This window comes from Alishewanella sp. HH-ZS, from assembly GCF_001704375.1.
Classification (GTDB): Bacteria; Pseudomonadota; Gammaproteobacteria; order Enterobacterales; family Alteromonadaceae; genus Alishewanella; species Alishewanella aestuarii.
In genome coordinates, this window is record NZ_LZEJ01000006.1 from 54862 (window position 1) to 99747 (window position 44886).

42 protein-coding genes and 1 other RNA gene (1 of these 43 only partly in view) are annotated in these 44886 nt (G+C 52.0%); 14 read left to right on the forward strand and 29 right to left on the reverse strand.

Features of this window, described 5'->3' with window-relative positions:
• The 8 genes in view from murD to mraZ are tightly spaced (at most 6 nt apart) and all read right to left on the reverse strand, a layout consistent with a single transcriptional unit that may run on beyond the window.
• Positions 1-267 carry the start of a UDP-N-acetylmuramoyl-L-alanine--D-glutamate ligase gene (gene murD / locus A9165_RS03830; RefSeq protein ID WP_065954960.1) on the reverse strand. It extends 1065 nt beyond the left edge of the window, so the window shows 267 of its 1332 coding nt (coding positions 1-267); it begins with the start codon at positions 265-267; its stop codon lies off the left edge, out of view.
• Positions 268-273: 6 nt separating this feature from the next.
• Positions 274-1356, reverse strand: coding sequence for a phospho-N-acetylmuramoyl-pentapeptide-transferase (gene mraY / locus A9165_RS03835; protein WP_008606720.1), 1083 nt, complete (start codon positions 1354-1356; stop codon positions 274-276).
• The gene (gene murF, locus A9165_RS03840; protein WP_065954961.1) at positions 1350-2729 is read right to left on the reverse strand and encodes a UDP-N-acetylmuramoyl-tripeptide--D-alanyl-D-alanine ligase; all 1380 of its coding nucleotides are present in this window, start codon (positions 2727-2729) and stop codon (positions 1350-1352) included. Before murF ends, mraY begins: the two co-directional genes overlap by 7 nt.
• Complete coding sequence (locus A9165_RS03845) at positions 2726-4180, reverse strand: UDP-N-acetylmuramoyl-L-alanyl-D-glutamate--2,6-diaminopimelate ligase (protein WP_065954962.1); 1455 nt, start codon at positions 4178-4180, stop codon at positions 2726-2728. Before A9165_RS03845 ends, murF begins: the two co-directional genes overlap by 4 nt.
• A complete protein-coding gene (locus A9165_RS03850; protein ID WP_065954963.1) occupies positions 4170-5921 on the reverse strand; it encodes a penicillin-binding transpeptidase domain-containing protein in 1752 nt (583 codons plus the stop codon). The genes A9165_RS03845 and A9165_RS03850 overlap by 11 nt, the downstream gene beginning before the upstream one ends.
• Positions 5918-6226: a cell division protein FtsL gene (ftsL, locus tag A9165_RS03855; RefSeq protein WP_065954964.1), complete on the reverse strand. Its 309-nt coding sequence runs from the start codon at positions 6224-6226 to the stop codon at positions 5918-5920. Before ftsL ends, A9165_RS03850 begins: the two co-directional genes overlap by 4 nt.
• Positions 6226-7164: a 16S rRNA (cytosine(1402)-N(4))-methyltransferase RsmH gene (gene rsmH, locus A9165_RS03860; RefSeq protein ID WP_065954965.1), complete on the reverse strand. Its 939-nt coding sequence runs from the start codon at positions 7162-7164 to the stop codon at positions 6226-6228. Before rsmH ends, ftsL begins: the two co-directional genes overlap by 1 nt.
• Positions 7165-7629 (reverse strand): division/cell wall cluster transcriptional repressor MraZ, encoded by a 465-nt coding sequence (mraZ, locus tag A9165_RS03865; RefSeq protein WP_065954966.1) that lies wholly within the window; start codon positions 7627-7629, stop codon positions 7165-7167. It lies immediately after the preceding gene.
• Positions 7630-7979: 350 nt separating this feature from the next.
• Between mraZ and A9165_RS03870 the strand changes: the two genes are divergently transcribed.
• Positions 7980-8825: a MurR/RpiR family transcriptional regulator gene (locus A9165_RS03870; RefSeq protein ID WP_065954967.1), complete on the forward strand. Its 846-nt coding sequence runs from the start codon at positions 7980-7982 to the stop codon at positions 8823-8825.
• Here the strand turns inward: A9165_RS03870 and A9165_RS03875 are convergent.
• Both A9165_RS03875 and A9165_RS03880 read right to left on the reverse strand, forming a co-directional pair.
• Positions 8822-9916, reverse strand: a complete 1095-nt coding sequence (locus tag A9165_RS03875) for a dipeptide epimerase (protein ID WP_008950282.1) — start codon at positions 9914-9916, stop codon at positions 8822-8824. The genes A9165_RS03870 and A9165_RS03875 overlap by 4 nt on opposite strands.
• A gap of 11 nt (positions 9917-9927) precedes the next feature.
• Positions 9928-11325, reverse strand: coding sequence for an SH3 domain-containing protein (locus A9165_RS03880; protein WP_065954968.1), 1398 nt, complete (start codon positions 11323-11325; stop codon positions 9928-9930).
• A gap of 186 nt (positions 11326-11511) precedes the next feature.
• On the opposite strand from A9165_RS03880, the gene A9165_RS03885 reads away from it, so the two are divergent.
• Both A9165_RS03885 and A9165_RS03890 read left to right on the forward strand, forming a co-directional pair.
• Complete coding sequence (locus A9165_RS03885) at positions 11512-14355, forward strand: TonB-dependent receptor (RefSeq protein ID WP_065954969.1); 2844 nt, start codon at positions 11512-11514, stop codon at positions 14353-14355.
• Between the two features lie 169 nt (positions 14356-14524).
• Positions 14525-15784: an HD-GYP domain-containing protein gene (locus A9165_RS03890; RefSeq protein ID WP_065954970.1), complete on the forward strand. Its 1260-nt coding sequence runs from the start codon at positions 14525-14527 to the stop codon at positions 15782-15784.
• A 39-nt stretch (positions 15785-15823) separates the two neighbouring features.
• Here the strand turns inward: A9165_RS03890 and rnpB are convergent.
• Both rnpB and rsmI read right to left on the reverse strand, forming a co-directional pair.
• Positions 15824-16198, reverse strand: an RNA gene (gene rnpB / locus A9165_RS03895) — RNase P RNA component class A.
• 39 nt (positions 16199-16237) lie between these two features.
• Entirely contained in the window at positions 16238-17086 is an 849-nt protein-coding gene (gene rsmI / locus A9165_RS03900) for a 16S rRNA (cytidine(1402)-2'-O)-methyltransferase (protein WP_008950285.1), read from the reverse strand.
• 75 nt (positions 17087-17161) lie between these two features.
• Between rsmI and A9165_RS03905 the strand changes: the two genes are divergently transcribed.
• From A9165_RS03905 to dolP, 4 genes are read left to right on the forward strand one after another with little or no spacing between them, the layout of a single operon-like run.
• Positions 17162-19045: a penicillin-binding protein activator gene (locus A9165_RS03905; RefSeq protein ID WP_255365633.1), complete on the forward strand. Its 1884-nt coding sequence runs from the start codon at positions 17162-17164 to the stop codon at positions 19043-19045.
• 5 nt (positions 19046-19050) lie between these two features.
• Entirely contained in the window at positions 19051-19398 is a 348-nt protein-coding gene (locus A9165_RS03910) for a YraN family protein (RefSeq protein WP_008950287.1), read from the forward strand.
• Positions 19399-19409: 11 nt separating this feature from the next.
• A complete protein-coding gene (locus tag A9165_RS03915) occupies positions 19410-19997 on the forward strand; it encodes an SIS domain-containing protein (RefSeq protein ID WP_008606700.1) in 588 nt (195 codons plus the stop codon).
• Positions 19997-20560, forward strand: a complete 564-nt coding sequence (gene dolP / locus A9165_RS03920; protein ID WP_065954972.1) for a division/outer membrane stress-associated lipid-binding lipoprotein — start codon at positions 19997-19999, stop codon at positions 20558-20560. Before A9165_RS03915 ends, dolP begins: the two co-directional genes overlap by 1 nt.
• A 110-nt stretch (positions 20561-20670) precedes the next feature.
• Here the strand turns inward: dolP and A9165_RS03925 are convergent, their stop codons facing one another.
• The gene (locus tag A9165_RS03925; RefSeq protein WP_008950289.1) at positions 20671-21348 is read right to left on the reverse strand and encodes a DUF599 domain-containing protein; all 678 of its coding nucleotides are present in this window, start codon (positions 21346-21348) and stop codon (positions 20671-20673) included.
• A 36-nt stretch (positions 21349-21384) separates the two neighbouring features.
• Positions 21385-21837 (reverse strand): thioesterase family protein, encoded by a 453-nt coding sequence (locus tag A9165_RS03930; RefSeq protein WP_008950290.1) that lies wholly within the window; start codon positions 21835-21837, stop codon positions 21385-21387.
• A gap of 126 nt (positions 21838-21963) precedes the next feature.
• On the opposite strand from A9165_RS03930, the gene recQ reads away from it, so the two are divergent.
• Positions 21964-23781: a DNA helicase RecQ gene (gene recQ / locus A9165_RS03935; RefSeq protein ID WP_065954973.1), complete on the forward strand. Its 1818-nt coding sequence runs from the start codon at positions 21964-21966 to the stop codon at positions 23779-23781.
• On the opposite strand, the gene A9165_RS03940 is transcribed toward recQ, so the two are convergent.
• Positions 23739-24056 (reverse strand): cytochrome c, encoded by a 318-nt coding sequence (locus tag A9165_RS03940; protein WP_008606695.1) that lies wholly within the window; start codon positions 24054-24056, stop codon positions 23739-23741. The two genes, recQ and A9165_RS03940, sit on opposite strands and share 43 nt — an antisense overlap.
• A gap of 92 nt (positions 24057-24148) precedes the next feature.
• On the opposite strand from A9165_RS03940, the gene A9165_RS03945 reads away from it, so the two are divergent.
• Positions 24149-25330 (forward strand): 7TM-DISM domain-containing protein, encoded by a 1182-nt coding sequence (locus A9165_RS03945; protein ID WP_065954974.1) that lies wholly within the window; start codon positions 24149-24151, stop codon positions 25328-25330.
• A gap of 114 nt (positions 25331-25444) precedes the next feature.
• Positions 25445-26047: a YkgJ family cysteine cluster protein gene (locus A9165_RS03950; RefSeq protein ID WP_008606693.1), complete on the forward strand. Its 603-nt coding sequence runs from the start codon at positions 25445-25447 to the stop codon at positions 26045-26047.
• A gap of 82 nt (positions 26048-26129) precedes the next feature.
• On the opposite strand, the gene A9165_RS03955 is transcribed toward A9165_RS03950, so the two are convergent.
• Together A9165_RS03955 and A9165_RS03960 are read right to left on the reverse strand one after the other, a co-directional pair.
• A complete protein-coding gene (locus A9165_RS03955) occupies positions 26130-27149 on the reverse strand; it encodes a zinc-binding alcohol dehydrogenase family protein (RefSeq protein ID WP_065954975.1) in 1020 nt (339 codons plus the stop codon).
• 1 nt (position 27150) lies between these two features.
• The gene (locus A9165_RS03960) at positions 27151-28149 is read right to left on the reverse strand and encodes a DUF4862 family protein (protein WP_065954976.1); all 999 of its coding nucleotides are present in this window, start codon (positions 28147-28149) and stop codon (positions 27151-27153) included.
• Between the two features lie 170 nt (positions 28150-28319).
• Here A9165_RS03960 and A9165_RS03965 point away from each other — a divergent pair, with 170 nt between their 5' ends.
• Positions 28320-28985: a thiol:disulfide interchange protein DsbA/DsbL gene (locus tag A9165_RS03965; RefSeq protein ID WP_008606689.1), complete on the forward strand. Its 666-nt coding sequence runs from the start codon at positions 28320-28322 to the stop codon at positions 28983-28985.
• 77 nt (positions 28986-29062) lie between these two features.
• On the opposite strand, the gene A9165_RS03970 is transcribed toward A9165_RS03965, so the two are convergent.
• The 3 genes from A9165_RS03970 to waaA are packed head-to-tail and all read right to left on the reverse strand — an operon-like array spanning position 29063 to position 32603.
• Positions 29063-29371 (reverse strand): hypothetical protein, encoded by a 309-nt coding sequence (locus A9165_RS03970; protein ID WP_065954977.1) that lies wholly within the window; start codon positions 29369-29371, stop codon positions 29063-29065.
• A gap of 12 nt (positions 29372-29383) precedes the next feature.
• Positions 29384-30565 carry an NAD(P)/FAD-dependent oxidoreductase gene (locus A9165_RS03975; protein ID WP_008950297.1) on the reverse strand — a complete coding sequence of 394 codons (1182 nt, stop codon included), beginning with the start codon at positions 30563-30565 and terminating at the stop codon, positions 29384-29386.
• Position 30566: 1 nt separating this feature from the next.
• Entirely contained in the window at positions 30567-32603 is a 2037-nt protein-coding gene (gene waaA, locus A9165_RS03980) for a lipid IV(A) 3-deoxy-D-manno-octulosonic acid transferase (protein WP_065954991.1), read from the reverse strand.
• A 111-nt stretch (positions 32604-32714) separates the two neighbouring features.
• On the opposite strand from waaA, the gene A9165_RS03985 reads away from it, so the two are divergent.
• The gene (locus A9165_RS03985; RefSeq protein ID WP_065954978.1) at positions 32715-33734 is read left to right on the forward strand and encodes a glycosyltransferase; all 1020 of its coding nucleotides are present in this window, start codon (positions 32715-32717) and stop codon (positions 33732-33734) included.
• A gap of 18 nt (positions 33735-33752) precedes the next feature.
• On the opposite strand, the gene A9165_RS03990 is transcribed toward A9165_RS03985, so the two are convergent.
• From A9165_RS03990 to prlC, 9 genes are all read right to left on the reverse strand, one after another.
• Positions 33753-34544: a glycosyltransferase family 25 protein gene (locus A9165_RS03990; RefSeq protein WP_065954979.1), complete on the reverse strand. Its 792-nt coding sequence runs from the start codon at positions 34542-34544 to the stop codon at positions 33753-33755.
• Between the two features lie 12 nt (positions 34545-34556).
• Entirely contained in the window at positions 34557-35297 is a 741-nt protein-coding gene (locus tag A9165_RS03995; protein ID WP_255365634.1) for a glycosyltransferase, read from the reverse strand.
• 13 nt (positions 35298-35310) lie between these two features.
• Complete coding sequence (locus tag A9165_RS04000) at positions 35311-36138, reverse strand: DUF707 domain-containing protein (RefSeq protein ID WP_065954992.1); 828 nt, start codon at positions 36136-36138, stop codon at positions 35311-35313.
• Positions 36139-36150: 12 nt separating this feature from the next.
• On the reverse strand, positions 36151-37299 hold the full coding sequence (gene glf / locus A9165_RS04005; protein ID WP_065954981.1) for a UDP-galactopyranose mutase: 1149 nt from the start codon (positions 37297-37299) through the stop codon (positions 36151-36153).
• Positions 37300-37376: 77 nt separating this feature from the next.
• Entirely contained in the window at positions 37377-37850 is a 474-nt protein-coding gene (locus A9165_RS04010) for a peroxiredoxin (RefSeq protein WP_065954982.1), read from the reverse strand.
• 45 nt (positions 37851-37895) lie between these two features.
• The gene (locus A9165_RS04015) at positions 37896-38639 is read right to left on the reverse strand and encodes a class I SAM-dependent methyltransferase (RefSeq protein ID WP_065954983.1); all 744 of its coding nucleotides are present in this window, start codon (positions 38637-38639) and stop codon (positions 37896-37898) included.
• Positions 38636-39337, reverse strand: coding sequence for a DNA-3-methyladenine glycosylase I (locus A9165_RS04020; RefSeq protein WP_065954984.1), 702 nt, complete (start codon positions 39335-39337; stop codon positions 38636-38638). The genes A9165_RS04015 and A9165_RS04020 overlap by 4 nt, the downstream gene beginning before the upstream one ends.
• Before the next feature lie 53 nt (positions 39338-39390).
• Complete coding sequence (locus A9165_RS04025) at positions 39391-39897, reverse strand: hypothetical protein (protein WP_065954985.1); 507 nt, start codon at positions 39895-39897, stop codon at positions 39391-39393.
• Positions 39898-39928: 31 nt separating this feature from the next.
• Positions 39929-41980, reverse strand: a complete 2052-nt coding sequence (gene prlC, locus A9165_RS04030; protein WP_065954986.1) for an oligopeptidase A — start codon at positions 41978-41980, stop codon at positions 39929-39931.
• Between the two features lie 207 nt (positions 41981-42187).
• On the opposite strand from prlC, the gene gorA reads away from it, so the two are divergent.
• Together gorA and A9165_RS04040 are read left to right on the forward strand one after the other, a co-directional pair.
• The gene (gene gorA, locus A9165_RS04035) at positions 42188-43546 is read left to right on the forward strand and encodes a glutathione-disulfide reductase (protein WP_065954987.1); all 1359 of its coding nucleotides are present in this window, start codon (positions 42188-42190) and stop codon (positions 43544-43546) included.
• An 85-nt stretch (positions 43547-43631) separates the two neighbouring features.
• Complete coding sequence (locus A9165_RS04040) at positions 43632-44843, forward strand: site-specific integrase (protein ID WP_065954988.1); 1212 nt, start codon at positions 43632-43634, stop codon at positions 44841-44843.
• The last annotated feature ends 43 nt before the right edge of the window (positions 44844-44886 follow it).

The following is a 44886-nucleotide window of genomic DNA, read 5'->3' on the forward strand; positions in this document are numbered from 1 at the left end:
GCGGGCAAAACGCAGTGCCGGATGTTTAACTGATAAGCCGGGGCTGACAATAATCAGCTCCATCTGTGCCAGACGGTTGGCATCTAGCTCACCTAAATAGATACCATCTACCTTTTCCGGCGCGATCTGTTCCAGCCCGGCTGGTTGCTTACGGGTATCCATTAACACCGGCTTCAAACCTTTTGACAGCAAAAAACGCACCGTGGCCAGACCTGATTGGCCCAGCCCGACGACAGCGATACGTTTAGCAGTCAACAAATCTGGCATAACTTCTTATCTCAGTTTCAGGGTGGCTAACCCTACCAGCACAAAGATGATCGACAGGATCCAGAAGCGCACGATCACCCGTGGCTCAGGCCAGCCCTTTAATTCGTAATGGTGATGGATTGGCGCCATCCGGAAAATCCGCTGTTTGCGCAGTTTGTAGGAGCCTACTTGCAGGATCACCGACAGGGTTTCCATCACAAAGATACCGCCCATGATAAACAGCACGATTTCCTGCCGTACCAGAATGGCAATCACACCAAGCACCGCACCCAGCGCTAAAGAACCGACATCCCCCATAAACACCAGCGCCGGGTAGGTGTTAAACCAAAGGAAACCTAAACCCGCGCCGATAAGGGCGGCGCAGAACACGACCAGTTCCCCGGCATAAGGTAGGAAAGGAATATTCAGATAGTTGGCAAAGTTTACGTTACCGCTGGCATAGGCAATAATGGCAAAGGCGCCGGCGACCATAATGGTAGGCACTATGGCCAGACCATCCAGGCCGTCGGTCAGATTGACGGCATTACTGGTGCCGACAATCACAAAATAGGCCAACGCAATAAACAGTAAGCCCAGCTGTGGCATCACCTCTTTGAAAAAAGGCAATAGCAGCGCAGTTTCTGCCGGCCGTTCGGCTGTGGCATAAAGGAAAAACGCGGTTAACAGCGCAAATACCGATTGCCAGAAGTACTTCCAGCGCGCGATCAAACCTTTGGGATCCTTACGGATCACTTTGCGGTAATCATCGATAAAGCCGATGGTGCCAAAGCTGACCAGCACAAACAGCACCACCCAAATGTATTTATTGCTCAGATTGGCCCATAACAAGGTCGAAATCAGAATCGAACCGAGGATCAACAGCCCGCCCATCGTCGGCGTGCCTTTCTTCGAGAAATGGCTCTCAGGGCCGTCATTGCGTACCACCTGCCCAATCTGCATCCGCTGTAAGGCGGCGATCAGCTTGGGCCCGAGGTACAGGCTGAGTAACAAGGCGGTTAATACGCCCAAAATCGCCCGGAATGTCAGATAGCTGATCACATTAAAGGCACTGATATACTGCGTTAAATACTCTGCTAACCACACTAACATGGCTGAGTCTCCTGCTGACAACGTTCTAGCAAGTCCTGTACAACCTTTTCCATTCTCGCGCTGCGTGAACCTTTCACCAGGAGCGTAACGTCTTGTTGACCGGCAATGATTGGTAGCAAATGCTCGACCAGCGTTTGCTGTTGACTAAAATGGGCACCAGTAACTCCAAAGCGGTCACTGGCGCTCTGTGATAACACACCAACAGTGAATAACAGATTAATACCGGCTTTTTTGGCGTAATCGCCAATCTGTTCATGGTATAAACGGGCGTCAGCACCCAGTTCACCCATATCACCGAGTAACAGGCCACGGAAGCCAGAATAGCTGGCCAGCAAGTCAATGGCCGCTTTTACTGATTCCACATTCGCATTGTAGGTATCGTCAATAATTTTCAGACCGGCTTTGGGCGTCAGCAAATTAGTACGACCTTTAACCGCTTGCATCCCGAGCAGACCGCGCTGTACTTGCCGTAAATTCAGGCCCAGTCCGAGGGCTGCAGCGGCGGCAGCCAGCGCATTAGCGACATTATGCCGGCCGGGGATTTTCAGCTGGATTTGCTCATTGCCCTGCGGGCTATGTAACAGAAAATGCGCACAACCACTGGCATCCAGACGAATGTCAGAGGCATAAAAATCAGCTGCCGGATTTTGTAAACTAAAGGTCTGGCAGGCTTGCTGTCTGACCTGCGCCAGCCAGTAATCGCTAAAGTCGCTGTCCAGTGACACTACTGCGCTGCCGGTATCAGTTAAACCACTGTAGATTTCAGCTTTAGCTCGGGCCACGCCATAAACATCGCCAAAACCTTCCAGATGCGAAGCGGCGGCATTGGTGATCAAGGCGACATCCGGCTTCACCAATGCCGTGGTATAAGCTACCTCGCCGGGATGGTTGGCTCCCAGTTCAAGTACCGCATATTGGTGCTCCGGTGTTAACCGCAGCAGGGTCAGGGGTACACCGATGTCATTATTAAAATTACCCGCAGTCGCCAATATCGGCCCCTGCTGGCTTAAGATCGCCGCCAACATCTCTTTTACCGTGGTTTTACCGGCACTACCGGTAATCGCCACCGTTTTCGGCGCCAACCGTTGCTTCAGTGCCGCGCCCAACTGACCCAAAGCTATCCGGCCATCCGGCACCAGAATATAAGGCAGGGCAACCGGCGGCTGTTGATTACAAATCAGCGCTACCGCACCCTTCGCCGCGACGTCAGCCAAAAACTGATTGCCATCGAAATTCGGGCCCTTTAACGCCAGAAACAGCGCCGCGCCTTCCAGGGTACGGCTGTCGGTACTGATGTTCTCAATCAGCCGATCTTCGCCGACTAAAGGGGCCTGCAGAATAGTTGCCAACTCAGATAAACGCAGCGGGATCATAGTGCCATCTCCCTTTGCAGCTGCTGTACATAGGCGCGCTCGTCATAGTGCAGCGCGGTCTGACCGATAATTTGCTCAGTTTCATGGCCTTTACCGGCAAGCAGTACTATGTCGCCTGCCTGAGCCTGCGCCACTGCTAACTTAATGGCAGAACGGCGATCCGGCTCCAGCACATAACAGTGATCATTACTAAAGCCAGCCACTATATCCTGCAGAATCTGCAGCGGATCTTCAGTGCGCGGGTTATCCGACGTTAGGATCACATGATCAGATAGCAGCTCAGCAAGTTGCCCCATCAAGGGCCGCTTGCCTTTATCGCGGTCGCCACCGCAGCCAAACACGGTCCATAAATGGTTACTGCAGTGGGCGCGCAGCGCCAGTAAGGTTTGCCGCAATGCATCCGGAGTATGGGCGTAATCGACCACCACAGTGGCGCCGGTTTTAAACGGAAATTGTTCCATCCGCCCGGCAACAGCTTTTAGTTTAGCGGCAGCCTGTAATAGCGCCGGTAACGGCTGTCCCAGCGCTTGCAGACAACGTATCGCTGCCAGCGCATTCTGCACATTAAATTCGCCAAGGAGCGGCAACTGCAACTGATAATGCACACCCTCAGCCTGTAGCTCGCAGTAAATACCTTGCTCATTTGGCGCCGCACACTGATAGGTCAGAGCAGCAGGATCGCTACAGTCCGCGGTTTTGCCATAGCCAAAAACCGGGATCTGACAATGAGTGGCATAACTACGACCGGTTTCATCAGACAGATTCAGCACCGCCAACCGACTTTGCGACTGTTGAAACAATAATGCCTTGGCTTCAGCATAGGCCTGCATACTACCGTGATAATCCAGATGATCCCGGCTCAGGTTGGTGAAGACAGCGGCTGCGAATTCCAGGCCGGCAACCCGCTGCTGCACTAAGGCATGGGATGACACCTCCATCGCTACCAGTCGTACACCGCTGGTTAGCATTTCGGCAAAAATACGTTGTAAATCAACAAAATGCGGCGTGGTGTTCTTTAGTGGTGTCAATTGCTGCCAAGGGCCATAGCCGAGGGTACCGATAATGGCGCTTTTCAGTCCGAGCTGCTCTGCCAACTGCGCGATAAAACTGCTGACCGAGGACTTACCATTAGTACCGGTCACGCCCACCAGCGTCAGCTGTTGTTGCGGGTGACCATAGAAACTGGCTGCCAACTCGGGTAACACTGTATTCAGCTCGGGCAATACCTGAACTCGCGGATCGCTGTAACTGCCGGTATGGGTGAGTACCAGAGCAGCGCCTTGCGCCAGCGCCTGACTAATAAAATGCTGACCATCGGTATGGGTGCCGGGCAGTGCAATAAAGACATCGTTTTTTTGCACCTGACGGCTATCAATGCGCAAATTCGCCAGTGTGCACTCCGGCACCTGGGGGCACTGCGCTGCTAACCAGACTTTACTGTTAACCGGCATTTTGTGTACTCCTTACGGCAGAGATCCTGGGCCGGCTTTGCGCATCCGGCGGTAAGTTCAGTAACTGCATGGCAGCACCCATAATCTGGGAAAATACCGGGGCCGCGATTTCGCCGCCGTGGTAGAAATCACCGGCCGGCTCGTTAATAACGACCACTGTTACCAAGCGTGGATTACTGATTGGGCCAACACCGGCAAAGGAGGCGATATAGTCATTGCCGTAACCACCAGCGACCGCTTTACGGGCAGTACCGGTTTTGCCACCGACGCGGTAACCCGGAATTTGTGCCCGGGTTGCAGTACCGCCAGGCGCGATACTGCTTTCCATCATTTCTAACATGGCCAGCGCATATTCTTGTTTTAATACCCGCTCACCTGGTTCAGGCTGCTCCACTTTCAGAATGCTCAGTGGCCGGTTGACCCCGCCATTGCCAATGGTGGCGTAAGCTCTGGCCAGCTGTACTGCAGTGACGGATAAGCCATAGCCATAAGAGAAAGTAGCGCGTTCAAAATCAGACCAACGCTGACGGAAACTGAAAATACCGCTGCTCTCGCCGGTTAAGCCGGTGCCGGTATCCTGGCCCAGGCCCAGATTACTGTATAAGCCAATGACATTTTGATGCGGGATCTGTAACACCAGACGGGCCACACCCATATTACTGGACTTTTGAATGATACCGCCCAGGCTTAAGCTGCCATAGTTGTTCGGATCCCGCACCCAGCTGCCGCCGATGCGCATCACGCCGGGACTGACATCGACCATGGTATCCAGTTTGGCGTTGCCAAATTCCAGCGCACTGAGTACCGCCAGCGGTTTCATCGTAGAACCGGGTTCAAAGGTATCGGTGATGGCGCGATTGCGGAAACGATGCACCGGCGTATTGCGGCGGTTATTCGGGTTAAATGACGGGCTGTTGACCATCGCCAGGATCTCACCGGTATGCACATCGACAACCACGGCAGAGCCGGAAGCTGCGCCATGCGCCAGCACGGCTTTCTTCAGCTCGCGATAGGCGACCGCCTGGATCCGCTGATCAATACTCAGCACAACATCTGCCGGTTCCTGTGACGCTTCACGCTCCAGCACTTCAATTTCACGGCCTTTGGCGTCTTTACGGAACACTTTGCGCCCGGCGGTACCGGTTAGTAAGTCGTTAAAACGCTTCTCGATACCCTCAACGCCGACATCATCAATATTGGTAAAACCTATCAACTGCGCCGCAACTTCACCGGCCGGGTAATAACGCCGTGATTCCTGGCGAAAATGAATCCCAGGCACCTTTAACTTACGCACATATTCGACCACCGCAGGATTAACCTGGCGTTGCAAATAAACGAAGCGCCGGCTCGGGTTATCACCAATCCGCTGTAGTAATTGTTGCGGCGTCATTTGCAGAATTTCAGCCAGTGCATGCCAACGCCGCTCATCGGCCGCAGCGTTGCGCTCAATCACTTCTTTCGGGTCAGCCCAGATCGCTTCTACCGGCACACTCACTGCTAACGCCTGGCCATGCCGATCGAGGATCATACCGCGCATCACCTTGTCGGATTCAATCCGTAAGGTACGCAGGTCGCCCTGAGTGACCAACATATCCGGCTCCAGCACTTGCAACCAGGCTGCGCGGGCAACCAGTGCCACAAAGACCGCACTTAAGCTGAGCATCACAAAAGCAAAGCGCCAGCCCAGCACTGTCGGCTGCTTTCTGGTTTTTGCCTGGGCTTTCGCTACGGGCCGCTTCATGGTTGCCTCACCGTGATATCCCGATTGCCGCTCGGTCTTTCCATATTTAGTTGCCGGCGGGCAATTTCTTCCACCCGGCTATGCTCGGCCAGCGCCCGCTGCTCCAGCAACAGGTTGCGCCATTCTGTATCCAGCTGATCACGCTGCTGGTAATTCTGATCCTGCTGGATCGTCAGTTGCCGGTTTAAATGTGCCATTTGCACTACTGCCAGAGCGGTTAACACACAAGCCAATAACAACAACAGCACCAGCTTGCGCTGCTGCCATTGTTGTCTGATTTGGGTAGATAACCGGATCTCGCTCATCAGAGCGTCCTCTCAGCAATCCGTAGCACCGCACTACGGGCGCGCGGGTTGGCCGCCAATTCAGCATCAGATGGCATGATGGCCTTGCCGATCAATTTTAACGGTACCTCTTGTTGCAGCTGGGCATTTGTCAGCGGCAAACCGCGCGGCACAGCTTCTGGCTTGGCATGACGCCGCATAAACTGTTTCACCAGCCGATCTTCCAGCGAGTGAAAGCTAATGACACAGAGGCGACCACCAGGTTTAAGTGACGCCATAGCGCCCTGCAGCGCCAGGTTCACTTGCTCCAGCTCACTGTTGATGTAGATGCGGATAGCCTGGAAGCTGCGGGTAGCCGGGTGCTTTTTCTCTTTGGCACTTTTGGGCACCGCGCGGCTTATCAGGTCAGCTAACTGGCCGGTGCGGGTTAACGGCTGCTCGGCACGGCTATTAACAATGCTGTTGGCAATGCGCCAGGCAAACTTCTCTTCGCCATATTCACGCAACACAAAACTGATATCTTCAACATCAGCACTGGCTAACCACTCTGCGGCTGACAAACCACTGGTTGGATCCATTCGCATATCCAGTGGGCCATCTCGCATAAAACTAAAACCACGCTCGGCTTCATCCAGTTGGGGGGAAGAAACGCCGAGATCCAACAAAATACCGTCAATTTTGCCAAAAATAGCCAGAGATTCGGCAATGTTCGCCAGGGCGGCAAAGGGGCTGTGAGTGATATGAAAACGCGCATCGGCTTGCAGTGGGGCTGCGGCAGCGATGGCGGCAGGATCGCGATCTATGGCATACAGCCGGCCTTGAGGGCCAAGCTGTTTCAGGATTTCCCGGCTGTGACCACCGCGGCCGAAGGTGCCATCCAGATAGATGCCATCAGCCTTGATCGCCAGGCCTGTCAGCGTTTCCGCCAACAGTACCGAAATATGCTCAGTTGTGGTCATTTACAGTACAAAATCCTGTAAGCGTTCGGATAACTCCACCGAGCCAGCTTGCGCCTGTTCCAGCTCAATATCAGCGGCCAGACGGTCTTGCCAGGTGGTTTCATCCCAGATTTCAAATTTATTAAGTTGACCCACCAAACGGATATTTTTGCCCAGGTTGGCATGCTGCCGTAAAAAGGCAGGCAGCAGGATCCGGCCGCTTTTATCCATATCGCATTCGGTGGCGTTACCCAGCAAAATGCGCTGTAAACGGCGCTCCTGCGGGTTCAAACTGGAGAGTGACTGCAATTTTTCTTCGATTTCTTCCCACTCTGCCAGCGGAAACAGCAATAAACAGGGATCATGCAGATCGATGGTACAGATCAATTGACCCTGATTTTCAGACAAAAGGCGGTCGCGGTAACGCGCTGGCAGCGCTAACCGGCCTTTGTCATCTAATGTCAGTGTGAATGATCCACGAAACATCGTTATTTGCCTGTATTAAGTGTTAACGGTCGTTAAGGTGGCACTCAATGGCGTGGCAGTGACACCTTAGTTATCCCACTAAGCGCGTTCTGCACTCCAAAATGATCCACAATTACCCACTTATCCCCACAATGAGACAGTTTAGGGTGCCACTTCGGCACCTGTCAAGGTAAAAACAGCATCACAGATCGAATAAGATCCCGCTAATTTCGCGGCTTGGAGGAAGTAAATGATTTAGTGGGAAATTAAATCGCTGCGGCAACGGAATAGTGAAACTTGCTATTGCGGAATAAATTATTCAATATAAAACCTCTGTCCAGACTGGCCAGCACATTATAAGGCGCCAATCGATGCTTAGTCTGTTGAAAATAAAAGGAATGTTAGACCAACTTTCTGCCAGTGAGCGTAAGTTGGCGGACTTTATTCTGGATAACTCTAACTTGCTACGCGACTATTCGTCACAGCAGCTGGCGGATGCGGTAGGGATCAGCCAGTCCAGCGTGGTGAAATTTTGCCAGAAACTGGGCTATAAAGGCTACCCCGATCTAAAGCTGGCGATCACTGAAGCGGTGGTCACTGCCACCACCCTGCAACGGGACGCACCGGAAAATAATGCTGAACTCAGCGGTCTGGCGCAGTTAGCTGAGCAACTGCAGCAGAGTTTATGGCAAGGCCTGCGCGGCTTGCTGACCATCAACCCGGAAAGCCGGCTGCAGCAAGCCGCCAAAATGCTGCAACAAGCCCGGCAAATTCTGTTAGCTGGCAGTGCTCATTCCGCCGTGGTAGCGGCTGATATGCAAAGCCGCTTACTGGAACTGGGAAAGCTGGCGCTGTTTCATAGTGATCCGGCGGTCAGTTTACAATTGGCCCGCACCCTGCCCGAGGGCAGTATCGTACTGCTGATTTCTGATAGTGGCGAAAATGCTGATTTACTGCGGCTGGAGAAATATGCCAAACGCCGGCAATTACAGATCATCTCCCTGACCCGTTTTCAAACCAGTGCGCAAAGCGCTGGGGCTGACGTGACCTTATTTACGCTGGATACTGAAACCGACGAGCATTTGGCTCGGCTGGTCACCCAACAGGCGCAGCAACACCTGTGTCATTTACTCTATTTGTTGCTCTGCCAAAGCCCAAGTTACCGCCAGCATATTACAGAGCACAATAAATTGCTGGCGTTGCTGGAAAAGAGTTAGTTTAACCACTCCAGGCCATCAATCGCAGTCACGCCCAGACCCGGCGCATCACCTATGGTGATATCCGGGCCGTTAAAGTTCACACTGCAATGCACCGGATTAAAGGCACAGAGCGAGGGCCCATCCAGATCGACCTTGGTAATCACATCAGCTTTCGCCACCGCAACATGTACCGCCGCTGCGACACTAATACTGCTTTCCAGCATACAGCCAATCATGCACTGCATATCGTAGAAGGAGCAAATATCGGCGATCTTAATGGCGTTGGAGATACCACCGGTTTTCATCAGCTTAATATTGATAATATCGGCGGCCCGCATCTTGATAAGCTCAATCACCTCGCGCGGGCCAAAGCTGCTTTCATCGGCCATCACCGGCGTATGAACCCGCTCGGTAATATATTTCAGTCCTTCCAGATCGTAATATTTAACCGGCTGCTCCACCAGCTCCAGCCGCACCCCGGCATCCTCCAGCTTATGCAGCGCATAAACAGCTTCCTTGGCAGTCCAGCCCTGATTGGCATCCAGCCGGATCAAGGCTTTGCCGGCCACCGCGTTATAAATGGCTTTTACCCGCTCTATATCGACGCCAATATCCTTACCCACCTTAACTTTCAGGGTTTCAAAGCCATTGGCGACCGCATCCAGTGAATCCGCGACCATCTTATCAATGTAATCGACACTGATGGTAATGTCGGTGGTCAGCCGCGGCACGCCACCGCCGAGCACCTTATACAGTGGCGCCTGATAGGATTGCGCGAACAAATCATACACCGCCATCTCAACAGCCGCCTTGGCGCTGTAATTTTTCATAATACAGCCTTGGATCAGTCGGATAATGTGATTTAAATCACTAATCTCCTGCCCCAACAGCTTGGGTTTGATTACGGTACGGATCGCTTCGATGATGGAGCCATGAATATCACCGGTGATCACCGCCGTTGCCGGTGCCTCTCCATAGCCCAGATGGCCGGTATCGGTTTCTACCACCACCACCACATCTTCAATCTGATTCACTGTCCGCAATGCCGTTTTGAATGGCGTCTTTAGCGGCACCCGTAGCATGCCCAGCCGGATATCGGTAATTTTCATGCGCACCTCGGTTAACGCAGCGATTTAATATTATACAGCCGGTGCAGATAACTCTGCTCTGCTGTCAGATAAAGTGGAGTCAGGGGTGTTACAGCCACTCCGTTCAAGGTACCGCGATAAAAACGACCATCCTGTTGGTAATAGGCCAGATCAAATACCGAATGCAGCACAAAGGGCTCACCGCCACTTTCGCCCAGATAGATCATCACATGGCCGGGGCGATACAGCAAATCACCGACCTGTGCTGACTTTAGCAACGCCAATTTGTCCGCCACCGGTAAATCTTCGGCAAAACGCCGGTTTTGCCCAAAGTCTCCATAACCTTGCTCACCGGAATTACGCGGCATCAGCAGACCAAAGGTACGGAACACATCGACCAGCAAGCCGGTACAATCAACACTGTTATAGTCATAGCCCCAGCCATATCGCTGCCCGAGGTATTTAAACGCCTGGCGCAGCAGCTGCTCTGTGGTGTATGGCAGGTAGCCCACCGACACGTCCTGGTTGCGCGCAATCAAGGCTGGCACCAGCTCTAGGTTGCCATCAGCGCCCCGTATGGGTAGCTGTACAATATAGCTGGCATGCGGATTCTGGCCATAAATACTGTGCCCCTGACTGGCGGCAGTTAGTAGCGGTAGCCGCACCCCCATATCCAGTTGCAGCTCAGAAATAGCGGCCAGCTCTGGGTTGAAATTAGTGTGCGCTCTGGCGCCGGTGATTACCAGAAAGGGTTCAGCTGCAGCATAGGCTAATACCTGTTGCCTTTCGCCGATCGCGAGCGCTGAGGTTTCTACCCAGCCGGTGTAATGATAGTTCTGAACCAGTGACCATTGCTGGTCCGCGGTTTGGTGTAACACCGCCAGCGGCTCACCGACGAAGACGGCAGTTTCCTGCAGGCGGTTTAAATCCAGCGCCATGGCGTCATTAAAGATCCGCAGTTTCGTCGGAAAGGCTAACAGCAAGCTGCGTCGGGTGACCAGGGCAAACCGCGTCGGATTAATCTCAGCAATGCCATCGCGATTCAGAGCAGCTTGCAGTGGCAACCAATCTGCTTCAACCAGCGCCCGGCCATCGGCGAAAAAGCGCGCACTGCCCGGAATACTGCTAACCTTATTCAACCGCTCTAACAACTGCTCGCGGGAATGACTAAGCGCGATTTCGGCGATGGGTTGCATTTCTGGCTGCACGGCAAAGGTGCGCTGATTAAAAGCCTGGATTTGTTGCGCGTCGAGCAGTAGTTGCTGAGCTTCTGGCAGTTTCGTCAGCCAGTAGTCTGCGCTTAGATGCTGTTGCTGTAGTAGCGGAATGTCAGACTGCCAGTCCGGGGTTTGGGCACGGCCACTACCCGGCAACAATAATGGCAGCATCATCAGCCAAAAACAGGTGCTTACAGCCAGTATTCTGTTCAACCCAGACTCCGTCGGAATGAAATATTCCTGAATTTGTTATTTTTTAGCATAAATTATTTTCAAAACCAACAAAAGATTGCTATGTTAATTTTGTGCAGAAAATCTACATCCCTGCACAGCGCCGCACGGCTAAGCAGCGTAACGATGAAATAATTATAAAGGGTGTAATATCCAGGAGAGATTGCAATGAAGTTGAACAGGCTCATTCAGTCCATTGCCCTTGCCGGCTTGGGCTCATCAGTCGTCATGGCGCAGGACACAGCAGTTCCGGACGCCGAGGATGCAAAAGTAGAACGGATCCGGGTTACCGGTTCCAGCATTAAAAGAACCAATATCGAAGGTTCGCTGCCGCTGACCGTATTTAGCAAAGCGGAAATCGATGCTCAGGGTATTACCTCCGCAGAACAGCTATTAATGCAGCTGAATATCGCCGGTAATTCGTCAGATAACCTGGCCAGTAATGGCGGTATCGTCTCAGAAGAGCAGCGCGGTAATAATGGTGTATCCGGTGCCAACCTGCGTGGTCAGGGCGCAGATGCGACACTGGTGCTGTTAAACGGCCGCCGGGTGGCAACGCACGGGTTAAAAGGTCGGGCAGTAGATTTGAATTCAATCCCTTTTGCAGCGCTGGAACGGGTTGAAGTACTGCGTGATGGTGCTTCTGCCATGTACGGTACCGATGCCATCGGTGGTGTTATCAACTTTATCACCAAGAAAGATTATACCGGTGCCGAAGTTTCTGCTTTTGCCGATACGACTGAAGCCGGTGGCGGTAATATCTACCGTACTAACCTGTTACTCGGTGCCGGTGATATTAATAAAGATGGCTGGAACGTGTTTGGTACTCTGAGCTACAAGAAAAATGAGACGCTGGAGGGTACCGATCGTGCTTTCTCCAATACTTTTCAGCCGGAGCGTGGTTTATCACCCGATACCCGCGGTACCCCTTTTGCAACAGTATTTAACCGGCCGGCGGCAGAACGCAACCTGATCGGTACCGGTTTACGCGATCCACGTGATGGCCTGAATATGATTGCCATTAACATTCTGGATTTACCAGGCGGTTTAGGTTGTGAAAATGGCGGTCCGAATATGGGCCCTTATGATGAGCGGCTCTGGAGTTCGATTTCGTCACGTTATGCCTGTGCCTGGGATTATCCTGCCGCCGCGCGGATCCAGCAGCCAATGGATAGTCTGGATTTTATCAGCCGGGCTTCTTTCAAGCTTAGTGATGAGCATATGGCGTACTTTGAGTTTGTTGGCTCAAAAGTTGATGTCAGCAAGGCGTTTGAACCCAACCAAATCTCTCCGGGTGCCGTTTTTAACCGGAGCACCTGGTATCCGGTAACAGGGGCATCGTATAACTTAATTTATACCGCACTGGCAAACTACTTTGGCACCAGCCAGCTAAACTATGGCGAACCTATTGCCTACCGTTGGCGCTGTATGGCATGCGGACCACGGCAGATTGATACCGAAACCAAATCTTACCGCATTAATGCTGCATTCGAAGGCATTATTAGTGCTTTTGACTGGGACTATGCCGTCGGCTTATCCCGCGCCTCCAGCACCTCAAACTCAATACTGGCCAGCGGCTATCATTACACCGATGCGTTACAGCAGGTTCTGGGTAGTGGTTTAATCAACCCCTTCCTATTCCCGGGACAACGCCAGTCTGATGCTGGTATGGCAGCGTTACAAGCAGCGTCTGCTGACGGCGTACGCTTGTATGACGGTGAGTCGTTGATGACACAGTTGGATGCCACCTTTACCGGAGGGTTAGGTTTCGAGCTACCGGGCGGTGAAATTCAGGCCGCTATTGGTACTGACTTACGCCGCGAGGAATTTAAGTTTAACGGTGATCAGCGCGCACAGATGCGGCCGATCTTTAATGCGCCCTTTGACAACGCTAACGTGCTGGATAAAGTCAGCCGCGATATTAAAGCGGTTTTTGTAGAGTTTTATCTGCCGGTATTAGATAGTCTCGATGTCAGCCTGGCCGGTCGTTATGACCGCTATGATGGTTTTGGCAGCACCACTAACCCTAAAGTCAGCTTTAACTATCGTCCGATAGAGGAAGTAATGATCCGCGGCGCCTTCAGTACTGGTTTTAAAGTGCCCTCTTTTAACCAGTTGTTTAACGGTAACACCGAGTCGCAGTATACCGGCTTAGATCTGGCTGACCCGGCAACTTGTCCGGGCGCAGTCGCCAGTGAGACCATTCCGGGTTGTGCCTCGATCCGGCCGGTGGAGATTTTTGGTGGTAAGCCAGACCTGAAACCGGAAGAATCAGAGCAGAAGAGTTTCGGTGTAGTGGTTGCGCCTTTTGATAACTTTAACTTTAGTGTCGACTGGTGGGAAATTGAGCGTACCGATACTATCCGCTCAGCACCTCGGGATGTTCTAATCAACAACTACGATGTGTTTCAGGCGAACTGGATCCGCGACAGCAATGGCCAGATCGTTGCTATCGATCGCCGCTTTATCAACTCGGGTGGTACCCTGACCCGCGGTATTGAAATTGACGCTAACCTGACCGGCGATTTCGCTGATGGCAAATGGCGCCTGAACCTGAACGGTAGCTATATTGATACCTTTAAAACTAAGGGACTGGAGACGCTCCCATACAGTCCTAACCTGGTTGGCGAGTATGTACGCTACTTTAACTTACCGATTAAGTGGAAACATACGCTGAATCTGAGCTATACCCGAGGTGACTGGAGCCATAGCCTGACCCAGATCTACCGTGATGGCTATAAAGACGAGTTGCCGGTGAGTGTCCGTAATGGCAGCTATACGCCAAGCGGTTGGAATCCCAACGTCAGTAGTTATACCACCTACAACTACAGCATGACCTACAGTGGCTTTGATAACCTGAACTTTACCTTCGGCATCAAAAACCTGTTTGATCAGGATCCGCCGTTCACTGCGCATCAGAATGACTTTGCTGCCGGTGCGGCCTGGGAGCCACGGATTGCCGACCCACGCGGTCGAGCTTATACCCTGTTGCTGGAATACAAGTTTATGTAAAGCAACATTTAGGAACTGGGCTGCTGCGGCAGCCCTTTTTTTAACTATTTTTTAAAACCACGCGCAAGCAACAACTTATCGCAGCAATTTACGGGATAACATTTGTTGCTTCACGCAACTTATCTTATAGTTTTCGAAGATATTCGCTCGGATAAGAAACAGGTGTTGAGTGGCGGCAGCAAAAATTAGTCCTAATCAAGTCCAGGTGGGATATTTTATCCAAATTCCGCTTAGTTGGTTTAAACATCCTTTTATCTCTAACAAATTCAAGGTTGAGACTATCGAACAAGTTGCGATCATCCGCAATCTCGACACCGAATTTGTATATTTTTTCCCTGAGAAAAGCACGATCGTACCAGCCAGCGAGAAAGTGCTCGAACCAGAAGCCTCTTTGCTACAACAACGCGCAGAGCATTACCGACTGGATCTGGAACGGGATAAAAGCGAACGGGTAGAAAAAGCAAAGGAGCAACGACGACAGATCCAACGTACCGAAAAAGCCTTTGAGCAATCGATGGTACAGGTGCGTAATATCATGTCAAAAATCAACAGCCGTCCATTACAAGCGGTTGATGAAGCTAAAGAAATGATATCGCAAATTGCTGATATTATTGTCAATGCCGATGCTCTGGTATTGCATATGATCTCGCAAGCAGGTAAAGAACAGGAAAGCCTTTACTATCACGTTCTTAATGTGGCAATGCTTTCTATGCTGCTGGCCAAAGATCTTGGGTTTACAGCTGAGCAAATCAAACTGATCGGTTTGGGAGGATTGTTTCACGATTTGGGCAAGTTGAAAGTACCAACACAAATTCTGCGCAAAGCAGAGAAACTTAACTCTGCCGAAGCAAACTTTTTAAAATTACATCCCAAATACGGTGTTGATCTTATTCAATTAACCGAATCGTTTCCCGATGCAGCGATCAGTATTATTGCCCAGCATCATGAACTGCTTGACGGTAGCGGTTATCCGGCCGGTTTGAAGGCAGAACAAATTGATAAAATGGCCAAAGTGGTGGCAGTAATCAATGAATTCGATAATCTGTGCCACCCTTTGGATATCAGCAAAGCTCGCTCACCACATCACGCCATGTCATATCTTTTTAAAAGCATGAAAGGTAAGCTTGATGCAACCTATATGGCGCAGCTAATCAAAATGATGGGAGTTTATCCACCCGGAACGATAATCGAATTAAGCGATCAGCGCATAGGTTTAGTGCTCTCAGTTAACAGCGATAAGCTGCTTTATCCTAATGTACTGATCTACGATCCGCAGATCCCAAGACTGGAAGCGCCGGTGATTACTCTGGAGGAGGGAAAACTCGGGGTGAAAAGAGTACTAAAGCCTGCATCCATACCCGCTGAAGTAATGTCGTACCTTAACCCGCGGGCACAAATTAGCTACTACGTGCAAAGTGATAAAAGCTAGCGCCCCAACATTCTTGGATGTTAAGGCGCTAACAGAAAAAATTGGAGTCAGCCGGTAAGCCGGGTTCTGTGCTCTGTTGCCAGAGTGGCAATCATTCCTCTAGGACTTAGGTCACCCTAAGCCTCCAGCAATCTACCCGCCCCCAACGCGGGCCGCGCCATAGGGGGCCTATTTGATCTTGCTCCGGGTGGAGTTTACCGTGCCACGAACTGTTACCAGTCGCGCGGTGCGCTCTTACCGCACCCTTTCACCCTTACCTGATCCCAGCTGTAAACAGCTAGGCCATCGGCGGTTTGCTCTCTGTTGCACTGGTCGTAGGCTCGCGCCTCCCAGGCGTTACCTGGCACCCTGCCCTGTGGAGCCCGGACTTTCCTCCCCTTGCTTGCGCAAGCAGCGATTGCCCTGGCCGACTCCGTGGCGGATTATACGCGAGAATCGCGTTAAGGGCTAACGCTAATCTGTTTGCCAACTCAGCGCCAACTGATAGAGCGCATTCTTCTTTTCGTTATGAATTTGTGCCGCCAGCGCTGCCGCCTGTTTCAGTGGCAACTCAGCGAGCAGGATTTTTAGCGTACGCTGCACATCTTCACGGACTGAGTCATCGGCTTTCGCCGGTGCCGGTGCAATCATCAGCACCATTTCGCCCTGACAGCGCTGTGGATCCTCAGTCAGCCAGCTGCTGATCTCTGCTGCGGTGCCACAAGCAAAATGCTCAAAGGTTTTGGTCAGCTCTTTCGCTAAAACCAGCTGCCGTTCTGGCCCGAACACCGCGACCACATCTTGCAGTGTATCCAGAATCCGTCGCGCTGTGTCATAACAAATAATGGTGCCACCGGCGGCTGGCACCTCGGCTAACTGGTTTTGCCGTTGCGTCGATTTCGCTGCTAAAAAACCGATAAACTGAAACTTATCGGTAGGCAGGCCGGCGGCACAGAGCGCAGTGATAAGTGCACAAGGCCCGGGGATCGGTACTACCGGCACACCGGCATCCCGACACTGCCGTACCAGGTTATAGCCAGGATCGCTAATCAGCGGTGTACCGGCATCGGAGATTAGTGCCACCTCTTCGCCCGCCAGGCATTTTTCAATAATGCTGGCAGCGCGCTGTTTCTCGTTATGGTCATGCAAGGCGAATAAACGGTTGCTAATTCCCAGATGCTGTAACAGCTTTCCACTGTGGCGGGTATCTTCAGCGGCGATACAGCTAACCTGCTGTAAGGTACGGATTGCACGCTGGCTTATATCGTCCAGATTGCCAATAGGCGTGGCTACAACATAAAGTGAGCCGATTTGTTTAGTCATAAGTCGCTATTTCATTGAGCTTAACGGGTAGTGTCAGTAAGATACCACTATTAACACCTTATGGTACTGTGCATTGTGAAAACCAGCAAACTGAAGCCTGTATTCCTGTTATCCTTCGCCGGCCTGCTAAGCAGCTGCGCGCAAACACCGGCCCCATCCGGGCTTGAGGTCAGTCCTATCGAGCGGCCGCAAGTTGTCGCTCCGGCTAAGCCTGACACCACAGGTCCTAAAGTAACAGCTCGTACGGATAGCGCCGAATCACTATTACAGCAAGCTGCCAGCGAGAGCGGTGAACGGCAGCAGCGCTTACTGCTGCGCGCCTCTCGTCAGGCCCTGGCGGAGCAAAACGCTGAACTGGCACTTGCTATTAGCGATAGCTTGCAACTAAGTGAAACAACCGCCATCCGCTCGGCGAATCAATTGCCATTATTACAAGCCTATCTGGCACACAACGAATTGAGCTTGGCCGAGCGCTTAGTTCAGAACACCAATCCGGCTCAGCTGCCGCTGGCAGATCGACCGGCATTTTTATGGGCCAGCGCCAGCCTGTATCAGCAAGTGGGCCGCAGCTATGCTGCTGCGCGTGCCTTACTACACTTGGACCAACTGCTAGCCGACAGCCGTCAGACGGAAACCAACTACCCTGAGTTACAAGCGCAACTCTGGCAGCAGCTGAGTAATCTGGATAATACTGAGCTAAACAACCTGAAAGTGGGCGCCAGTCAACGCAGCCTCGGCTGGCTGAATTTACTGGAGCTGGTACGTAACTATCTGGGCGCGCCGCAGCAACTGCAGTTTGCACTGGCCGATTGGCAGCAGCGTTATCCGCAGCTGCCGTCACTGCGCGAGCTGCCGGCGAATTTACAACAGCAACTGGCGTTAGAGCCCTATCAACCGCGCAAGATTGCGGTATTACTGCCTTTTAGCGGCCAGTTCAGTCAGCCGGCCCGGGCCATTCAATATGGCTTGTTAGCCGCTGCGGCTCAGAACCAGACCTCTGAGCGCCAATTACTGTTTTTTGATAGCCAGCAACCGATGGCAGCGCTGCAGCAACAACTTGCCACGGCCGGTGTCGATTTTGTCATAGGGCCACTATTGCGGGATCAGGTTGATGCTATCAGCCAACTGCAGGACTGGCGTTACCCGACGCTGTTTTTAAACAGCCGCGACAGCAGCCGGCAGCCACAGGCCGATCGTTTTTACTTTGCACTGAATATGGAAGATGAAGCCACACAGATGGCACAGCTATTCGCCCGTAAAAACTATCAGCGGCCAGTTGTGATCAGTGCCCGCAATGCCATTAGCCAGCGTATGCTGCAGCAGTTTAGCCGGCAGTGGCAACAGCTTGGCTTTGCGGCACCGGAAAATTACGAATTTACTGCCCGTGACGAGCTGGAAGCGCTGGTTACCCGGCTGTTAGAAACCGACGCCAGTCGTGAGCGTATTCGTCAGATCTCAGGCCTGATCAGCGGTAAGGTCGAGAGTGAACCGCACAGCCGGCGCGATATTGACGCCATTTATCTGATTGCCGATCCGGTACAAACCCGGATGTTTAAACCCTTTCTGGACGTCTCCGTCAGCCAGCATGGCCCACGCTTACCGATATACGCCAGCTCCCGCAGCTATACCGTTGGCGGAGATGCCAATGATCTGCGCGACTTAAACGGCCTGACCTTTACGGAAACGCCCTGGCTGTTGGGTGAGCAACATATTCTGACGGTACGCGAGCAGTACCTGCAGCTATTTCCGGAGCAGGATGAAAGCCTGCAACGCTTATTCGCGATGGGCTTTGACGCCTACCAGCTGGTGGGCAGCCTGAAACAGCAACAGCAATTGCCGTCGTTAAGCTTCCCAGGCTTTACCGGCCGCCTCAGTGTACTGAGTGACGGCAGCATCAGCCGGCAACTCAGCTGGGCCAGCTACCAAAGCAACCGCCTGGTTGCGGTGCAGGAGCCTTAAACACCTTGAATCAGCAGCAGGGAGCCTACTACGAGCAACTGGCCGCCAGTTACCTGCAACAGCAGGGGTTACAACTGGTAGCACAGAACTTTCAGTGCAAAGCCGGCGAAATTGACCTGGTAATGCGGCAAGGCTCCTGCTGGGTCTTTGTTGAAGTAAAGTACCGGGCCAGCCAAGCCTTTGGTGGCGCCCTGGCAGCCGTAACCTATAGCAAACAACAAAAGGTCCGCCGTGCGGTCCAGTGGTATTGTCAATTACACCGTTTAAATGAACAACCTTGCCGGATCGATGTCTTAGCCGTGCAAGGTCCGGCACCATACCAATACCAGTGGCTGCAAAACGCCTTTAGTTAACAGGAATCAGGATGCAGGAACATATCAGACATCTGTTTAGTGAAAATATCCAAACCATGATTGCCACCAGCGAGGCGCTGGCCGGCCCGATTGAAAGCAGTGCTTTACTGCTGGTTGATGCCCTGATCAATGGCGGCAAGGTGATTTGCTGTGGCGAAGGTGCCTCCCGCAGCCTGGCCAGCCATTTCGCGCAATTATTGTTAGATCAGTTTGAAACCGAACGCCCTTGCCTGCCGGCCTTTGCCTTGCAGGCGGATGCGTCCAGCCTGCAACCGGGCAACCAGCAGAACCATGATTATCTGGCACGGCAGGTACGCGCCCTGGGGCAAGCGGCGGATGTGTTGGTGGTGATTTCTCTCAATGGCGCAGAACAAAGCCTGATCCGGGCTACCGAAGCGGCCTTAACCAAAGATATGAAAGTGATCGCGCTGACCGTGGATAACAGCAGTGAGTTATCCGGTTTGCTCAACCAGCAGGATGTGGAATTAAAGGTGCCGGCACATCGCCCGGCGCGGGTGGTGGAGTGTTACACCTTCCTATTACATTGTGTCTGCGAATTAATTGATATGACGCTGTTCCCACAGCAAGGAGAGTTCTAATGGCTAAATTATTACCGTTACTGGCTGCATTGTTAGTACTACAAGGCTGCGCTGCCGCCGTCGTTGCCGGAGGCGCTACAGCGGTGACTTCGGCCCATGACAGACGCACCCTGGGTTCACAAATTGACGATAGTAGCATAGTGATGAAAGCGCGCCGGGCGCTGAGTGAAGATCAGCTGACTGCCAAAGGCAGCAATATCAATATCACCAGCTATAACGGCGTGGTATTGCTTACCGGGCAAACGCGCAGCGAACAAGTTAAAGAACAGGCGCAACGGCTGGTACAGGATATTCCGAGCGTTAAAATCGTACATAACCAAATCCGGCTGGGTAACAATACCTCCATGACCACCCGCACCCGTGATAGCTGGATTGCAACTAAGGTAAAAACGCAGTTGCTGGCAGATGAGCGGGTCAGCGGCCTGAATATTCGCGTGGTCGCCGAAAACCAGGAAGTGTTTCTGATGGGGTTAGTTGGTGGCGCTGAGGCTGATCGCGCTGTGGATATTGCCCGTAATGTCGAAGGTGTAGTGCGGGTAATTAAAGCCTTTGAAAACCCGTAACATTACTTAACATATCCGGCGGCTTTAGTACGCCGCCGGGTACTGTGTTAACGCACTGCACGTCTCGCGTTCAAAACACCAGCAGACGAACAAAATCCAACCTGCCAGGATTAACACTCCTGCAAGGCTTTTAGGATCTTAGAATGAAACTCCCGGTGTTTCAGGATCAATAGCACCAGCACCGTAACCACCATAAACAAAGCGGCATCAATAAACCAGGTCAGGGCCGCGAGCGAAAAATAAATCGCTCTTAAACCATAGTTAAAAGAGTGCCCGGCCTGATCAATCACCTTAGCGGTGCGATTTGCATACAACTGCTGCTCTTCCGGCGTCAGGGCTTTACCGTCCGGCGCGGCGCCAATCAGCACTCCGCCAAAGCCATACTGCCGTAACGACCAGGTAAACTGGAAAAAAGCAAACACATAAATAAAGGCTAATAACAGGATTTTTAGCTGGATTTGCATTTCCGACTGCACGCTCCACGGGATCAGACCGCTGAGCATGGTACTGAGTCGCTCACTGGAGGTCAGCACTGTCAGTAAACCCGCCAGGATCAGCAAACAGCTGGAGGCAAAAAAGGACACATTGCGTTCCAGGGTAGAGATCAAACCGACATCGGCCATCTTATTATCCCGGCGCAGCATCTGCTGCATCCAGTCATTGCGTTTGCGGCGCATTTCAAATGATAAGCAGGTCGACGTTTTCGCTCTTTTCTTGGCATACAGCGTATAACCAGACCACACTACACTGAACCAGAACACTGCTATGATATCCAACCAACTCAACATTTTTACCTCTCTATCACTAGGGCGTATTGTAGCACTTTAGCCGACCAGATAGGTGCCGGTGCCGAGCGCAATATGCAAGCCTTGCTCGTTATGCAGCTCCATCCGGCATACTGCGACCTTGTTACCAGCCCGGATCACCCGCGCCGTGGCAATAAACTCTTCACCACGACCAGGCCGCAGATAGTCGGTGCGAATATCAATGGTACTCATCTTACCAAACCGCTCTGCCAGTTCAGCCGGCGCCACGCTGCTAACCCGTCCCAGGGCACTGGCAACGGCCATTAAGCCGCCGGCCACATCCAGTACCGAGGCGATCACGCCGCCATGCAGAATTTGCTGCAACGGGTTACCGACCAGTTGCGCTGACCAACGGAAACGGACTTCAGCCCCCTCCTCATCAAAGCGGGTAACGGTTAGGCCCAGTAGTTTGTTAAACGGCATTTCGTTGAAGGCAGCGGCAATATAGTTAAGTAGTTGTTCCGGCGTCATTTTCAGCTCAGTGGTAAGACCTTTTCTGTCAGTGTAGCGGCAAAGGTGGCTGCTGCAAAGCCAATGCTGCTGTAAAACTCAGGCTTTTCTGCATACAATAGGCGTTTTTTCTGAGGTGCATTTCGGGTGTCAGAACAACTGCTGGCGGTATTAAAGCAAAGCTTCGGTTACAGCAGCTGGCGTAACGGTCAGCAGGAGATTATCTCGGCTGTGCTGCAGGGCCGGGATTGCTTTGTGTTGTTGCCCACCGGCGGCGGTAAGTCACTCTGTTATCAGTTGCCTGCACTGCAATTGCCCGGCGTAACTCTGGTCGTATCGCCGCTGATGTCGCTGATGAAAGATCAGGTTGATAGCCTGCGCGCCAACGGTATTGCCGCAGCCTATGTCAACAGCAGTCTGAGCCGGGAAGCGGTATTGGACGTGCTGAATCAGCTGCGTTATGGCGAACTGAAACTGCTGTATGTCGCACCGGAGCGTTTGCTGCAACCGAGCTTTCTGGAGCGCTTGCAGGAGGTTGGTGTCAGCCTGTTTGCCATTGACGAAGCCCACTGTATCTCACAGTGGGGCCATGATTTCCGGCCCGACTATATGGCCTTGTCGCAACTGAAACAACGCTTTCCCGGTGTGCCCTTTATTGCCCTGACCGCCACTGCCGATCCGGCGACGCAGCAGGATATTCTGCAGCAACTGGGGTTAACCAACCCTTATATTCATCGCGGTAGCTTTGACCGGCCGAATATTCGCTATACGGTGCAGGAAAAATTCCGCCCGCTGGAGCAACTGCTGGCTTACCTGAAGCAACAGGAGAATCAGAGTGGCATTATTTACTGCAGCTCCCGGCGCAAAGTCGATGAACTGACCGCGCAACTGCAGGAACGGGGTTATAAAGTCGCAGCCTACCACGCCGGCCATGACTCAACCGAACGGCAACGGGTGCAGGATGCCTTCAAGCGTGACGATATCAACCTGATTGTTGCCACCGTAGCCTTTGGCATGGGAGTCGATAAGCCGAATATCCGTTTTGTGGTGCATTTTGAATTGCCGCGCACCATTGAAGCCTATTATCAGGAAACGGGCCGCGCCGGTCGGGATGGTGTGGCAGCAGAGGCCGTGCTGCTGTTCGATCCGGCAGATATCGGCAGGATGAAACGCTGGCTGGAAGCCGAGGAAAACCCGGGCCGGGCCGAAGTGGTATGGCAGCGCTTTTTATCGATGGCGGCCTTTGCAGAAGCGCAAACCTGTCGCCGGCTGGTACTGCTGAATTACTTTGGTGAAGCGCGGCAACAGGCCTGCGGCAACTGCGATATCTGCCTGAACCCACCACAACAATTTGATGGCACCGAGCTGGCCCAACAAGCGCTGTCCTGCGTGTACCGGGTTGGTCAGAATTTCGGTTTACATCATGTGATTGAGGTACTACGCGGTGGCCAGACGCAGAAAATCCTCGATTTTGGTCATGACAAGGTCTCGACCTGGGGCCTGGGCAAAGCACTGAGTCACGATTATTGGCTGAGTATCTTCCGTCAGCTGATCCATTTTGGCTTATTACAACAGGATATCAGCCATCATTCGGTACTGCGGCTGTTACCGGCAGCGCGGCCGGTATTGCGCGGTGAGCAACAGTTATCTCTGGCAGTACCCAGGCTACAAAGCGTGGCGAAAGCCCCGGCGAAACTGGCCAATCAAAACTATGACCGTCAGCTGTTTGCCCGGCTCAGGGCACTGCGCAAAAGGATCGCTGAGCGCGATGATGTGCCGCCCTTTGTGGTATTCAGCGACGCCACCCTGATTGATATGTGCCAGAAACTGCCGACCGATAATGCTGGTATGCTGGCGGTAAGCGGCGTTGGCTATACCAAGCTCGGCCGCTATGGCGCCGACTTTCTGACCGAAATTAACGACTACTTAGCGGCCGAATTGCCTGCAGGCGGTAAGCTGGCGTAAAAGGCAGCGATATCGGCAATATCCTGCTCTGACAGTCCGCTTGCCATCGGTGACATCACCGCATGGCGGCGCTCACCATCGCGGTAGGCCTTTATGGCCAGCTGCAGGTATTTCACTTTCTGACCAGCCAGATTCGGGTACTCGGCAATCACCGCTATACCATCAGCGCCATGACAGGCCACGCAGACCGCGGCCTTTTGCCGGCCCTGTTCAATATCAGCCGCCAACGCTGGCCAGGCTAAGGCCAACAACAGTAACAGAACATGCTTGTACATTAGGATCCCTCTGTTTATTATCATTATCACCCTATTAATCCGCAAACTGGCCTGCTGCTCAAGCCATCTGCACGTCTATTCCGGAGTTTCTTTTGCTGCTGTGGTTACGCCGTTTCACCTGTCTGCTGCTGGCCATGGTCTTTAGCCAGCAAAGCTATGCTATTGAGCAGCCGCTGGCAGAGCAATTGTTGCAGCGCTCCATAGTGGTACCTAAGGTGCAGTATCAAATTACGGCGGTGGAACTCAGTGCCGAAGAGTTAGTACGGGACCGGGCGCTGTTTCACCAGTTTAATGATTTACCTGCCGGCAAGGCCACACTCAGAGTTACGGCACAACAAGCACTCTGGTTGCTGGTGCAACTAAACAATCCGTTTCCAGAAACCTGGCAAGCCTGGCTGCATTACCCATTTTTACCGGCAGATCGACTCAGCTTTTACCAGTTACAACCGGAGATCCCCAGCGCCCAGCTATTGGGCAAAACCGGTAGTTTGTTGCCATACAGCGAGCGCGCCCTGCCGGTGCGAGGCTATGTACAATCAGTTTCGCTGGAGGCCAATGGCAACGCAACCTTATTGTTGAAAATTCAGGATGCCTCCTTGTTAGGCACTGAGCTCAGGCTAGCCAGTTTACCGACCTTACTGGCCGAGGCGCAGCAACAGCTGTTAGAAGATGCCTTACTCAGTGGCGTATTGTTGTTGCTGGTTTTAACCATTCTGTATTGCAGCTGGTTACAGCGTAATACAGCGCTATGTTTTCTGGCCGGCTTCTATCTGAGCTTTGCGCTGGTATTGGGTATTTTAAACGGGCTGGCTTTTAATCAGTTATGGCCGTTTTACCCTGAGCTTAACCCGGTGATTCTCTATATTGCAGTCGGCAGTTGCCTGCTCTGTTTAACCCTGTTTAGCCGCCGTAGTCTGCTGCAATATGCTGGCTCCAGAGCCAGACAACTCAATATGCTCGCTGCTGCCGCAGCCTTGTTACTAATCTTTAGCCCCTTATTTGCCAGTGGTCCGCTGAAGCTGCAGTTGTTATTTGTCAGTGTCAGTGTAGCCCTCAGTATCATCATTATTCAGGCCATCTATATCAGCCTGACCACTGAGTTGAAGGCCGCTCCCCGCTACGCCCTACAAGCGACGCTCGGTACTTTCTGCCTGCTGTTTGTGCAAACCCGCTACCTGTCGGGGTTTGCCGAGTGGTTAAATCTGGCTATTTTTTTGCTGTTTGTCTCCAGTGCCTTGCTGTTGCAGCCGGCACGGTCACAGCACCTCAACTGACGATTTTTACACCAGCCTATTGCGTAGCAGCCATCCGGCACACTAAAATGCGCCGGCGGCAAGTCGCCGTTTCACGACTACAATTCATTAATAGTTATTTCGTTCGGAGTCTTTATGCAACGACTGCGTGAGTTATCGCGTCGTGTTGAGGCTGTGTATGGCGAAATGGCGGACACCTTTTCCGGTTATCAACGTGCCAGCGGCCTAACCTGCCGTGACAGTTGTGGTGAGTGCTGCACTCAAACCACCATTGAGGCGACGGTGCTGGAAGCGTTGCCGCTGGCATTACACCTGTTTGATCAGGGTAAAGCAGAGCAGACACTGACACAACTCGAAGAGTTACCAGAGGTATCTGGCTGCTTTTTTTATCAGCGTTTATCCTTTGATGGTAAACAAGGCCATTGTACTGTGTATCAGCAAAGACCCAGTATTTGCCGGATGTTTGGCGCGGCCGGCTATCGCGACAAACAAGGCCAGGCTGCACTGTCGGTCTGCAAGGTGATTAAAGCGGATAAACTGGAAAAATATCAGCAACATTTAATTATGCTGACCGCTAACCCACCGCCAATGATGATGAGCATTAAAGAGCAAGTCAGCCAATTGGATTATGAGCTGGGCAACAAGCACTACCCAATTAATCAGGCCTTTAAACTGGCGCTGGAAAAGGTGCTGTTAAAAGCCTATTACAGCAGTTTTGACGGTGAGCAAATCGCCTGAATTAATCTGAATTAAGCAGACAGCATGCCGGGCTAGCAAACCCGGCGTGCTCTTTTTATCCCAGAGCTAACCAGGCTCAGCGTTAAAACCCGGCTAGCACAATCTTACCTATTGCTTTACCGCTCTCTAACAGCGCATGCGCCTGCTTTAAATTTTCCGCATTAATCTTGCCGAAGCTCTGCTTGAGCGTGGTATTAATCTGGCCCTGCTCAATCAGACGGCTAAGATCGGTCAGAATTTGATGCTGGGTCAACAGATCCGGTGTGCTAAACAGCGAGCGGGTGAACATAAACTCCCAGTGCAGCGAAATGCTCTTTTGTTTGAGCGGCATAATATCAACACCGCCAACCGGGTCATCAATTAATGCCAGCTTGCCTTGTGGCGCCAGCAACTGCACCAGCTCAGCGTAGTGCTGATCAGTTTGGGTCAGGCTGGCAACGTGGCTGACGGCCTGGATCCCCAACTGCTGTAGCTGCGGTATTAATGGCTGATTGTGATTAACCACATAGTGCGCTCCGAGCTCTTGCACCCACAGCTGACTCTCCGGCCGGGACGCCGTCGCTACTATCGTCACTGTCGTCAGTTGGCGGGCCAGCTGCACCAGTATAGAGCCGACACCGCCGGCCGCACCTGTTACCAGTAATACTGGCTTTGGATGTTTCAAGCTGGGCGTCGCCAGCTCAAGGCGATCAAACAACAGCTCCCAGGCTGTCAGGGCGGTAAGCGGTAAGGCCGCCGCCTGTTCAAAGCTCAGATTCGCTGGCATCTTACCCACGATCCGCTCATCGACCAGCTGATATTCGGCATTTGAGCCCTGCCGCTGCAGTGCCCCGGCATAAAACACCCGATCACCGGGCGCAAAGCGGCTCACCTGCTCACCTACCGCCACCACTTCACCAGCGGCATCCCAGCCCAGCACCTTATATTCACCGGCGGCGGGCGTGACTCTCTTGCGGATCTTGGTATCCACCGGATTAACCGAAACCGCTGCCACCCTAACCAAAATATCGTGGCCTGCGGCGACCGGAGTGGCTAATTCTATATCCAATAACGACGCCGGCTCGCTAATGGCCAGTGATTGCTGATAACCGACTGCTTTCATCTTAGATGCTCCCGTTAACTGGTGAAATGGAACTGATTAACGCCTGTTGCTGTGTCAGGATCTGTAACTGCGCCTGCAGTAAAGTTAAGCGCTCGGCCACAGTAGCGGTAACTGGCCGCACACCGATTTTCAGGCCCAGTACGCTTAAGTGTTCAACCGGGCTGGCTGCCTTGAGCGCCGCGGCAACCTCCTGCTCGGTCAGCCAGGAACAGGCCGAGCCCAACTCAGGTGCCTGGGTATTACGGATCGGTTGATGACTGTCGCGCCAGGCACCATAGGCACTGTCTTCGCCGGAGACGCCGGAAAACATCAAACCGGCTAGCAGCCCTGCGTCTTTTGCCGCCTGAATGTGTGCAATAGCCGCAGCGGGATCACGACCTTCAAATACCGAACGCCCCCAGTTAATCACCACGCCAACCGGGGCAGCACCCTGCTGTTTTAACTGACTTAAGACGGCAAGCTCATCGCTCAGGCTCAAAAAGCCCTTAGATGGCAACTGCGGTGGCAGATAGGCATCACAATGCTCGACCAGCAGCTGGGCACCCTGCCAGTCCCAACTGAGCAGCTGCTGCATCGACGCCATAAAGCAGGCGGCACTACCTGCAACCTTGTCCCGTGCCGGCGCTGTGTGCAGCATGATAGCTTTAACCGCCTGTCGCCCCAGATGCTGATTTAACTTCAGAATCGCCTGGCGGGCGGCCTGCATAAAGTCGAGTGCCGCCTGGCGCCCCGCCGGATCGGTCGATGCCAGCCCGAAGCCGGGCTGAGTCGCCAGTGCATTCATCACCCCGGGAATAGTCGTAAATACATAATCCCAGTGCGGCGCCAGATGCTGTAAAAACCAGGCATCATCATGCTGATGCAGTTGCCCGAGAAAGGGATGCTCTAGTCCTTTGACCTCTGCTAAGCCTGCCAGCCCACGATAATAGTCGGCCTCCAGCTGCGCGTCCCAACCGCTGACATTGGCCGAAGCGGCATAAGCACCAAGAAAATATCCCATGTTGTTCCATCGCTTAACCTGTGATGTCATTATCATAACCTGATTAGGCGAAAAGTCGCAGCCTGTTAGCCGCTCATCGGTTAGCATCTGCCGCGCGGCGCCGGATAATTGTGGTAGGCCGCGAAAATCCGTACACTGCACTCTCCCGCTTTTAACGTTAAGGTTGTTGTATGAAGTTCTTATACCTGCTGTTACCGCTTGCGCTGCTGGCAGCCTGCTCACCCCAAACACCACCGGTCAGTGAGGCCCTTAGTACAGACGCTGCCACCCCGGCGCGGATCTTTACCAGTGGTAAGCATTATCAGGTATTGAGCAAGCCGCTCACCGAGCCGGCCGCGCAGCAAGGCTTAACCGAATATTTCTGGCTCGGTTGTCCGCATTGTCAGAACTTTGAACCCTTATTAAAAGCTTATCTGGCTGAGCGGCCACAAGTCTCGCTGCTGCGCCGCCATCCGGCTTTAGGCGAGCGCTGGGCTTTTGATGCCAGTGTGTTTTATGCTTTGCAATTAGGGGGCAACGCTGCCCTGACGGATGCGCTCTTTACGCTGTACCGAGACACCCGGGTAGAGAAAAACCAGCTCCCTGATCTGGCAGCTATCAATGCCTTCTTGGCGCAGCATCAGCTGGATAGCAACGCCTTTAGTGAACTGGCAAACTCAGAGCAGGCACGGGCGCTAATGGAGCAGGCTAACCGCGAGATGTTGGATAACCGTATTCAGGGCGTGCCGGCGATTGTGGTAAAGGGTAAGTATCTGGTCGGTACTGAGTTACCGGACGATATTCAGTCAAATGAAGATTATTTTCAGCTATTGGATTATCTGCTGCAAAAAGACTAACGCAGCGCACCTAAGCTGAAACCTCTGCAGCTTAGGCTGTCAGACGCAATGTTAGCGCCAGAGCAAAACAGGCCGGATTAATCGCCCGGCCCGCTTAGCGTAAACACCAGATGTTTACGTAAATCTTTTAGCACAAAACCCTTTTTCAGCATTAACGCACTCAGCCGCTTTTGCCACAGCAATAACTGTGGCTGTGCTGCCTCTAACTGTGCCTGTTCAGCAAATTGCAGCCGCACCAGCAAAGACCCCGGAAAGGCTTCATATTCCATACTAAACCAGGCCTGCACTACACCGGCTAGTTCCGCCAGTGCCTGCTGCTCCAGACTGGTCACCGCCGCCATCACGGCGGCCTGTTGTTTAAGTTGTACTTTAGAAAGTTTTTTCATCTTGCTTCTTATTCAACAATACTGCCCAGCGACCCAGCCAGAGCTCCAGGCCCATTGGAAATTGTAGCCACCGAGCCAACCGGTGACATCGACTACCTCGCCGATAAAATACAAACCTGGCTGCTTTTTTACCTCCATCGTTTTGGACGATAGCTCATCGGTATCGACACCGCCTAAGGTCACTTCAGCTGTGCGGTAGCCTTCGGTGCCGTTCGGTTTAAAAATATAGCGCTGCAGGCTGTCGACCAGCCGCTCGATACTTTTCGGATTTAGCGCTTTCAGCGGCTGATTTTGAAACACATTAAGCTCTAAAAGTTTTTCTACCAGGCGCTTGGGTAGCGCTCGTGCCAGAGCGGTTTTTAGCTCCTGCGCCGGATGCTGTCGCTGCAACTCGGTTAGCAGCGCTGTTAAGTCCTGGCCTGCTACCAGGTTAATCGTCAGCTCATCGCCGGGTTGCCAGTAGTTGGAGATTTGCAAAATCGCCGGGCCGCTTAGGCCGCGATGGGTAAACAGCATATCCTCCGGAAACAGGACCTCATTGGCCTCGGCGGTCACCGGCAGCGACACTCCGCTGATTTCTTCAAACACGGCTTTATCGGCCGGTTGCCAGGTTAGCGGTACCAAGCCGGCGCGCAGTGGCAGCACCTTTAAGCCAAATTGCTCAGCCAGTTGGTAACCAAAAGCCGTCGCTCCAAGATTAGGCAGGCTTAGGCCGCCGCTGGCAATCACCAGACTCTGGCACTGCCGGCTGAGCTGTGGCGTAACAACCTGATACTGACCATCCTGATAGCTAACCGTCGTGATCTCCTGCTGCAGCGCAATCTGCACACCGGCTTTATCACATTCCTGCTGTAGCATCTCAACGATATCTTTGGCACTGTCATCACAAAACAGCTGGCCCAGAGTTTTTTCATGGTAGGCAATGCCATATTGCTGCACCAGCGCAATAAAATCCCACTGCGTGTAGCGGCTCAGCGCCGATTTACAGAAATGGCGGTTTTGCGATAAATAATTGGCCGGGCTGGCATAGATATTGGTGAAATTACAACGCCCGCCGCCCGACATCAGAATTTTGCGGCCGATGCGCTTGCCATTATCCAGTACTAAGGTTTTACGGCCGCGCTTTGCCGCTTCAATGGCGCAAAATAAACCGGCCGCACCCGCGCCGACCACAATCACATCCCACTGCTGCATCTTAGCTGCGCTCCGCCACAGTGCTAAGCGACTGCTGATAGCCAGCTAACAGCGCTGCCCAGTCAGTATCCTGCCAGTGGAACTGGGCGAGTTTACCGCGCTCCTTATTAAAGGAGCGCAGCAGACGCGCTAAATTCTGCTCTGTCCACGGTCCCGGCTCACGGCGCTCGCACTTATCAAAATCAATCAGCCAGACCTTGCCAGCGCTATCCAGCATAATATTGCGACAATTCAGATCCGAATGATAAACCCCCAGCCGGTGCATCTGTGCGATCGCCTGGCCCACGGCCTGCCATTCCTCAGCAGTCATGGCCCTTTGCTGCAAAATCGCCGCCAGATCTTTACTGTCCGGGATCAGCTCAATCAGTAAGTCAGCGCGATAAATTAAACCACTACGCTGATACCGCGCGGCTACCGGTCTTGGCACCGCCAGGCCCTGCGCACGCATCCAGCTTAATAACTGGTATTCTTGCATCGCCCGGCTTTGTGCCACCGGCTGCAGCCAGAATTGATCATGCAGCAGCTTGCCGACCAGGCCGCCACGGTAATAATGCCGCAGCACCAGTTTATGCCCGCCGTGTTGGACAAAATAGGCGGTATTGCGGCCGCTGGAGCTACCAATCACCGCTTGCTGCTGTTGCCACCAGGCACTTTGAAACTGCTCAGCGGCGATATCAGTAAAAAACGCCGGATCGTACCAATAGCTGGCGTTACCGGCTTGCTTAGTCTGATAGGCTGACGTGTGCGCTAAAGGCTGGCTTGGCATAAGGGTTCCTGCAACAAGAAGGTTTATAGCATCCAGGGTGCGCGCCGTGGCGCCCTGCTGCCGGGAGAAAAACTGTTGGGCACGTTGCCCGAGCTGTTGACGTAAGCTGACATCGCTAAGCAGCTGACAACAGCTGGCAAACAGCTGCTCACTATCGGCTACCAGCACCACGGCCTGCTGTTGCTGCAGCTGCCGGTACGCCTCATTAAAATTAAAAATATGCGGTCCGCTTTGTACTGCTTTGCCAAAGCAAATGGCTTCCAGCGGATTATGGCCGCCGCGCTCGATTAGACTGCCTCCGATAAACACCAGATCGGCCCGCTGATACCAGGCCAGCAGTTCGCCCATCGAATCACCGACCGCAATTTCGGTGTCTGCTCCGGGTAACTGCCCGCTACTGCGGCGCCAGACGCTATACCCCTGGGCTTGCGCCAGCTGTGCAACCTTGTCAAAACGCTCCGGATGGCGTGGTACCAGTAACAGTAATAACTGCGGGAAGCGCTGTTTTAAGCGTGGATAAAGCGCCAGTAACTGCTCATCCTCACCAGCATGGGTACTGGCAGCGACCCACACCAGCCGCGATTTTAATAGCGGCGAAAATTGCGTTACCAGCTGCGCGGTTTGCGCTGGGATCGCCAATTCAAACTTTAGATTACCCGTCACTTGCAGGGTATTACCAAAACCCAGCGCCTGAAAGCGGCGGGCACTGGCGCGATCCTGGGTTAATAACAGGCTGATATTATTCAGTAACGGCCGGGTTAAGGCACTAAAGCGACGATACCCCTTAGCTGAGCGGGCCGATAAACGGGCATTAACGACCACCACCGGAATGTGTCGCTTTCGGCAAGCAGCGAGTAAGTTAGGCCACAGCTCTGTTTCCACAATTACCAGCAACGTTGGCTGAAGCGCGTCTAAAAAGCGCCGAACACTGCCGGGATAATCCAGTGGCAAATAGCAGTGCTGCACACTCTCACCAAAGCGGCTACTGATGGTCGCCGAACCCGTTGGGGTCGTGCCGGTAACGGTCAACGGCAAGGTTGGATGCTGCTGTTGCAGCTGCTTAATTAACGGTGTGGCGGCAATAGTTTCGCCTACTGAGACCGCATGCACCACTATGCCGCCTGCTTGCAGCCCACGTTTTTTTAAACCCAAGCTAAAACGCTCTAGCAGACGCTGCCGGTACGCCGGGTCCTTGCGTGAGCGCCAATAGAAATACAGCAGCAGCAACGGCAGCGTTAAATACAGCAATGCAGAATACAGATGCCTGAGCAACAGCCTATCCCTTTTATCGAACCGGCCAGCAAGCCGGGCTTTAGCGAAAATGGCAATTAGTATAACATGGGCAGCCAAAGTCTGCGCAGCGGCGGAAACTGCAAAAAGCCTATGAAAATTGTCCATATTATCCTGACCCACAGCTTTGCCGGCAGCGAACGCTATGCCGTTGAGCTGGCCAATCTGCAAGCCGAGCAACAACATGATGTCACCTTGATTTTGCATCAGCGCGGCGCGGAACAGCGGCCCAATGCCATTGCCCACCGGGTATCGCCCAAGGTTAAAGTGCTGCTGGTTGGTGGCTTTAAACTGCTGGCGATCTATCGCGCCCGTCGCCTGCTGCGCCAGTTAAAACCCGATGTTGCCCATGCACATTTAAGCGCTGCTTGCCGGGTATTACAAGGCGTAAAGGATTTGTGCCTGCGGGTAGCAACCCTGCATATTCACTATAAAAAACAGCAGCATGCCAAATTAGATGCACTTATTGCCATCGCCCCCTGGCAGTTGGCGGCGATCCCGGAGCCGTTACGCCAGCACAGTGTGCAGCTGGATAACTGGTCAGCTGCGCGCCCTGCCACTGCTGATGCCCGGCAACGCCTGCGCGCCGAGTATCAAATCCCAGCTGATGCCATCGTGATCGGCACTTTGGGCCGGGTTGAACAGAGTAAAGGCCAGGACGTGTTACTGGATGCCTTTAAACAGGCAGCGATCCCTAACAGCTATCTGGTCATTGTCGGTGAGGGTAAAAACTGGCAGGCGCTGCGCGAGAAAGCGCCGGCACAGGTTATTATGCCCGGCTTTAGCACCACCCCACAGGACTGGCTAGCTTGCTTTGATTGCTTTGTCAGTGCCGCCCGTACCGAGCCGTTTGGCCTGGTGTTTCTCGAAGCCATGCATGCCGGTTTACCCATAGTCGCCACCGCCTCAGAGGGAGCAAAATACTTACAACCACTGTTTAGTAATGAGCTGGCAGACATTGATAATGCTGCACACTTGGCCAAACTTTTACAGCAGCAAAGCCAGGATTTAGTGCGCCGGCGCTATCCGATGCAACGCTTTGAACCCAACGCCAAAGCAGCCGAAGTATTGGCGTTTTACTACCAGCAACTAGCAACAAAGACGTCGGGGTAGAATCCATCGTATTACTGCTTAATTCGACATTCGGGTCCAGCCCACAGGATTTGGCCATTTGCGGGCTTTGAGCAAAGCGAGCAGACCATAATGATGCAGATTATGTTTGAAGTTCGCCAGCACAAAGTATAGTCGCTGTCGATAAAAGATACTGCGCTTGATCGGCTGCTTTTGTTTACTATTGATACTGCTCTCAAAAGACAGATCGGGTTTGAAAATCAACGGCCAGATGGCTTCTGCACGGATCCCCAGTTCGAAACTGTATTGCATAGCAACATCAACTGGCCGGTAGAATGGCACCGCTGTCGCTAAAAGTTGTTTGGCACCAGCCGCACTGACCAGCTGCGCGACTGTTGATACCGGGTTTTTAACAAAAGCGACCCGCTGCCAGGGCCCGTCAGCGCCAGATGCGATAATTTTTTGCTGCTTATTTGGCATTGCCAGCTTTAATAATTGCCAATCAGCCGGTAAACCGACGACATAATCCAACATAGCCGCCAGATCACCATTAACAATAAAATCATCCTCCAGGATCAATGCAAAATCCAGCTGCTGGTCAACGATACGCTGCCAGCACCAGATATGACTGATATAACAACCCTTTTCTGCAGGCTGCAGTAACTTATGATAGCACTGTTGATTAAGATGTAGTGAATAATAGCAGTTTAATTCCTGCTCGCTCATTTGCCGGCCATCAGCTGCACTCACCCGTTCAATCGGTAAATCAGGCCAAGCCGATAACTGGGCCAGCGCACTCTGATAACGCTCAACTGAGCGATCAAGATTAATAATAAAGATTTTATAGCGCATCAGGTCACGGCCTTACTGCCACATATCTTTAACCCACTGCACCGGCAGTACGCGGCGGTACCACTTACCACTGACGCCGGCGATAGCATCCGGCGGATTTGGCTTGCCATGGAAAGCGACTATCTTAGCTCCTTTGGGTATGGTAGCGGGCTTAAACCAGTTCATAATGCCTTTTGGCAAGCAATGGCGTTTAAAGCTAACACACCAGCCTTCCGGCCAGTACTGCAGTTTTCCTTGCCTGGCCAGATTCTGAGTCACAAATTCTTGCTCATTGCGTACCTTAGCCAGCTCACGATCTTTATGGTTTTTCAATAACTCAATCAGATCGCTGTGTGCTCCAATCTCATAGCGATAAACCGAGGTATTACCAGTATCGTCAGACTTGTCCCACTCTTTTATAACGAAGAATTCGCCCTGCGGTTGAAAGAAGCAATCGATATTGTCAACAATCACCACATCGAGATCGATAAATAACGTAGGGCCAGTGAGGTCATACAAAGGATCAGCGAAGCTGGTTACCTTCAACCAACCGTGACCAAAGCTCCAGGGCTGACGCTCATCAAAATCTTTGAAACCAACTGCAGGTATGGGTTTCACTTCAATCTTGCTATCAATTCCTACACTGTCATCAGTTAGGCAAACAAAGCGAAATGGCAATGTGAGGTTGCGGCTAACCATCGAGTGCAGCTTATTTACGTATTCAGGGCCATATTTTTTACCCCATTTGATACATAGTACGTTTACTGTTGTCATAAATTCCTCGGCACTAGACGCCAGTTTTTGGGCTTTGCCCATACTTTGTTACCTGTTTGGAACGTTTCTTACTTAAAATGCGCTGCTTCTTACCTAAGATAAATGCAGACAGCGGGTTATGGCTAATCGCATACCGAAGCTGAGCAACAACCCTGAATTTATTTTTAAAGCTGCTTCGGCTAATATCCAGTTCAGGATACATTTCCGCCAACTTGCGTACATCATTCGCCGGGTGCAAGTCGGGGTTCTTCTTGTATAACTCCCCACCTAGCGGCCGGGTATGCACGACCGTTACAGCGTCAATTACTGCGATTCTATCGTCCGCACTTAACAAATGAGGCCACAGATTGTCGAGCCCCCATCCAGAGGGACTCTGTTTAAAAGTATGTCGCAGGGTTTGCAGAGCTTTCGCTGAAAAGACGGGAGCCATCACTTCAATAAAGTTAGTCAGACGTAACGCCGAATTATGTTGCACCAGTAAGCTGGAATGCGAAAAGTACGAATCCATACTAAGCGCCGGCTGGGCAAGCGCTAAATCGAAAGCCAGCATAAAACTAAACAAACGGTTTATTTCGCTCGCATTTATTAGCAAATCATCATCCGGGAACCATACTGCTTTGTACTGACTAATCAGGTCCCAGTTCTGCTCTACAATACGACCAATCTCCGGCCATTTACCGCCTTTTGCCTGTTCATAGTAAGTCGCTTGATCGCGATACTTTTGTGGTTCATCACCAAAATAACTCAGAAATACATCAAACATTGGTGCACCGTCCTGTAACCAATGTGGATGCAAAGAACGATCGCCAACACGGGCAACGATTAAGAAAGGCTTTATCATCAAAAACATCCGTTACAGTGGTGAAATGACAAAAACCGGCATAGCTTGCTTGGCGGCCTGTGTCTGTAAAAAGGTTTTGGCAGTTTGTAGGGCTTCGTCAATGGTGACGTCCATATCCAAATAGCGATAAGTCCCTAATCTACCGACGAAAGTAATAGCCTGCTCTTGCTGCGCCAGTGCCACATAATCAGATAACAGCTGCTTATCGTTAACTAAACGTACCGGGTAGTATGGTTCATCATCTTGAGTCGCCTGACGACTGTATTCAGCAAAACACACTGTATCCGCATGCTGTTCCCAAGGCGCAAAGTGCTTATGTTCGCTAATGCGGGTGTAAGGGATCTCTGGATCGCAGTAATTGATAACTGCTGTGCCCTGATAATCACCGCTGGCACGAATCTCTTTGAACTCCAGCGTGCGATAGGGTAAGTGGCCTAAACTTAAATCAAAGTAGGCATCTAAGGGCCCAGACCAAAATACGTGATCAAAGTCTGCACACTTTGCGCGGCTTAACTTCGTTTCCAGATGAACAGTGATATTCGGATGGTCCAGCAGCTTTTCAACTAAAGGGGTGTAACCGTGCTCGGGCATCCCCTGAAATTGATGATTAAAATAATTATCATCATAGTTAAAACGTAGCGGCAAACGTTTCAAAATACTGGCTGGAAGCTCTGTTGGTGATAAACCCCATTGCTTTTGTGTGTAGCCCGCAAAAAACGCTCGGTACAAAGCCTCTCCAACAAACTTCATAGCTTGCTGCTCAAAAGTTTCTGGCTCCGCAATACTATTATCAGCTTGCTGACGAATAAACTCAGCAGCTTCTGTTGGCGACATGGCCTTACCAAAGAACTGATTAATGGTGTGCAAATTAATTGGTAACGAATAAATTTTGCCACCCGCATTCGCTTTGACACGATTGACATAAGGTTTAAAGACGCTAAGTTGATTTACATAGCGCCAAACATGTTCTTTATCGGTATGAAAAATATGAGGGCCATATTTATGAACCATCACACCGCTTAGGGCGTCGCGGGCAGAAAAACAGTTACCAGCGATATGCGAGCGAGGCTCAAACACCGCAACCTTATAACCTGCTTGCGCCAATTCATTCGCAATAATAGCGCCGGAAAACCCCGCCCCAGCAATCCCTATTGATTTCAAACTATTTTTCCTATAACAACAGTTAAGAATTTAACTGGCCGCGTCACCTTGCGGCCAGCTTTCATTGCAGAGAGTTATTATAACGCAGCCAATAGCACTTCGGCTTTACTGACTTCAAAGGTTTTTGGTGGTTCGACATTTAGCAGGGTAACAACACCATTCTCGACAATCATCGCATAGCGCTGCGACCGCAAACCACCAAAGTCGGCCGTTTCCATTGTTAGGCCAATGGCTTTATGAAAGCTGCCACCACCGTCGGCTAAAAAGGTAATTTCTTCCGCGTTCTGGCTATCCGCCCAGGCTTTCATCACAAAGGCATCGTTGACGGCGGTACAAACGATAGTGTCCACGCCTTTAGCTTTAATTTGATCGGCCAGCGCAATATAGCCTGGCAAATGCGCGGCAGAACAGGTCGGCGTGAACGCTCCCGGCACGGCAAATAACACCACCTTTTTGCCGGCGAAAACTTCGCTGGTAGTGGGGTTTTTCATGCCATCGGCTGTTAATTGTGAGAAGCTGACTTCTGGTAATCTATCGCCTACTTTAATCATTGCTTATTCCTTAGTGCGCCATGGCGCAAAGCTATTAAATTAATATCAGGCAATCGCCTGATTTATATACACATCAAAGCGGTTATTCTTGCCCTTCACCACCAACTGCGGGCTTTGCTGCGCCAGTACTTCGGCATAACCGGGGCGCTTTACCACCACCCGGTAGCGCGCCAGCTGTAATGCCGGCGCCAGCAGTGCATCAGCATCGGTATCACTGCCCACCACATCATGAAAGGCGCGCATTTCTTTTTTCACCAGCGCCGATTTTTCGCGTGGCGGGAACATCGGATCCAGATAGACCACATCGGCTGGCGGCAGTTCCGTCAGCGCCTGCAATGCCGGGGCAAAATGCAGTTGCATCCGCGCAGCGAGGTCTGCTGTGACCGGATTGGCCGCGGCCCGGCGCAAACCATCATACAGCAGTGCCGCCACCAGCGGATTACGCTCTACCAAGGTTACAGTAGCGCCAAGATTAGCCAGTACCAGGGCATCACGCCCTAAACCGGCGGTGGCATCAATAATACTCAGGTTACGCTTTTTGTTCAGGCCACAGGCTTTAGCAATGGCTTCGTCTTTGCCACCACCAAACTGGCGCCGGTAACTGGCCGCACCGCTGGCAAAATCGACCAGAATATCGCCCTGCTTTGGTAAGTCGGCATGGCGCAATACCAGCGCCTGATCTGCCCAACAGAGGTACCAACCAGTTGGCTCAGCAATAACGGTTAACGGGAAACGCTGCTGCAGCTTAGCGGCATAGCCGGCTGGCAGTGAACTGACTAATACACTCATTGCTGCATTCCGGCATAGTTTTCGCCAATACTCAGCGCTATGGTTTGACTAATTTGCTGCAAACTTAGTCCGGATTCCTGCTGCCATTGGTTAAACTGCTGCTGGATCTGTTGCAGACTCTTTTTACTGCTGCTACTGCCATCAAACACCCCATAGGCTTTCAGATAGGCTTCAACATCCTGAGTTAGCAAAAAGGTATCTTTACCGATGGCACGCAGCGCATAAGGACCGGTATTGCCACCCAGCCGGGCGCCATGCTTTTTCAAATAAGCCCAAAGCCCGACAATATCGCTTGTTGGCCAGTTGGCGATAAAGTTCGCAAAGCTGCCATGCTCACGCTGCAGATGATAAATCATCAATGCATTATCACGGATGGTAAACACCTTGCTTAAATTGCGGATAATCCGGGGATCCTGTGCTTTTTGCTCCAGCATTTCATCACTGAGCAGCAGCATTTTTTCGATATCAAAGTCGAAAAACACTTCGCAAAAGCCCGGCCATTTTTGCCGCACCACCCGCCAGACAAAGCCCGACTGAAAAATTTTCTTGGTCAGCTCTGCTAACAGCAGATTATCCGGTAAGGCCGAGAGTTCTGCAGTAGTGCGTGGTTCACTCAGCAAAGCATGCAGCGCCGCCGGGCCGCCTTTACGGGCCTCGGCGCGCTGTAAGATCAGTTTAAAAGATTCTGCCTGACGCAAGCGTCTAACCTCGATCGTGGCCGTGTCTGTAACGGCCCTTAGCGTTGGAAGGATTAATAGGTTACTTCATTAACCAGCGTACATTGACCGTTAACCAGTTGCACCTGCGGCTTAGGCACCACTGCACAGTCGGACATCCGGCCCAGCCGCAGATTCTCAGCCTCTGCCGCCTGATTATAGGCTTCCAGTTTCTTTAACAGTGCCGCCTGGTCCTTACCTTTGGTCGAGACCGCAACATATTCCGCCGGCCCACCACAAGGCTTATGCCCCAGCGGTAACACCAGACACTGCTGCACATTGTCGGCGCTTTTATCGGCGATCAGCGCCAAGACTTCGCGGCGCAGCTCGTTGACGTCAGCGACTTGCTCAATTTGACTCATCAGTTGCTTCCTCGCCTGGGTCGCTTTTATTGGGTCTCGCTGCGGATCAATAGCTTCTACCAGCGGCGCCGGTGCAACCCGGGCGTCACCGCTGCCGGCCGCCTGTTGGCAGCCACTGAGTGTTAAGGCTGCCGTCGCCAGCAACAGCGGGAATAACTTGCTCGGGATTAGCTTGCTCATAGATTGTCCTTAAAGTAATACGGTATCCAGCTTAACTGGCGATGCCCATATGTCGCAGCAAGGCCTCATTTGATGGCTCACGACCACGGAAACCTTTAAATAGCTCCATTGGCTCGGCACTGCCACCTCGCTCTAAAATCCAGTGCAGGAAATCCTGGCCGGTTTGCGGGTTAAATACGCCTTCTTCTTCAAAACGGCTAAAGGCATCGGCCGATAACACTTCGGCCCACAGGTAACTATAATAGCCTGCGGCATAGCCACCGGCAAAGATATGGCCAAAACTGTGCTGAAACCGGTTAAAGCGTGGCGGCACTATCACTGATACCTGGCTGCGCACCTCATCCAGCAAATGTTGCACCCGACCGCCCAGCGCCGGTTCGTACTCGGCATGCAGCCGCATATCAAACAGAGCAAATTCCAGCTGCCGCACTAAAAACAGCGCCGACTGAAAGTTTTTCGCCGCCAGCATTTTTTGCAGCAAGTCGGCCGGCAGTGGCTCGCCGCTTTCATAATGGCCGGAGATCAGCTGCAACGCTTCGGGCGCCCAGCACCAGTTTTCTAAAAACTGGCTTGGTAACTCCACCGCATCCCAAGCCACACCATTAATACCGGCCACCGCAGCGGCATCGACCTGGGTTAGCATATGATGCAAGCCATGACCAAATTCATGGAACAGCGTAATCACTTCATCATGGGTAAACAGCGCCGGCTTGCCGCCGACCGGTTTATTGAAGTTACAGGTCAGATAGGCGACCGGCGTTTGCAACTGGCCATCGGCCAGCCAGCGCCGGCCACGACAATCATCCATCCAGGCACCGCCACGTTTTTTGCTGCGGGCATACAGATCCAGATAAAAGCTGCCGCGTAAGCTGCCATCGGCAGCGAAAATATCATAAAACTGTACATCCGGGTGCCAGACGTCGACGCCGTCACGCACCGCAATCCGAATACCAAACAGTTTTTCTAACACGGTAAATAAGCCCGGCACCACCTTAGTAGCCGGGAAATAAGGCCGTAACTGCTCGTCGGATACCGCGTAACGGGCTTGCTTCAATTTTTCGGCATAGTAGCTGATATCCCAGGCGTTTAAGCTGCTGACACCATACTCAGTTTGCGCAAAGGCGCTAAGCTCTGCCAAATCACGCTGCGCCTGTGGTTTCGCCCGGCGCGATAAATCAGTTAAAAAGTCCAGCACCTGCGCCGGGTTGTCGGCCATCTTGGTCGCCAGCGACTCTTCGGCGGCATTATTAAAATCCAGCAGCTGCGCCAGTTCATGCTTTAAAGCCAGGGTTTCTTCAATAATGGCGCTATTATCAAACTGACCGGCCGTCGGGCCCTGATCTGAAGCGCGGGTACAATAGGCGCTGTACATTGTTTCGCGCAGGGCCGCATTATCGGCATAGGTCATCACCGCGATATAGCTGGGGAATTCCAGCGTAAATACCCAACCTTCCAGCTCACGCGATTTCGCCTCTTCAGCAGCGGCTAAGCGTGCATCCTCCGGTAAACCAGCGAGCTCAGCCTCATCTGTGACCTGTTTAAACCAGGCCTGAGTCGCATCCAGCGTATTGTTGGAAAAGGTGGAGCTTAATTCCGACAGCCGGCTTTGGATCTCGCCATAGCGCTGCTTTTTCTGCTCTGGCAAACCGATACCGGATAACTTGAAATCACGCAGCGCATTGGTCACCACCTTTTGTTGCGCGGTCGTCAAACCGGCAAACTCCGGACTTTGCGCCAGCGCCTGATACTTTTGATACAGGCCCTCATGCTGCCCCAGCCAGGTGCTAAAATCAGATAACAGCGGCAAACAGCTCTCGTATGCCGCTCGCAGCTCCGGGCTGTTGGCTACAGAATTTAAATGCGATACCGGTGACCAGAGCTTATTTAGCCGATCCGAACCCTGCTCTAACTGCTCCACTATCGCCTGCCAACTGATCTCGCTACTGGCAACCACCTGCTCAACCACGGCTCTGGCGTCACTGATCGCCTGCTCCACCGCAGGTTTTACCTGCTCGGGCTGAATTTTCGAAAAGGGTGGTAAGTCAGTAAAGCTTAGTAACGGATTATCGCTCACGGCAGTCATCGGCAGGGTTCCTGTAAAATTCGCTATTATGAATATGTTGGGGCCGGCGGGCATATTGTCAAGCGCCAGTAGCCGTGTGTTTGCTAAATCCTGCGGCTTGACGCTTGTATTGCGCGCTGGTTAGCCCTATATCTGCTCTATCTATCAACTTAGGGTTTAACCTTAAATTCCGGTTCATCTTTACCCTATTAACTGACAGGCCCTGTTATGACTCGTCATTATAATTATCTTGCTATCGGTGCTGGTAGCGGCGGTATCGCCTCAGCTAACCGTGCTGCCCAACGCGGTGCGACAGCGGCTGTTATTGAAGCCAAAGCCGTAGGTGGTACCTGTGTTAATGTCGGCTGCGTACCGAAAAAGGTAATGTGGTACGGCGCCCATATTGCTGAAGCGGTAAAATATAGCCCCAGCTATGGTTTTAACCTGCAGCAACAGGGCTTTGCCTGGGACACGCTGGTCAAAAACCGTGAAGCCTATATTGAGCGTATTCATGGCGCCTATCAGCGTGGTTTTGCCAGCAATGGCGTGGAACTGATCCAGGGCTTTGCCCGTTTTGTCGACCACAGAACAGTGGAAGTCAACGGTGAGCGTATTACCGCCGATCATATCACTATTGCCGTTGGCGGCCGCCCAACCAAGCCTGATATTCCGGGGGCTGAGTTGGGGATCGACTCCGACGGCTTTTTTGCCCTGACGCAACAACCTACCAAAGCAGTCGTCGTCGGTGCCGGCTATATCGCAGTAGAAATTGCCGGTGTGTTGCATGCCCTTGGCACTGAAACGCATTTATTAGTGCGGGGCGATCGGCCACTGCGCAGCTTTGATCGCGATATTACCGACGCCCTGCTCAGCCGGATGCAGCAAGATGAAATGCAATTGCATACCGAAGCCGAGGTAGCGAAAGTGGAAGCTGCCGGCGAAGGCCGGCTAACCGTTTATCTGAAAAATGGCAGTATCCTGTTTAATGTCGATTGTCTGATCTGGGCGATTGGCCGTGAACCGGCAACCGATCAGCTTAACCTGGCCGCCGCTGGTGTGGTGGCAGATAGCGAAGGCTATATCCGCACCGATGCTTATCAAAATACCAATGTACCCGGTATTTATGCGGTGGGTGATATTACCGGCGAAGCACAACTGACGCCGGTGGCAGTAAAAGCTGGCCGTATGCTGGCCGAGCGCTTATTTAATCCGGCTATGCCGGATGCGAAAATGGACTATTCGCTGATCCCCACTATCGTCTTTAGTCACCCGCCCATCGGCACTATCGGCTTAACCGAAGCCGAAGCCGTAGAAAAATACGGCAAAGAGCAGATCAAAGTGTATCGTTCCAGCTTTGCGGCCATGTACAACGCCATTACCCCGCACCGCGCCCTCAGTACCTTTAAACTGGTGTGCTTAGGCGCAGAAGAAAAAGTCATTGGCTTGCATGGCATTGGCGAAGGCATGGACGAAGTGCTGCAGGGTTTTGCCGTTGCCATTAAAATGGGCGCCACCAAGGCTGACTTTGATGCCACCGTCGCGCTGCATCCGACTTCGGCGGAAGAGTTCGTTACTCTTAAAAACTAGTGCTGGAAAACGTAAACTATAAAATTGACACCTCTGGAAAACCGACTAGATTCATGATTAGTGTCTTGCTAATCATGGAGCTGGTATGGTCTTTATCATTGACTCTGATGACTTCGACGTCCCAATACCGCATATCTCAAAAAATCTGGATAGAAATATAAAGCTAAGTGGCTTTCCAACATTTTATTCAGCTTCTGGCGAATATCTGCAACCAGTAAATCTTTGGCTCAACTTCTTGGTAAACGTAAGGAAAGCCAAAAACATCAATTCAAACGTAAGAGCAATAAAGCGATATTGGAACTTTCTAGAGAATAACGGCTTACCTTGGGATCACTTCCCTAAACAAAAAAGTTTGAAACCAACCTACAGGTTTAAAAATGATGATTTGTTGTTATCCGCAAGGAGTGGTGCGATTCAGCTGTCAACAGCTGCTACATATATCAGCCATGTAGTTGGTTTTTATAAATGGGCTGGTCATGAAGGACTGATTCAGTTCTCGGAAGAAAACAAACCATTTGAAATGGAGTTGGTGCTAATTTCTAATTCCGGTCCCCTCAGATTCATTAATAGAAGTTTTGTCGTTAATTCCACAGATCTAAGAATACGTAATCCCCGCAAAAACCTTGAACAACAGCTATGCCCATTTACAGAAGATGAAGTCAGAACCTTTTTCAAAATCATTAGATCTTTCACTACCGAGTTTTTGTTACATCAATTGTTGCAGTTCCAATGCGGTTTAAGAATGGAAGAGGCATGTTTTTTTCCTCTGGATTTGGTCTTCAACCCATCGTCATCTGATACACGTTTCGACATTGAAATAGGTCCACACGTCGGTGTTCCAACGAAGTACGGAAAAATAAGAACAATAGAAGTGCCTGCATCTTTGATGAGAGAGCTGTATCTATACTCCATTAGTTCTCGCAGGGCTGCTCGTCAAAAAAAACAGCCTAACTCAAAAACGCTCTTACTCAATCAAAACGGTTTACCGATGACTTCGGTAAATGTGGCTCAGCATTATTTCAAAGCCAAGAAAGCATATAAAGCAGTAACCGGAAGACCTTTAAATCATCGGCCTCATGATGCTCGTGCAACCTATGGAACTTATCGATTGGCGTCCCTACTTGAGCATCTTCCCCCATTGGATGCAATGACTCTAGTAATGGGTTGGATGGGACACCGACATGAATCAACAACCTGGCGTTATTTAAGATATCTAAACAAAGAAAAGCTTAATAGAAATGCAATTTCGATGATGGACATATTCCTTCATGAAGCACTAGGGAAAGACAATGACTAATCAGAATGGTGCGTTTAGGCTGACGAATCCCCACGAATGGCGT

Excerpts from the sequence above, each read along its gene's own strand:
- A9165_RS03875 (WP_008950282.1), bottom strand. The coding sequence starts at position 9,916 with ATGAAAATTACCGATATCCGGCTGGGCATGCTACGGGTGCCGCTAAAG.
- ftsL (WP_065954964.1), bottom strand. The coding sequence starts at position 6,226 with ATGAGCGAGATCCGGTTATCTACCCAAATCAGACAACAATGGCAGCAG.
- A9165_RS03985 (WP_065954978.1), top strand. The coding sequence starts at position 32,715 with ATGAAAATTGTCCATATTATCCTGACCCACAGCTTTGCCGGCAGCGAA.
- A9165_RS03970 (WP_065954977.1), bottom strand. The coding sequence starts at position 29,371 with ATGAAAAAACTTTCTAAAGTACAACTTAAACAACAGGCCGCCGTGATG.
- A9165_RS03995 (WP_255365634.1), bottom strand. The coding sequence starts at position 35,297 with ATGACAACAGTAAACGTACTATGTATCAAATGGGGTAAAAAATATGGC.
- A9165_RS04000 (WP_065954992.1), bottom strand. The coding sequence starts at position 36,138 with ATGATAAAGCCTTTCTTAATCGTTGCCCGTGTTGGCGATCGTTCTTTG.
- rsmI (WP_008950285.1), bottom strand. The coding sequence starts at position 17,086 with ATGACTAAACAAATCGGCTCACTTTATGTTGTAGCCACGCCTATTGGC.
- rsmH (WP_065954965.1), bottom strand. The coding sequence starts at position 7,164 with ATGACCACAACTGAGCATATTTCGGTACTGTTGGCGGAAACGCTGACA.
- murF (WP_065954961.1), bottom strand. The coding sequence starts at position 2,729 with ATGATCCCGCTGCGTTTATCTGAGTTGGCAACTATTCTGCAGGCCCCT.
- dolP (WP_065954972.1), top strand. The coding sequence starts at position 19,997 with ATGGCTAAATTATTACCGTTACTGGCTGCATTGTTAGTACTACAAGGC.
- A9165_RS03960 (WP_065954976.1), bottom strand. The coding sequence starts at position 28,149 with ATGGGATATTTTCTTGGTGCTTATGCCGCTTCGGCCAATGTCAGCGGT.
- A9165_RS03975 (WP_008950297.1), bottom strand. The coding sequence starts at position 30,565 with ATGCAGCAGTGGGATGTGATTGTGGTCGGCGCGGGTGCGGCCGGTTTA.
- A9165_RS03885 (WP_065954969.1), top strand. The coding sequence starts at position 11,512 with ATGAAGTTGAACAGGCTCATTCAGTCCATTGCCCTTGCCGGCTTGGGC.
- A9165_RS03915 (WP_008606700.1), top strand. The coding sequence starts at position 19,410 with ATGCAGGAACATATCAGACATCTGTTTAGTGAAAATATCCAAACCATG.
- A9165_RS03940 (WP_008606695.1), bottom strand. The coding sequence starts at position 24,056 with ATGTACAAGCATGTTCTGTTACTGTTGTTGGCCTTAGCCTGGCCAGCG.
- A9165_RS04015 (WP_065954983.1), bottom strand. The coding sequence starts at position 38,639 with ATGAGTGTATTAGTCAGTTCACTGCCAGCCGGCTATGCCGCTAAGCTG.
- mraY (WP_008606720.1), bottom strand. The coding sequence starts at position 1,356 with ATGTTAGTGTGGTTAGCAGAGTATTTAACGCAGTATATCAGTGCCTTT.
- A9165_RS03965 (WP_008606689.1), top strand. The coding sequence starts at position 28,320 with ATGAAGTTCTTATACCTGCTGTTACCGCTTGCGCTGCTGGCAGCCTGC.
- A9165_RS03930 (WP_008950290.1), bottom strand. The coding sequence starts at position 21,837 with ATGACGCCGGAACAACTACTTAACTATATTGCCGCTGCCTTCAACGAA.
- mraZ (WP_065954966.1), bottom strand. The coding sequence starts at position 7,629 with ATGTTTCGTGGATCATTCACACTGACATTAGATGACAAAGGCCGGTTA.
- A9165_RS03845 (WP_065954962.1), bottom strand. The coding sequence starts at position 4,180 with ATGCCGGTTAACAGTAAAGTCTGGTTAGCAGCGCAGTGCCCCCAGGTG.
- A9165_RS04040 (WP_065954988.1), top strand. The coding sequence starts at position 43,632 with ATGGTCTTTATCATTGACTCTGATGACTTCGACGTCCCAATACCGCAT.
- A9165_RS03925 (WP_008950289.1), bottom strand. The coding sequence starts at position 21,348 with ATGTTGAGTTGGTTGGATATCATAGCAGTGTTCTGGTTCAGTGTAGTG.
- A9165_RS03950 (WP_008606693.1), top strand. The coding sequence starts at position 25,445 with ATGCAACGACTGCGTGAGTTATCGCGTCGTGTTGAGGCTGTGTATGGC.
- A9165_RS03955 (WP_065954975.1), bottom strand. The coding sequence starts at position 27,149 with ATGAAAGCAGTCGGTTATCAGCAATCACTGGCCATTAGCGAGCCGGCG.
- A9165_RS03870 (WP_065954967.1), top strand. The coding sequence starts at position 7,980 with ATGCTTAGTCTGTTGAAAATAAAAGGAATGTTAGACCAACTTTCTGCC.
- gorA (WP_065954987.1), top strand. The coding sequence starts at position 42,188 with ATGACTCGTCATTATAATTATCTTGCTATCGGTGCTGGTAGCGGCGGT.
- A9165_RS04010 (WP_065954982.1), bottom strand. The coding sequence starts at position 37,850 with ATGATTAAAGTAGGCGATAGATTACCAGAAGTCAGCTTCTCACAATTA.
- A9165_RS03990 (WP_065954979.1), bottom strand. The coding sequence starts at position 34,544 with ATGCGCTATAAAATCTTTATTATTAATCTTGATCGCTCAGTTGAGCGT.
- prlC (WP_065954986.1), bottom strand. The coding sequence starts at position 41,980 with ATGACTGCCGTGAGCGATAATCCGTTACTAAGCTTTACTGACTTACCA.
- A9165_RS03850 (WP_065954963.1), bottom strand. The coding sequence starts at position 5,921 with ATGAAGCGGCCCGTAGCGAAAGCCCAGGCAAAAACCAGAAAGCAGCCG.
- A9165_RS04025 (WP_065954985.1), bottom strand. The coding sequence starts at position 39,897 with ATGAGCAAGCTAATCCCGAGCAAGTTATTCCCGCTGTTGCTGGCGACG.